This is a genomic window from Pseudomonas sp. MWU16-30317, from assembly GCF_020515695.1.
Classification (GTDB): domain Bacteria; phylum Pseudomonadota; class Gammaproteobacteria; order Pseudomonadales; family Pseudomonadaceae; genus Aquipseudomonas.
Map to the genome: position 1 here is coordinate 745484 of NZ_JAIWJA010000003.1, position 57671 is coordinate 803154.

Annotated in this window: 49 protein-coding genes and 1 pseudogene (2 of these 50 running past the window's edge); 27 read left to right on the forward strand and 23 right to left on the reverse strand. The window is 62.9% G+C overall.

Annotated elements, in window-relative coordinates; genetic code table 11:
- The 3 genes from LIX93_RS12325 to LIX93_RS12335 form a co-directional block, all read right to left on the reverse strand.
- A protein-coding gene (locus tag LIX93_RS12325; RefSeq protein ID WP_226504310.1) for a hypothetical protein crosses the window boundary here: on the reverse strand, positions 1-419 show its beginning. Its footprint begins 823 nt before the window's first position; the window shows 419 of its 1242 coding nt (coding positions 1-419); the start codon lies at positions 417-419; the stop codon falls past the left edge of the window.
- An 18-nt stretch (positions 420-437) separates the two neighbouring features.
- On the reverse strand, positions 438-2960 hold the full coding sequence (locus tag LIX93_RS12330) for a CS1-pili formation C-terminal domain-containing protein (RefSeq protein ID WP_226504311.1): 2523 nt from the start codon (positions 2958-2960) through the stop codon (positions 438-440).
- Positions 2961-3071: 111 nt separating this feature from the next.
- Complete coding sequence (locus LIX93_RS12335) at positions 3072-3566, reverse strand: CS1 type fimbrial major subunit (protein WP_226504312.1); 495 nt, start codon at positions 3564-3566, stop codon at positions 3072-3074.
- A 293-nt stretch (positions 3567-3859) separates the two neighbouring features.
- Here LIX93_RS12335 and LIX93_RS12340 point away from each other — a divergent pair, with 293 nt between their 5' ends.
- Positions 3860-5794, forward strand: coding sequence for a methyl-accepting chemotaxis protein (locus LIX93_RS12340; protein ID WP_226504313.1), 1935 nt, complete (start codon positions 3860-3862; stop codon positions 5792-5794).
- Positions 5795-5931: 137 nt separating this feature from the next.
- Here the strand turns inward: LIX93_RS12340 and LIX93_RS12345 are convergent, their stop codons facing one another.
- Positions 5932-6975, reverse strand: coding sequence for a low specificity L-threonine aldolase (locus LIX93_RS12345; RefSeq protein ID WP_226504314.1), 1044 nt, complete (start codon positions 6973-6975; stop codon positions 5932-5934).
- A 219-nt stretch (positions 6976-7194) separates the two neighbouring features.
- Here LIX93_RS12345 and LIX93_RS12350 point away from each other — a divergent pair, with 219 nt between their 5' ends.
- From LIX93_RS12350 to fdhA, 8 genes are all read left to right on the forward strand, one after another.
- On the forward strand, positions 7195-7920 hold the full coding sequence (locus LIX93_RS12350; protein ID WP_226504315.1) for a TraX family protein: 726 nt from the start codon (positions 7195-7197) through the stop codon (positions 7918-7920).
- 174 nt (positions 7921-8094) lie between these two features.
- Positions 8095-9348: a serine hydroxymethyltransferase gene (gene glyA, locus LIX93_RS12355; RefSeq protein ID WP_226504316.1), complete on the forward strand. Its 1254-nt coding sequence runs from the start codon at positions 8095-8097 to the stop codon at positions 9346-9348.
- Between the two features lie 23 nt (positions 9349-9371).
- A complete protein-coding gene (locus LIX93_RS12360; protein WP_226504317.1) occupies positions 9372-10622 on the forward strand; it encodes a sarcosine oxidase subunit beta family protein in 1251 nt (416 codons plus the stop codon).
- A gap of 14 nt (positions 10623-10636) precedes the next feature.
- The gene (locus tag LIX93_RS12365) at positions 10637-10933 is read left to right on the forward strand and encodes a sarcosine oxidase subunit delta (RefSeq protein WP_226504318.1); all 297 of its coding nucleotides are present in this window, start codon (positions 10637-10639) and stop codon (positions 10931-10933) included.
- Complete coding sequence (locus tag LIX93_RS12370) at positions 10930-13947, forward strand: sarcosine oxidase subunit alpha (RefSeq protein WP_226504319.1); 3018 nt, start codon at positions 10930-10932, stop codon at positions 13945-13947. The genes LIX93_RS12365 and LIX93_RS12370 overlap by 4 nt, the downstream gene beginning before the upstream one ends.
- A gap of 124 nt (positions 13948-14071) precedes the next feature.
- Entirely contained in the window at positions 14072-14704 is a 633-nt protein-coding gene (soxG, locus tag LIX93_RS12375; protein ID WP_226504320.1) for a sarcosine oxidase subunit gamma family protein, read from the forward strand.
- 234 nt (positions 14705-14938) lie between these two features.
- Positions 14939-15796 (forward strand): formyltetrahydrofolate deformylase, encoded by an 858-nt coding sequence (gene purU, locus LIX93_RS12380; RefSeq protein WP_226504321.1) that lies wholly within the window; start codon positions 14939-14941, stop codon positions 15794-15796.
- A gap of 223 nt (positions 15797-16019) precedes the next feature.
- Positions 16020-17219, forward strand: coding sequence for a formaldehyde dehydrogenase, glutathione-independent (fdhA, locus tag LIX93_RS12385; RefSeq protein WP_226504322.1), 1200 nt, complete (start codon positions 16020-16022; stop codon positions 17217-17219).
- A gap of 71 nt (positions 17220-17290) precedes the next feature.
- Here the strand turns inward: fdhA and LIX93_RS12390 are convergent, their stop codons facing one another.
- Entirely contained in the window at positions 17291-18037 is a 747-nt protein-coding gene (locus LIX93_RS12390; RefSeq protein WP_226504323.1) for an RHS repeat-associated core domain-containing protein, read from the reverse strand.
- A 121-nt stretch (positions 18038-18158) separates the two neighbouring features.
- On the opposite strand from LIX93_RS12390, the pseudogene LIX93_RS12395 reads away from it, so the two are divergent.
- Positions 18159-18322, forward strand: a pseudogene (locus tag LIX93_RS12395) (IS5/IS1182 family transposase); the annotation flags it as partial.
- Between the two features lie 29 nt (positions 18323-18351).
- On the opposite strand, the gene LIX93_RS12400 reads toward LIX93_RS12395, so the two are convergent.
- Positions 18352-19185, reverse strand: a complete 834-nt coding sequence (locus LIX93_RS12400; protein WP_226504324.1) for an RHS repeat-associated core domain-containing protein — start codon at positions 19183-19185, stop codon at positions 18352-18354.
- 102 nt (positions 19186-19287) lie between these two features.
- Positions 19288-20250 carry an RHS repeat-associated core domain-containing protein gene (locus tag LIX93_RS12405; RefSeq protein WP_226504325.1) on the reverse strand — a complete coding sequence of 321 codons (963 nt, stop codon included), beginning with the start codon at positions 20248-20250 and terminating at the stop codon, positions 19288-19290.
- 372 nt (positions 20251-20622) lie between these two features.
- Here LIX93_RS12405 and LIX93_RS12410 point away from each other — a divergent pair, with 372 nt between their 5' ends.
- Entirely contained in the window at positions 20623-23046 is a 2424-nt protein-coding gene (locus tag LIX93_RS12410; RefSeq protein ID WP_226504326.1) for a glucose/quinate/shikimate family membrane-bound PQQ-dependent dehydrogenase, read from the forward strand.
- 249 nt (positions 23047-23295) lie between these two features.
- On the forward strand, positions 23296-23865 hold the full coding sequence (locus tag LIX93_RS12415; protein ID WP_226504327.1) for a DUF2780 domain-containing protein: 570 nt from the start codon (positions 23296-23298) through the stop codon (positions 23863-23865).
- A gap of 296 nt (positions 23866-24161) precedes the next feature.
- Here the strand turns inward: LIX93_RS12415 and LIX93_RS12420 are convergent, their stop codons facing one another.
- Complete coding sequence (locus tag LIX93_RS12420) at positions 24162-25049, reverse strand: acyltransferase (RefSeq protein WP_226504328.1); 888 nt, start codon at positions 25047-25049, stop codon at positions 24162-24164.
- 224 nt (positions 25050-25273) lie between these two features.
- On the opposite strand from LIX93_RS12420, the gene LIX93_RS12425 reads away from it, so the two are divergent.
- Positions 25274-25786 carry an ATP-dependent zinc protease gene (locus LIX93_RS12425; protein ID WP_226504329.1) on the forward strand — a complete coding sequence of 171 codons (513 nt, stop codon included), beginning with the start codon at positions 25274-25276 and terminating at the stop codon, positions 25784-25786.
- A 30-nt stretch (positions 25787-25816) separates the two neighbouring features.
- Here the strand turns inward: LIX93_RS12425 and LIX93_RS12430 are convergent, their stop codons facing one another.
- The 7 genes from LIX93_RS12430 to LIX93_RS12460 form a co-directional block, all read right to left on the reverse strand.
- Positions 25817-26020: a hypothetical protein gene (locus tag LIX93_RS12430; RefSeq protein WP_226504330.1), complete on the reverse strand. Its 204-nt coding sequence runs from the start codon at positions 26018-26020 to the stop codon at positions 25817-25819.
- Entirely contained in the window at positions 26017-27135 is a 1119-nt protein-coding gene (locus LIX93_RS12435) for a PepSY domain-containing protein (protein ID WP_226504331.1), read from the reverse strand. The genes LIX93_RS12430 and LIX93_RS12435 overlap by 4 nt, the downstream gene beginning before the upstream one ends.
- A gap of 63 nt (positions 27136-27198) precedes the next feature.
- Positions 27199-29634, reverse strand: a complete 2436-nt coding sequence (locus LIX93_RS12440) for a TonB-dependent siderophore receptor (protein ID WP_226504332.1) — start codon at positions 29632-29634, stop codon at positions 27199-27201.
- A gap of 142 nt (positions 29635-29776) precedes the next feature.
- Positions 29777-30745 carry a FecR family protein gene (locus LIX93_RS12445; protein ID WP_226504333.1) on the reverse strand — a complete coding sequence of 323 codons (969 nt, stop codon included), beginning with the start codon at positions 30743-30745 and terminating at the stop codon, positions 29777-29779.
- Positions 30742-31260 carry an RNA polymerase sigma factor gene (locus tag LIX93_RS12450; protein ID WP_226504334.1) on the reverse strand — a complete coding sequence of 173 codons (519 nt, stop codon included), beginning with the start codon at positions 31258-31260 and terminating at the stop codon, positions 30742-30744. The genes LIX93_RS12445 and LIX93_RS12450 overlap by 4 nt, the downstream gene beginning before the upstream one ends.
- Positions 31261-31380: 120 nt before the next feature.
- On the reverse strand, positions 31381-32100 hold the full coding sequence (locus LIX93_RS12455; RefSeq protein ID WP_226504335.1) for a 3'-5' exonuclease: 720 nt from the start codon (positions 32098-32100) through the stop codon (positions 31381-31383).
- Positions 32097-34037: a DUF294 nucleotidyltransferase-like domain-containing protein gene (locus tag LIX93_RS12460; protein WP_226504336.1), complete on the reverse strand. Its 1941-nt coding sequence runs from the start codon at positions 34035-34037 to the stop codon at positions 32097-32099. The genes LIX93_RS12455 and LIX93_RS12460 overlap by 4 nt, the downstream gene beginning before the upstream one ends.
- A 218-nt stretch (positions 34038-34255) precedes the next feature.
- Between LIX93_RS12460 and LIX93_RS12465 the strand changes: the two genes are divergently transcribed.
- The 5 genes from LIX93_RS12465 (at position 34256) to LIX93_RS12485 (ending at position 38533) form a co-directional block, all read left to right on the forward strand.
- Complete coding sequence (locus tag LIX93_RS12465) at positions 34256-34699, forward strand: response regulator (protein WP_226504466.1); 444 nt, start codon at positions 34256-34258, stop codon at positions 34697-34699.
- Positions 34700-34907: 208 nt separating this feature from the next.
- Positions 34908-35606: a GntR family transcriptional regulator gene (locus LIX93_RS12470; RefSeq protein ID WP_226504337.1), complete on the forward strand. Its 699-nt coding sequence runs from the start codon at positions 34908-34910 to the stop codon at positions 35604-35606.
- 30 nt (positions 35607-35636) lie between these two features.
- Positions 35637-36425: a phytanoyl-CoA dioxygenase family protein gene (locus LIX93_RS12475; RefSeq protein WP_226504338.1), complete on the forward strand. Its 789-nt coding sequence runs from the start codon at positions 35637-35639 to the stop codon at positions 36423-36425.
- A complete protein-coding gene (locus LIX93_RS12480) occupies positions 36425-37222 on the forward strand; it encodes an SDR family oxidoreductase (RefSeq protein WP_226504339.1) in 798 nt (265 codons plus the stop codon). The genes LIX93_RS12475 and LIX93_RS12480 overlap by 1 nt, the downstream gene beginning before the upstream one ends.
- A gap of 372 nt (positions 37223-37594) precedes the next feature.
- On the forward strand, positions 37595-38533 hold the full coding sequence (locus LIX93_RS12485) for an AEC family transporter (RefSeq protein ID WP_226504340.1): 939 nt from the start codon (positions 37595-37597) through the stop codon (positions 38531-38533).
- 174 nt (positions 38534-38707) lie between these two features.
- Here the strand turns inward: LIX93_RS12485 and LIX93_RS29565 are convergent, their stop codons facing one another.
- Positions 38708-39835 carry a sigma 54-interacting transcriptional regulator gene (locus LIX93_RS29565; RefSeq protein WP_260524747.1) on the reverse strand — a complete coding sequence of 376 codons (1128 nt, stop codon included), beginning with the start codon at positions 39833-39835 and terminating at the stop codon, positions 38708-38710.
- A 158-nt stretch (positions 39836-39993) separates the two neighbouring features.
- Between LIX93_RS29565 and LIX93_RS12500 the strand changes: the two genes are divergently transcribed.
- The gene (locus tag LIX93_RS12500; protein WP_226504341.1) at positions 39994-40905 is read left to right on the forward strand and encodes a LysR family transcriptional regulator; all 912 of its coding nucleotides are present in this window, start codon (positions 39994-39996) and stop codon (positions 40903-40905) included.
- Positions 40906-41071: 166 nt separating this feature from the next.
- Here the strand turns inward: LIX93_RS12500 and LIX93_RS12505 are convergent, their stop codons facing one another.
- From LIX93_RS12505 to LIX93_RS12515, 3 genes are all read right to left on the reverse strand, one after another.
- Positions 41072-41860 (reverse strand): 3-oxoacyl-ACP reductase family protein, encoded by a 789-nt coding sequence (locus LIX93_RS12505; protein WP_226504342.1) that lies wholly within the window; start codon positions 41858-41860, stop codon positions 41072-41074.
- Positions 41861-42029: 169 nt separating this feature from the next.
- Positions 42030-43910 carry a TRAP transporter large permease subunit gene (locus LIX93_RS12510; protein ID WP_226504343.1) on the reverse strand — a complete coding sequence of 627 codons (1881 nt, stop codon included), beginning with the start codon at positions 43908-43910 and terminating at the stop codon, positions 42030-42032.
- Positions 43907-44947 (reverse strand): TRAP transporter substrate-binding protein, encoded by a 1041-nt coding sequence (locus tag LIX93_RS12515; protein WP_226504344.1) that lies wholly within the window; start codon positions 44945-44947, stop codon positions 43907-43909. Before LIX93_RS12515 ends, LIX93_RS12510 begins: the two co-directional genes overlap by 4 nt.
- Before the next feature lie 390 nt (positions 44948-45337).
- Between LIX93_RS12515 and LIX93_RS12520 the strand changes: the two genes are divergently transcribed.
- From LIX93_RS12520 to LIX93_RS12535, 4 genes are read left to right on the forward strand one after another with little or no spacing between them, the layout of a single operon-like run.
- Complete coding sequence (locus tag LIX93_RS12520; RefSeq protein WP_226504345.1) at positions 45338-46507, forward strand: acetyl-CoA acetyltransferase; 1170 nt, start codon at positions 45338-45340, stop codon at positions 46505-46507.
- Positions 46504-48093 carry an acyl-CoA synthetase gene (locus LIX93_RS12525; RefSeq protein WP_226504346.1) on the forward strand — a complete coding sequence of 530 codons (1590 nt, stop codon included), beginning with the start codon at positions 46504-46506 and terminating at the stop codon, positions 48091-48093. The genes LIX93_RS12520 and LIX93_RS12525 overlap by 4 nt, the downstream gene beginning before the upstream one ends.
- Positions 48093-48644: a hypothetical protein gene (locus LIX93_RS12530; RefSeq protein WP_226504347.1), complete on the forward strand. Its 552-nt coding sequence runs from the start codon at positions 48093-48095 to the stop codon at positions 48642-48644. Before LIX93_RS12525 ends, LIX93_RS12530 begins: the two co-directional genes overlap by 1 nt.
- A complete protein-coding gene (locus tag LIX93_RS12535) occupies positions 48641-49039 on the forward strand; it encodes a PPC domain-containing DNA-binding protein (RefSeq protein ID WP_226504348.1) in 399 nt (132 codons plus the stop codon). The genes LIX93_RS12530 and LIX93_RS12535 overlap by 4 nt, the downstream gene beginning before the upstream one ends.
- A gap of 113 nt (positions 49040-49152) precedes the next feature.
- Here LIX93_RS12535 and LIX93_RS12540 read toward each other — a convergent pair whose 3' ends face one another.
- Positions 49153-51330, reverse strand: a complete 2178-nt coding sequence (locus tag LIX93_RS12540; RefSeq protein ID WP_226504349.1) for a malate synthase G — start codon at positions 51328-51330, stop codon at positions 49153-49155.
- 246 nt (positions 51331-51576) lie between these two features.
- Between LIX93_RS12540 and LIX93_RS12545 the strand changes: the two genes are divergently transcribed.
- Complete coding sequence (locus LIX93_RS12545; protein ID WP_226504350.1) at positions 51577-52095, forward strand: ACT domain-containing protein; 519 nt, start codon at positions 51577-51579, stop codon at positions 52093-52095.
- A 113-nt stretch (positions 52096-52208) separates the two neighbouring features.
- Here LIX93_RS12545 and LIX93_RS12550 read toward each other — a convergent pair whose 3' ends face one another.
- The 3 genes from LIX93_RS12550 to LIX93_RS12560 all read right to left on the reverse strand — a co-directional run bounded on the left by LIX93_RS12550 (position 52209) and on the right by LIX93_RS12560 (position 55112).
- Complete coding sequence (locus LIX93_RS12550) at positions 52209-53183, reverse strand: serine/threonine protein kinase (protein WP_226504351.1); 975 nt, start codon at positions 53181-53183, stop codon at positions 52209-52211.
- A 201-nt stretch (positions 53184-53384) separates the two neighbouring features.
- Entirely contained in the window at positions 53385-54143 is a 759-nt protein-coding gene (locus LIX93_RS12555; protein WP_226504352.1) for a TOBE domain-containing protein, read from the reverse strand.
- A gap of 213 nt (positions 54144-54356) precedes the next feature.
- Positions 54357-55112 (reverse strand): ComF family protein, encoded by a 756-nt coding sequence (locus LIX93_RS12560; protein WP_226504353.1) that lies wholly within the window; start codon positions 55110-55112, stop codon positions 54357-54359.
- 92 nt (positions 55113-55204) lie between these two features.
- On the opposite strand from LIX93_RS12560, the gene bioB reads away from it, so the two are divergent.
- The 3 genes in view from bioB to LIX93_RS12575 are tightly spaced (at most 52 nt apart) and all read left to right on the forward strand, a layout consistent with a single transcriptional unit that may run on beyond the window.
- Positions 55205-56260: a biotin synthase BioB gene (gene bioB / locus LIX93_RS12565; protein ID WP_226504354.1), complete on the forward strand. Its 1056-nt coding sequence runs from the start codon at positions 55205-55207 to the stop codon at positions 56258-56260.
- Between the two features lie 52 nt (positions 56261-56312).
- The gene (gene bioF, locus LIX93_RS12570; RefSeq protein WP_226504355.1) at positions 56313-57485 is read left to right on the forward strand and encodes an 8-amino-7-oxononanoate synthase; all 1173 of its coding nucleotides are present in this window, start codon (positions 56313-56315) and stop codon (positions 57483-57485) included.
- Positions 57478-57671, forward strand: partial view of an alpha/beta fold hydrolase gene (locus LIX93_RS12575; RefSeq protein ID WP_226504356.1) — the 5' portion only. 532 nt of this gene lie beyond the right edge of the window; only the first 194 of its 726 coding nucleotides appear in the window; the start codon lies at positions 57478-57480; its stop codon lies off the right edge, out of view. The genes bioF and LIX93_RS12575 overlap by 8 nt, the downstream gene beginning before the upstream one ends.

Sequence of the window (57671 nt, forward strand, 5' to 3'; positions counted from 1 at the left end):
CCGGTCGCGAAGGTCGCGTTAGGCGCGATCCTGAGTTCTCCGCCAAAACTGGTGAATCGCAGCTGCACAGTGCTCGTTTGGCCTGTGGTCGCATGCTGCACTGTGATATCACGCCAATCGGCCGGGAGTTTGATGAAGAAACTTTGTCGGGGATCAGGATTATTAGCGATGATTGGTGTTTGATTCGCGAAGCGTCCAGGGAAGGTGATACTGACATTCCCGTCACAAATGGCGGGCATGGTCCCGCACAGGTAGCCCGGCGCCGAGGTGTTGGTAAACACATTGTTGGTGGGATCGGCCAGCGAAGGCACGAACTCTGCGGTAATCCTTGCGTTAAATGCCATAGCCGACTCAGCTGCCATCAACACGCAACCCAGCCCCAAGGCTTGCACCCAACCTTTGAAAAATTCAGTAGTCACTTCAAATATTCCTGTGTTTTAACCCGCGGTCTCGACCGCCGGGGTTGCGGCGGCCACTTCGGCCGTCACGCAACGCAAATCACCCACCATCAGCACGTCGTTCTCACGGTTCAGCTGGGTTGGGTCCAAGGTAAAGGCGCACACGCGCTGGTCGTTCTTGCGTACTTCAAGCGTGGGCGTGCCTTCGCTCATCTCCAGGGAGAAGAAGCCGTCCACCTCGGTGACGCTGCGGCTGGCGTGGTTGACGATGTGCTGGCCTTTCATGGGGCGGCCGTTGGCATCGAGCAGGCGGCCGAGCACGGTCATGGTCTTCATCACCCGCACTTTGCTGTAAGCCACGCCGCCTTTGTTGAGGTGGTAGCGGGCGCGGGGCGGCTGGATGTTGGCGGCGGGGGCATGGTTGCCCTGGAAGTCGAACTGCACGGTGCTGTCGCGGTAGGCCGACACCGGTACGAAATTGCGCCCCGGCTTGAGGATCGTGCCGGTGCCGCTGAGGTCGTCGGCGCGCAGGGTGATGGTGTCCAGGTCGGATTCGACGTCGATGATCATTCCGGCCTGCTGCTGCGTGCTGCTGCCGGTGAGGGCGACCTTGCCGCCACCCACCACCAGGTTGCTGGTGAGGTTAAGTGCGCCGGTGAGCGCGTTGTTGTAGGACGAGCGCTGCAAGAACACGTCGCCTTCGGCCAGTGGTGTGTGGAAACGCCCGGAGCCGCTGAGGCCGATGCCGTAGGTGTCGGTGGTGGCCGTGGCCGAGACGCTGGTCAGCGGGCCGCTTTGCAGTTGCTGCTGGTAGCCGATGCTGGCGTTGCGATCGCTGTTGCCTTCGCGGTCGGTGCGGGTGCCGAGGCTGGCGTTGAGGCTTTTGCCCTGGCCGCCGACAGCCAGGGTGACACGCAGGTCGACGCCGCGGTTGCGCTCGTTACCACTGCTGATGCTGGCTGGGCGATCAAAGACCGAGAGTTGCCAGGTGGCGGCGTTGCCGAACAGGCGGCCGTGGCGCAGCCAGCTGAGGTCGATGGCCGAGCCCTGGATCTGGCCCTGCGTGTAGGAGTAGCGGGCGTTGAGGCTGTGGGTCGAGCTGAGGCGATGGTTGAGCGCCAGCGATGAATTGCTGACCGGGCCGTTGTAGAGATAACGCTGGCGCACCTGGGTGCCATCGATGAGGGTCTCGTAAGTATTGCGGTTGTCGAGCCAGCTGCGGTTGTGACTGGCGATCAGGTTGCCGCTGCCGTAGTTGTGCAGGGCCTGCACGTCCATGCCGGTGCCGTGGTCCTGAGTCTTATAGAGGTTGGCGTACAGGTTGGAAGCGCTGCCTACGCCTAGGTCGAGGGAGGTGCCCAGCTGATTGCGTGCCTTGACCTGACGGGCCGACAGCCCGACCACGGCGCGTGGATGGAGCAGGTAGTTGACGGCCGCACCTGCGGTGGTGCCAGCATCGGGTTGTGGGTCCCAGCTGCTGAGCAGTTGCGTTTCGCGGCCCAGAAAGGTGTTGAAGCGCCAGCGCTGGTCGGGGTTGCGCCAGTTGTTGGGTTTGTACACCAGCTCGTCGGTGCGGGATGTCTCTTGGCCGTCTTCGAGCAAACGCACTTCGACGTCGTAGATGCCGCCGGGCAATGGCCGGGTGTCGAGGGTCTGCAGGCCGGGTTGCACTTGCTGGGTGTTGATCAGCACGCCGTCGCGATAGATCTCGACCACGGCTTCGCGGTTGGCGGTGACGTACAGCGGATACACCGCGGCCTTGGTGCCTTCGACGGCGAGGCTGTCGGAACTGCCCAGCATGACGCCCATGACTGTGTCGGGGCTGGCGCCAAAGGTGCGCGGCTGGCGGCTCAGGCCTTCGGCGGTGGGCATGAAATAACCCAAGCGCACGAAGCTGCCTTTGCGTTCGGTCTGGGTGTGGAGTTCATGCAGGGCGTATTGGGTCTGGCCGTATTGGCCGCCGGTCCTGTTGGCCTGCATGTTGGCGGTCTGCGTCCAGTTGCCGAGGCTGGCGATGGCTTGCAGGCCATAGCGGCCACCCATGTCCTGATCCTGGCCGCCGGAGAGGTTCAGCTGGTTGCGCAGCATCACGCCGGTGCTGCCCTGTTCGGGCAGGTGGTAGAACTGCGACTCGGCGGTGGCGCGTTCGACGTTGCGGGTCACCAGGGCCAGTTCGGAGTTTTGCAGGCTGTAGTGCACCGCGAGCAGGCCGTTGTCGCAAGCGGTTTGACAGGCACCCAGGGCGACGCCTTGTTGCAGCCGGGCGCGCCAGAGGTCGCGCTCGGCGGGGCCGATGTCGCTGTCGCGGGTGTCGGTGAAGTCGAGCAGGGTCACGTGGTCATCGCGGGACAGCACCACCATGGCTTCACCGAGTTCCTTGTTGTCCAGCACGATGCGCACGGCCAGCGGTACGTCGAAAAAGTGTTCTTGAAATTCTTGTGGCAAGCCTTTCGCCTGTGCCAGCAGACTCGGTTGCGCAGCGGGCGGTTCTGATGCGGCGACGGGCATGCCCACGCAGGCGATCAGGGCTATCGCGCTGGCGAGCGGCGTCATACGGAACATGGCAAATCCTTGGCGGGTGTGGTCTAGCGCGTTGCCCCGCGACGACGACACGGTTGCGGGGGCAACGAGGGGTTCAGCTCAGAGCGGGTGCGTCATTGAGGAATGACGCGATCAAGGAACCAGGACAGCGTCGAAGGCCAGGTTGACGTTGCCCACGTAGGTGCCTTCCTTGTAGCCACCGGTGGTGGGCTTGACCGGATCGATGTCCAGGTAAACCGTCGGCGACAGGGCAGCCTCGGCTTTGGTCAGCACGGCTACAGGGGTGGTGGTGAGGGCGACACCATTGAACTTGACGCTCAGGTCGATGGTTTCGGTGGCGCTGCTCAGGGCGGGCAGATCCAGTACCGAGGCTTCGATGCTGCCAGCGGTGTGCTTGGCGTAGAAGGCGGCGCGCAGGGATTCGAGGGATTCGGCGCCGGGGTTCCACTTCAGGTTGTTGACCTTGGAGGTCAGGTCCGGATCGACTGGCTGTACCATGAACGAGGACGACGGCACGCTGGCTTCAAGCTGGATGGTGTGGCGGACCTGTGCGGCCTGACTGCTTACGGAGGCGGCGAGTGCCGCGATGGCGAGGGGAGCAAGGACAGCATTTTTGATCAAAGACATGGAATTTCCCTTTGGTGTGGACAAACTTGAACGGTCCCAAACCCTTACAGCACGTGGCCTGTAGCGGTTTCGACGGTGCGGACTTTAAGGTGAATTCCGAGGGGGAAATATAGGACAAGTCTTAAAATGAAGCGCGCTAATGTTTTTTGTCGCGGTAACTTTTTACGAAGCTAAATACCCCTCGTTTTAAGGGGCAGACTGGCGGTCGATGGATTGTCCTGACTATTACAAGTATTTGTATACAATCGGCACGACAGTTGCAGGCTCCCAGATACACACTTTGGGGGTTCTCCATGCAGTTCTGGCGACGCAGTATCCAGTGGCAGCTGATCTTGAGCATGGGCACTGCCCTGCTGGTCAGTATTTTGATCGTGGTCGGCATCTATACCGTGGTGGTCAACCGCCTGGCGCAGACCTATCTGCTCGAGACGGCCATGCCGGCCAGCATCGAGGCGATGCGCAACGACATTGAGCGGATTCTGGTGCGCCCACTCACCGCCGCCGAGGACATCGCCAGCAACACCATGGTGCGCCAGTGGCTGGCCGAGGGCGAAAACGGTGCTCAGGTGCCGCAGTTTGCGGGCTATCTGGATGGCGTGCGGGCGCAGCACAAGGCATTCACTGCGCTGATCGGGTCGGCGGCGACCAGTCGTTATTACACCGAAAAAGGCCTGGACCGGACCCTCAGCCGTACCGAAGCGAAGGACGCCTGGTTCTACGGTTTTCTCGACAGCGGCAAGCCGCGCACCCTTAATATCGATAACGACACGGCCACCGGCGCCTTGACGCTGTTCATCGACCTGCGCGTGGAACAGGCCGGCAAGTTGCTGGGTATCGCGGGGCTGGGTTTGAGCATGGACGAGCTGTCGGGCTTGATCAAAAACTACAGCTTTGGCGAGCGCGGCAAGGTGTATCTGGTGCGCGGTGATGGCTTGATCCAGATTCATCCGCAAACCGATCTGAGCGGCAAGCGTCAGTTGGCGGAGCAGATTGGCGCGCAGGCGGCGCAGTCGGTGCTGGGCAAGTCGGTGCTGAGCACCGCAAAGTTTCAGCGCGGTGGCGAGGACTATCTGGCCTTGAGTCTGCCTTTGCGGGATCTGAACTGGACACTGGTGGCCGAGGTGCCCGAGGCGCAGATCTACGCCCAGGCGCGGCAGGCCATGTGGTTGACCAGTCTGATCGGCCTGGGTGTGGCGCTGGTGTGCTTGCTGTTGGTGGTGTGGCTTGCGCGTAGTCTGGTCAAGCCGATTCGCCAAGTGACCACAGCGTTGGTGGCGATCGGCAGTGGCGGGGGGGATTTGACCCATCGGCTGGATGACAGCCGCGCGGATGAGTTGGGGGATCTGGCGCGGGGTTTCAATCGGTTTTTGGGCAGTCAGCGGGACATGATCGCGGATGTGTTGAGCACCAGCGAGCGCTTGCGCTCGACCGTGGGGCAGGTGGCCCGGGTAGTGGATAACACCGCAGATCGCGCCGGGCGCCAGCAGGAGATGACCGATATGGTTGCCACGGCGGTGCATGAGATGGGGCTGACGGTGCAGGAGATCGCGCAGAACGCCGGCAATGCGGCCAGCGCCTCGCAGTCAGCGCGCGATGAGGCGTTGCAGGCGCGGGAGGTGGTGCGCGGGTCGATCGTGCATATCGAGGGCATGAGCGACGAGATCGGGGTGGCGTCGGCGGCGGTGGGTGAGCTGGCGACCCAGGTGGCGTCGATCGATCAGGTGCTCGCGGTGATCCGCGGGATTTCGGAGCAGACCAATTTGCTGGCCTTGAACGCGGCGATCGAGGCGGCGCGGGCGGGGGAGATGGGCCGTGGCTTTGCGGTGGTGGCGGATGAGGTGCGGACCTTGGCCAAGCGTACGCAGCTGTCGACCGACGAGATTCAGCAGATGATCGCGCGCTTGAAGCAGGGCGCGCAGAACGCCGTGTCGTCAATGCAGACCGGGCAGGCGGCAACCGGCACCGGTGTGCAATCGAGTCAGCGCACCGGGGCGTCGTTGGCGGCGATTACCGAGCAGGTCGAGCGGATCAGCGATATGAACCATCAGGTGGCGACGGCGACCGAAGAGCAATCGGCGGTGACCGAAGAGATCAACCGCAATGTGCAAGGGATTTCCGACCTGGCCCGGGCGACAGCGGGCGAGGTAAGGGATTGCCGCGAGGAGTGTCGAGCGTTGACCGGGTTGGCGGATGATCTGGCGCGGCAGATGGGGGGATTCAGGCTTTAACGCGGGCTCGGATTTTTGTAGATCTACTCTGTAGCGAGGGGGCTTGCCCCGGATTGGGCGTATCAGGCACGAATCGGTGTCTGGGCCGTTTTCGGGGGCAAGCCCCCTCGCTACAGGCGTCGTGCGCGGTGAGCCTGTCACCCGCCTTGCATCACCGCTCGGATGTCCGCCGCCAGGGCGTGAACGCGCGCTTCTTGCGTATCCCACGAGCACATGAACCGCGCGCCACCTTCGCCAATGAAGGTGTAGAACCTCCAGCCCTTACCGCGCAACGCTTCCAGTGCTGCTTCCGACATTTGCAGAAACACCCCATTGGCCTGCACCGGGAACAACAACTCCACGCCGGGGATGTCGGCTGTCAGCTGCTTGAGCAGTTGGGCGCTGGCGTTGGCGTGGCGAGCATGTTTGAGCCAGGCGTCGTTTTCCAGCAGGCCGACCCAGGGTGCCGAGAGGAAGCGCATCTTCGAGGCCAGTTGGCCGGCCTGTTTGCAGCGGTAATCGAAGTCGGTGGCCAGTTCGTGTTTGAAGAACAGGATGGCTTCACCTACCGCCATGCCGTTTTTGGTGCCGCCGAAGCACAGCACGTCGACGCCGGATTGCCAGGTCAGTTCGGCCGGTGTGCAGCCGAGGAAGGCGCAGGCGTTGGCGAAACGGGCGCCGTCCATGTGCAGGTTGAGGCCCAGTTCCTTGCAGGTGGCGCTGATCGCCTTGATCTCGTCGGGGGTGTAGACGCTGCCGCACTCGGTGGCCTGGGTGAGGGTGACCACGCGCGGTTTGGGGTAGTGGATGTCCTGACGCTTGAGGGCCACTTCGCGGATGGCGGCGGGGGTGAGTTTGCCGTCTTCGGTGCGGGCGGTGAGGAGTTTGGAACCGTTGGAGAAGAATTCCGGGGCGCCGCATTCGTCGGTGTCGACATGGGCGGTTTCGGAGCAGATGACGCTGTGGTAGCTCTGGCACAGTGACGACAGGGCCAGGGAGTTGGCCGCAGTGCCGTTGAAGGCGAAGAAGACTTCGCAGTCGGTTTCGAACAATTGGCGGAATTGATCGGCGGCCTTGGCGGTCCATTGATCGTCGCCATAGGCGCGCTCGTGACCGTGGTTGGCGGCTTCCATCGCTGCCCAGGCCTCCGGGCAGATGCCTGAATAGTTGTCGCTGGCAAACTGCTGGCTTTGCTCGTTCATGGCCGGTTCCTTGTGATCGATGATGGGGCACTTTAGCGGGAAATGCGGCGTGTGCGTATCGGTAAATGGTGGTGAAGCCGAGAGCCTCTTCGCGGCCGAACGCGCACCCTTGCTCCCACAAGTGTACGGCTCAGGTGCTGCTTGCACTGTGGGAGCAAGGGTGCGCGTTCGGCGGCGAAGAGGCCGGTACAGCCACACAAACGCCATAGGGAAACCCACATGCAGGCAAATCGCGACACGGCACTGGATGCCCTCAAGTGGCTGGCCATGCTGAGCATGGTGCTCGACCACCTGCGCTACATCGGCGATTCACTGGACCCGCTGTATATCCCCGGTCGCCTGGCGTTCCCGTGGTTTTGCCTGGCGATTGCGGCGCATCAGGCGCGGCGTGATCGAACCGCACCGTTGCCGTGGCGGTACCTGGGCTGGATGCTGGCGTTCACGCTGTTGTCGGAATGGCCGTATCGGCTGTTCGTCGTACCGGCTGAAACACTCAGTGTCATGCCCACCCTGACGCTCGGCCTGCTGGTCGCCAATGCGCTCAGGCAACGCACGCCCTTGGCCCTCGCGCTAGGCGCGCTGGCATTGGGCGTGGCGGCGCGCTGGAGCGACGATTTGATGTTCGGTCTGCCCGGCGTGCTGCTGCCGGCGGTGATGTGGCTGGTCTATAAGCGCCCGCTGGCGTGGCAGATCCTGCCGGGGCTGGTGTGCCTGTTGGCGAACGTGTGGCTCGAACTGCTCGATCAGTCGATGCAGGGCTATTGGGTGGCCATGGCGGGCATCGCCGCCTGCCTGCTGGCGCCGGCGCTGGGCATGTCGCTTTTACGTCAGCGCCTGGCTGTGGCTATCCCGCCTTTGGGCCGTTGGGGCTACGGTTTCTACCCGCTGCACTTCCTCTGCTTGTGGGCGCTGAAGGCCCTGATTCTGGGGCCTGCAGCGTCTTGACAGGGCTCAATCCATCCCGCCACCGACAGCCATGTCGTAAACGCACCTTTGCGTGGCGTGCGTAGGCATCTGAGCCGCACGCGCCAGCCCTACCATCGCATCCATAGGGCGGCCTTCCCGTGGGGGCCGCTGACCTGATGCCACAGGCGCGACGCCGCCGCCGGGAGAACCCTGATGTTCAGCAAACAAGACCAGATCCAAGGTTACGACGACGCCCTGCTGGCGGCCATGAACGCCGAAGAGCAGCGTCAGGAAGATCACATCGAACTGATCGCCTCGGAGAACTACACCAGCAAGCGCGTGATGCAGGCTCAAGGCAGCGGCCTGACCAACAAGTACGCCGAAGGCTACCCTGGCAAGCGTTACTACGGGGGTTGCGAGCATGTCGACAAGGTCGAATTGCTGGCTATCGAGCGCGCCAAGCAGCTGTTCGGTGCCGATTACGCCAACGTCCAGCCGCACTCGGGTTCGCAAGCCAACGCTGCGGTGTACCTCGCCCTGCTGCAGGCCGGTGACACCGTGCTGGGCATGAGCCTGGCCCACGGCGGTCACCTGACCCACGGCGCCAAGGTGAGCTTCTCGGGCAAGCTCTACAACGCCGTGCAGTACGGCATCGATACCGACACCGGGCTGATTGACTACGACGAAGTCGAGCGTCTGGCCGTGGAGCACCAGCCGAAGATGATCATCGCCGGCTTCTCGGCGTATTCGAAAACTCTGGATTTCCCGCGTTTCCGCGAGATCGCCGACAAGGTCGGTGCCTATCTGTTCGTGGACATGGCTCACGTGGCCGGTCTGGTCGCCGCCGGTCTGTACCCCAATCCGTTGCCCTACGCTGACGTGGTCACCACTACCACGCACAAGACCCTGCGCGGCCCCCGTGGCGGCTTGATCCTGGCCAAGGCCAACGAAGAGATCGAGAAAAAGCTCAACTCTGCGGTGTTCCCTGGTGGTCAGGGCGGCCCGCTGATGCATGTGATCGCGGCCAAGGCGGTGTGCTTCAAGGAAGCCCTGGAGCCGAGCTTCAAGGCCTATCAGCAGCAAGTGATCGACAACGCCCAGGCGATGGCTGGCGTGTTTATCGAGCGTGGCTACGATGTAGTGTCCGGCGGCACCGATAACCACCTGTTCCTGGTCAGCCTGATCCGCCAGGGCCTGACCGGCAAAGAGGCCGACGCCGCCCTGGGCCGCGCGCACATTACCGTCAACAAGAACGCCGTACCTAACGATCCACAGTCGCCATTCGTGACCTCGGGCCTGCGCATCGGTACGCCGGCCGTCACCAGCCGTGGCTTCAAGGTCAGCCAATGCGTGGCGCTGGCCGGCTGGATCTGCGACATCCTCGACAACCTGGGCGATGCCGACGTCGAGGCCGATGTGGCCAGGAACGTCACCGCCCTGTGCGCCGACTTCCCGGTTTACCGCTGAGAGCCTGTCTGGAGTAAATGACTATGCAACGCTATTCGGGCTTCGGCCTCTTCAAGCACTCGCTCAGCCATCATGAAAACTGGCAGCGCATGTGGCGCACGCCGACCCCGAAAAAGGTCTACGACGTGGTCATCGTCGGCGGCGGCGGGCACGGCCTGGCCACGGCCTACTATCTGGCCAAGGAGCACGGCATCACCAACGTGGCCGTGGTCGAGAAGGGCTGGCTGGGCGGCGGCAACACCGCGCGCAACACCACCATCGTGCGTTCCAACTACCTGTGGGACGAGTCGGCGTTCCTGTACGAACACGCGATGAAGCTGTGGGAAGGCCTGTCTCAGGACATCAACTACAACGTGATGTTCTCGCAGCGCGGTGTCTACAACCTGTGCCACACCCTGCAGGACATGCGTGACTCCGAGCGTCGGGTCAGCGCCAACCGCCTCAATGGCGTCGATGGCGAACTGCTCAACGGCAAGCAGGTGGCTGAAGAGATTCCGTACCTGGACTGCAGCAAGAACACCCGTTACCCGATCATCGGCGCCACCGTGCAGCGTCGCGGTGGCGTGGCCCGTCACGATGCCGTGGCCTGGGGCTTCGCCCGTGCGGCCGACGCCTTGGGCGTGGACCTGATCCAGCAGACCGAGGTGATCGGTTTTCGCAAGGAAAACGGCGTCTGTATCGGCGTCGAGACCAACAAGGGCTTTATCGGCGCCAAGCGCGTCGGTGTCGTGACAGCCGGTAACTCCGGGCACATGGCCAAGCTGGCGGGCTTCCGTCTGCCGGTTGAATCCCACCCGCTGCAAGCGCTGGTGTCGGAACCGATCAAACCCATCATCGACAGCGTGATCATGTCCAACGCCGTGCACGGTTACATCAGCCAGTCCGACAAGGGCGACCTGGTGATCGGTGCCGGTATCGACGGCTGGGTCGGCTACGGCCAGCGCGGTTCGTACCCGGTGATCGAGCACACCATCCAGGCCATCGTCGAGATGTTCCCGGTGCTCTCGCGGGTGCGCATGAACCGCCAATGGGGCGGCATCGTCGACACCACGCCGGACGCCTGCCCGATCATCTCCAAGACGCCGGTGCCGAACATGTTCTTCAACTGCGGTTGGGGTACCGGCGGTTTCAAGGCCACTCCGGGTTCGGGCAATGTGTTTGCCGCGAGCCTGGCCAAGGGTGAAATGCACCCGCTGGCCAAACCCTTTTCCATCGAGCGCTTCCACAACGGCGCACTGATCGACGAACACGGCGCTGCCGCGGTCGCCCACTAACAGGAGAATCATCCATGTTGCACATCTTCTGTCCTCATTGCGGCGAACTGCGCTCCGAAGAAGAATTCCACGGCTCGGGCCAGGCGCACATTCCGCGTCCGCTGGACCCCGGTGCTTGCACCGATGCCGAGTGGGGCGAGTACATGTTCTTCCGTGACAACCCGCGTGGCCTTCACCACGAGCTGTGGATTCACGCCGCCGGTTGCCGTCAGTACTTCAACGCCACCCGCGACACCGTGACCTACGAGATTCTCGAAACCTATCCGATCGGCACCAGGCCGCAAGTGACTGGCGCAGGAGAGAAAGCATGAGCCAGGTCAATCGCCTGTCCAACGGCGGTCGTATCGATCGCAGCAAGGTCCTGACGTTCACCTTCAACGGCCAGAGCTACAAGGGCTATGAAGGCGACACCCTGGCTGCCGCGTTGCTGGCCAACGGCGTCGACATCATCGGCCGCAGCTTCAAGTACTCGCGGCCACGCGGCATCGTCGCCGCCGGCGCCGAAGAGCCCAATGCGGTGCTGCAGATCGGCGCCACCGAAGCCACCCAGATCCCCAACGTGCGGGCCACTCAGCAGGCGCTGTATCAGGGCCTGGTGGCCACCAGCACCAACGGTTGGCCGAACGTCAACACCGACGTGATGGGCATCCTCGGCAAGGTCGGCGGCAAGCTGATGCCGCCAGGCTTCTACTACAAGACGTTCATGTACCCGCAGTCGTTCTGGATGACGTACGAGAAGTACATCCGCAAAGCCGCGGGCCTGGGCCGTTCGCCGACTGAAGTCGATCCGGACACCTACGACAACTACAACCAGCACTGCGACGTGCTGGTGGTGGGCTCCGGCCCCGCCGGTCTGGCCGCCGCACTGGCCGCTGCGCGCAGCGGTGCACGGGTGATTCTGGCCGACGAGCAGGAAGAGTTCGGCGGCAGCCTGCTGGACACCCGCGAGAGCCTTGACGGCCAGCCGGCGACCGAGTGGGTCGCCAGCGTGATCGCCGAACTGCGCAGCCTGCCCGACGTGGTGCTGCTGCCCCGGGCGACCGTCAACGGTTACCACGACCATAACTTCCTGACCATCCACGAGCGCCTTACCGATCACCTCGGTGACCGCGCGCCGATCGGCCAGGTGCGTCAGCGCCTGCACCGTGTGCGCGCCAAGCGCGTGGTGTTGGCCACCGGCGCCCACGAGCGTCCGCAGGTGTATGGCAACAACGATGTGCCGGGCAACATGCTCGCGGGTGCGGTGTCCACCTACGTCCACCGTTACAGCGTGGCGCCGGGCAAGAAACTGGTGCTCGGCACCAACAACGATTTCGCCTACCGCGTGGTGCTGGACTGGCTCGACGCCGGCCTGCAAGTGGTGGCCGTGGCCGATGCACGCAGCAACCCGCGTGGCGCACTGGTGGAAGAAGCCCGCGCCAAGGGCGTGCGTATTCTCACCTCCAGCGCCGTGATCGAAGCCCGTGGCAGCAAGCACGTGACCGGCGCGCGCATCGCCGCCATCGACGTCGCGCGCTTGCAGGTCACCAGCCCTGGCGAGTGGCTCGATTGCGACCTGATCACCAGCTCCGGCGGCTACAGCCCGGTGGTGCATCTGGCTTCGCACTTGGGCGGCAAGCCGGTGTGGCGTGAAGATATCCTTGGTTTCGTGCCGGGTGATGCACCGCAAAAACGTGTGTGCGTGGGTGGCATCAACGGTGTGTTCGCCTTGGGCGACGCGCTGGCCGATGGCTTTGAAGGGGGCGCCCGCGCTGCCGCCGAAGCGGGCTTCAAGATCGTCGAAGGCACTGTGCCGCAGACCCTTTCGCGCCCTGAAGAAGCCACCGTGGCGCTGTATCAAGTGCCCCACGACAAGCCGACCGCTCGGGCACCCAAGCAGTTCGTCGACTTGCAGAACGACGTCACCGCCGCCGCCATCGAACTGGCGACCCGCGAGGGCTTCGAGTCGGTCGAGCACGTCAAGCGTTACACTGCGCTGGGCTTCGGCACCGATCAGGGCAAGCTGGGCAACATCAACGGCCTGGCCATCGCCGCCCGCAGCCGCGGCATCTCGATCACCGAGATGGGCACCACCATGTTCCGCCCCAACTACACCCCGGTGACCTTCGGCGCCATCGTCGGCCGTCATGCCGGTCACCTGTTCGAACCGGTGCGCTTCACCGCGCTGCACGCCTGGCATGTGGCCAATGGCGCCGAGTTCGAAGACGTCGGCCAGTGGAAACGCCCGTGGTACTTCCCCAAGCGCGGCGAAGACCTGCACGCGGCGGTCGCCCGCGAGTGCAAGGCCGTGCGTGACAGCGTCGGCCTGCTGGACGCTTCGACCCTAGGCAAGATCGACATTCAGGGCCCGGACGCGCGGGAATTCCTCAACCGCATCTATACCAACGCCTGGACCAAACTGGACGTGGGCAAGGCCCGTTACGGCCTGATGTGCAAAGAAGACGGCATGGTGTTCGACGACGGCGTGACCGCCTGCCTGGCCGACAACCACTTTCTGATGACCACCACCACCGGCGGCGCTGCACGCGTGCTGCAGTGGCTGGAAATCTATCAGCAGACCGAATGGCCAGACCTGAAGGTGTACTTCACCTCGGTCACCGACCACTGGGCGACCCTGACCCTGTCGGGCCCCAACAGCCGCAAGCTGCTGAGTGAAGTGACCGACATCGACCTGGACAAGGACGCCTTCCCGTTCATGACCTGGAAGGAAGGCCTGGTGGGCGGTGTACCGGCGCGGGTGTTCCGGATTTCGTTTACCGGCGAATTGTCTTACGAGGTCAACATCCAGGCCGACTACGCCATGGGTGTGCTGGAAAAAATCGTCGCGGCGGGCAAGCAGTACAACCTCACCCCGTACGGCACCGAGACCATGCACGTGCTGCGTGCCGAGAAGGGCTTCATCATCGTCGGCCAGGACACCGACGGCTCGATGACCCCGGACGACTTGAACATGGGCTGGTGTGTAGGCCGTACCAAGCCGTTCTCGTGGATCGGCTGGCGCGGCATGAATCGCGAAGACTGCGTGCGCGAGCAGCGTAAACAGCTGGTCGGCCTCAAGCCGGTGGACGGCAACAAGGTGCTGCCTGAGGGCGCGCAGCTGGTGTTCGACACCCAACAGTCGATCCCGATGAGCATGTGCGGCCACGTGACGTCGAGCTACATGAGCTCGAGCCTGGGGCATTCGTTTGCCTTGGCGGTGGTGAAGGGCGGCTTGAAGCGCATGGGCGAGAAGGTGTTCGCACCGCTGGCCGATGGCACGGTGATCGAGGCGGAGATCTGCTCCTCGGTGTTCATCGATCCGAAGGGTGAGCGGCAGAATATCTGACCGATTGTAGGAGCAAGGCTTGCCCGCGAAGGGGCCCTCGAGAACGCCTTCGCGGGCGAGCCTTGCTCCCACAGTGAGTACACCCGAGATCTCCGACGTACAGCATTCAACGACAGGTGTCCTTATGACCACAGTCAACGTTTACCAACAACGCCCCGCCGAGGGCGTGAAAGTCGAGACACCGCTGCACCATGCCGACCTCGCCAGCCTGGTCGGCAAGGGCCGCAGCAACGCCGGCGTGACGCTGCGCGAGAAAAAACTGCTGGGCCACCTGACCCTGCGCGGCGACGGCCACGATCCCGCCTTTGCCGGCGGTGTTCACAAGGCCCTGGGCCTGGAGCTGCCGTCGGCGCTCAAGGTGGTTTACAACGGCGAAACTTCGCTGCAGTGGCTGGGCCCGGATGAGTGGCTGCTGATCGTGCCGAGCGGTGAAGAACTGGCGGCCGAGCAAAAGCTGCGTGAAGCCCTGGCCGGCCTGCATATCGCAGTGGTCAACGTCAGTGGCGGCCAGACGCTGCTCGAACTGACCGGCGCCAACGTGCGCGAGGTGTTGATGAAGTCCACCAGCTACGACGTGCACCCCAACAACTTCCCGGTGGGCAAGGCGATTGGCACGGTGTTCGCCAAATCGCAGCTAGTGATTCGTCGCGCTGATGAAACGACTTGGGAACTGCTGATCCGCCGCAGCTTCGCCGATTACTGGTGGTTGTGGCTGCAGGATGCTTCGGCCGAGTTCGGGCTGGAAATCAAGGCCTGACCTGGCGGCCCCTTCGCGGGCAAGCCCTGCTCCCACAATGGATTGTCGTACACCTGGGAGCAAGCCCTGCTCCCACAATGGATCGTCGTACACCTGTGGGAGCAAGGCTTGCCCGCGAAGGGGCCGTAAGACCTCCACATAACTGTAGCGAGGGAGCTTGCCCCGATCGGCGGTGTATCAGGCAAATTTTCCGGGGGCAAGCCCCCTCGCTACCATAAAGAGCAAGGACACCCCATGAGCCGCGCCCCCGATACCTGGATCCTCACCGCCGACTGCCCCAGCCTGCTGGGTACGGTGGACGCCGTCACTCGCTACCTGTTCGAGCAGGGCTGCTACGTCACCGAGCACCATTCGTTCGATGACCGCCTTAGCGCGCGTTTCTTCATCCGCGTCGAGTTCCGCCAGCCTGACGGCTTCGACGAGCAAGCCTTCCGCGCCGGCCTCAGCGAGCGCGGCCAGCAGTTCGGCATGGTCTTCGAGCTGACCCCGCCGCAGTTCCGGCCCAAGGTGGTGATCATGGTCTCCAAGGCCGATCACTGCCTCAACGACCTGCTCTATCGCCAGCGCATCAACCAGCTGTCCATGGACGTGGTCGCGGTGGTCTCCAACCATCCCGACCTCGAACCGCTGGCCGCCTGGCACGGTATCCCTTACCACCATTTCCCCCTCGACCCCCACGACAAGCCCGCGCAAGAGCGCAAAGTGCTTGAGGTGATCGAGCAGACCGGCGCCGAGCTGGTGATTCTCGCCCGTTACATGCAAGTGCTGTCGCCCGAGCTGTGCCGCCGCATGGACGGCTGGGCAATCAACATCCATCACTCGTTGCTGCCCGGTTTCAAAGGCGCCAAGCCCTACCATCAGGCCTACAACAAAGGCGTGAAGCTGGTCGGTGCGACCGCGCATTACATCAACAACGACCTCGACGAAGGCCCGATCATCGCCCAGGGCGTGGAAGTTGTGGACCACAGCGCCTACCCTGAAGACCTGATCGCCAAGGGCCGCGACATCGAATGCCAGACCCTGGCGCGTGCGGTGGGGTTTCATATCGAGCGGCGGGTGTTCCTCAATGCCAATCGGACGGTGGTGTTGTAGCAGTTTTATATGTCGTTCATGCCGGCCCCTTCGCGGGCAAGCCTTGCTCCCACAGATGTATGGCGATCCATTGTGGGAGCCGGGCTTGCCCGCGAAGGCGCCCTCACATTCAACACAGCAGCACGGGATCGGCCACTGCCACTAACAACGCGTACCGCCATTCACAGCAGTAGTTCCAAGCAAGCCAGTAACACTCTTTTCCAACAATAATAGAGGTGAACGCATGTCTGATAATCGTGGTGTGGTGTATCTCGGCAACGGCAAGGTCGAGGTGCAATCTATCCCCTTCCCGAAAATGCAGGACCCGCGCGGCAAGCGCATCGAACACGGGGTCATCCTGCGTGTGGTGTCTACCAATATCTGCGGCTCCGACCAGCACATGGTCCGCGGCCGCACCACCGCCCAGGTCGGCCTGGTGCTCGGTCACGAGATCACCGGCGAGGTGCTGGAAGTCGGCCGAGATGTAGAGCACATCAAGGTCGGCGACCTGGTCTCGGTGCCCTTCAACGTTGCCTGTGGCCGCTGCCGCAGCTGCAAGGAACAACACACCGGCGTGTGCCTGACCGTCAACCCGGCTCGGCCGGGCGGTGCCTATGGCTACGTCGACATGGGCGACTGGGTCGGCGGCCAGGCCGAATTCGTGCTGGTGCCTTATGCCGATTTCAACCTGCTCAAACTGCCGGACCGCGACAAGGCCATGGAGAAGATCCGCGACCTGACCTGCCTCTCCGACATCCTCCCCACCGGCTACCACGGCGCAGTCACGGCCGGCGTAGGGCCTGGCAGCAGCGTGTACATCGCCGGTGCCGGCCCGGTCGGCCTCGCGGCGGCTGCCTCGGCACGCTTGCTGGGCGCGGCGGTGGTCATCGTCGGCGACGTCAACCCGGCCCGCTTGGCACACGCCAAGTCCCAGGGCTTCGAGATCGCCGACCTGTCCACCGACACCCCGCTGCACGAGCAGATCGCCGCGCTGCTGGGCGAACCAGAAGTGGACTGCGCCGTTGATGCCGTCGGTTTCGAGGCTCGCGGCCATGGCCATGTCGGCGCCAAGGCCGAAGCCCCGGCCACGGTGCTCAACTCATTGATGGGTGTGGTGCGGGTGGCAGGGAAGATCGGCATCCCCGGTTTGTACGTCACCGAAGACCCGGGCGCTGTCGATGCCGCAGCAAAGCTGGGCAGCCTGAGCATTCGCTTTGGATTGGGCTGGGCGAAATCCCACAGCTTCCACACCGGGCAGACCCCGACCATGAAGTACAACCGCCAGCTGATGCAGGCGATCATGTGGGGGCGGCTCAATATTGCCGAGGTGGTCGGGGTGCAGGTGATCTCGCTGGATCAGGCGCCGCAAGGGTATGGCGAGTTCGATGCGGGGGTGCCGAAGAAGTTTGTGATTGATCCGCATAAGCTTTTTAGCGCTGCGTAAAACATGAGTGAGGGGGGTTGCCCCCGATGAGCGCATACATCGGGGGCATATCAGCGAGAGCGACAGGACCTTTAGGTCGGGTCTGTGCGTATTCCGATCAGGATGTCATTTAGCTCTTTCATCTCTTCATCATTGAAACTCGAGCGCCTTTTTAGTGGTCCCGAATTTGTGTCGCGTGAGGCATTTCCCCCAGGGGTAAAACGCTTCTTCGGGTAACTGAACACGCCGCGATGTTCAACGCCAGCCCCGTCTGTGTAGGTTTTTTCATAGAGAACTACTGTTTTCTTGGAGGGCGCGGGCGCCGATTTGCCTAGGTTTGTAGGAGGGGGGTTGACGATATTGCTTGTTGGAGGTGCATATAGATTGTTGGTGCTCTTACTAAGGTTGTTCGCTAGGGTTTTAATTTTCCCTGGTTGGGTTAAATTGTCTAAAGATTTGGTCTTTTTTGCAGATTTTCCACCGAAATTAAACAGCTTTCTAAGTCCTTTGAGAAATTTGATATGCCCGCTTGGATCTATATAATTTAACGGATCCCCCTCGCAATAGACATATGCATTGATCCCGCCAGCCCCAAACGGACTCAAACTGTCCGGGGTATGAAAACGCTGTATTTCAGCGCTGAAATTTCGATAACCGTTGCCGAGGAGATACCCACCCATAACGGGATCGAACACCTCGCCATTGAATCCAGATGCGGCGGTCACTAAGTTCTGACAATAGCCGAACGGGCTGTACGTCATGCTGTGGTGCCCTGCGTGTAGCACCGAGTTACTCTGATCTGTGGCGAGAAGGCTCTGATTTTTTGCTTCAAGTGCCATGGCGAAATCTCGATAGTGTCAAGGCTCCAGTGTCCAACGCTAATTTGAAAAAGGGTACTCGCAGATCTGATAGGTTCAGTCGAGTTTGATGTGGATGGCACTGGTGGCAGCGCCTGCTCCGAGCGGTTTTGTGGTGATGCCCAGGCGCTGGGTAGTCGAGCGGACTCTGCCTGGAACGAGAGGGCCCGGCGACTAATCATGCACCACGACCGGTTATTTGCCGTGAACGAGGCTTGGGTGCGGCTGGCCGAGGCTCGGATGCTTGCACGTCGACTTACGATTTGATCTTGTCTACACCCTCCTATGTTTCTGTTCTAGCGCTCCCGGATTGTTTTAGTGGCGCTGGAGCTTGTCCATGGCAAATTTTCGCCTGTATTGGAACTCGTCGTTGTACTTGGGCTGCGTTGCGGACTAGTGTTCCAGGGGCGGTTTGGTTTCAACGTAGTCACGGGTGCATGGGTACCGTTGCCAGAAGTGGATCGCCACGGGCGGTTTAGGTTCAACGTAGTCACGGGTGTGTGGGTACCGTTGCCAGAAGTGGATAGCCACGGGCGGTTTAGGTTCAACGTAGTCACGGGTGCATGGGTACCGTTGCCATACGTGGATCGCCATGGGAAGTTCTGAGGGTTGTAAATTGCGGGCGAAACATTCTCCTCGCTACCAAGAATCCTTCGCCAAGGCCTATCAGTATCAGCGCGCGCTGTAATGATTCGTACTTTTGGAGCAGGGTCGGGCATCAAGGTTGGGTGAAGCGTTTTGCTTGGTTTTGGTCTTTTGGGGCTCCTGAAGCGTTTCAGCAGGGTAGCGACGCCTGCATGCCCGCTGGGATCTGTCATATTGATAGGGTCGCTTTTGCAATAAGCATACGCATTAAGCCCACCCTCTCCAAAAGGGCTCAGGTCGTCTGGGCTGTCAAAGCGGTTGAGTGCGGATCTATAGGCACGGTATCCATGACCTAACAAGTAGATCTGGAGTGGCCGCTCTAGCCGTTGGCCATTTAAACCAGGCCAGACCCAGTTATCGCTACAGCGTTGATAGCCAAAAGGACTATAGGCGACAAAGTCGTTATATCCCTCACCTATGACTCCAAGCGTCGTTGCACTTTGATCTGAGGTGAAAAGGACAGGGATCCGCTGCTGTGTGGACATGTCTGAATTTCCAAAGTCGGGAGGTTCCAGTTTCAACGGACTTTCGTGCGAGAGGTACTAGCAAATCTGATAGGTAAGGGTGCCTTATGCACCTTCTCCCTTCTATGGAGCTCGCGCCCCTGCCGTATTAGTCCTGACTCCCTCGTTAACGACACTCAAAGTGGTAGGGTTCGGGCCGTGCTCCGGGTAGCGTGGAGGTGGCAGTCCGGTCTGCCCAGCCCGACCAGAAGCGTTGTACCTGCCGCTGCGAGTTTCATACGGGGGAGGTGCGAATTGTTGAGGTCTACTGTCGTATCTAAGAGGCGCTGGTTGCTGCCATGCTGTGGGCGCCGGAGGCGGGATTTTCGAATAAGCCCCTGGGTATCTCTTGTTGAGGGTCTTGATGGCTTGGGACATGTCCAAGCCTTTATATTCGCCGTCTCGAATCACTGTTTCCAGCTCATGTTGCTTCGAAACTCTATTGGCTCGACGACCTCTGGGGTCTCGCGGGACCTGTGAATACTCGCCTGGCATGAGAGACAAAGATGAAGAAGAAGACGAAGACGAAGACGACCATGCGGAGCCGCCGGATGACGTCGAGGCGCGGCCAATGCTAGACCGTGCAGAACGTTGACCCAAGTACTCGGCAAGTCCCGCGCTATGCACGCTGGAAACGCTAAGGTTGCGTCTCGCGACGCCGCGCCAAGGGACCGCAGCTCTCAATCGCTGCCATGCATTTGAGAGGAGCTGCCAGAAGTGCCCAGTCGGATCCACACGGTTGAGTGGGTCTCCGGCGCCATAACAATAAGCGTTATATCCGCCTGCCCCGAATGGGCTGTAGGCGTCCGGACTATGGAAACGTCGTATCAAAGGATTGAAGGCTCGATAGCCATTGCCCAACAGATAGGTGCGCGTAGCCTGTTCGTAATGTTGTCCATTGAATCCTGTCAGCGCAGCATCTGCCTTGGCGCCATAACCGAATGGGTCATAGGTGATGGTCAGTCTGCGGCCCACACCATGGACGCTGAGTACTGAAGAGGCTTGATCAGTTGCGAATAAAACCGAGGGTGAGGACAGAGCGAGCATGTGGTAACTCCTGAGTATCCATCTATTTTCCTCCCGCGCTTACGGTGTTGGGTACTCGCAGATCTGATAGGTCTCGCCACGTGGTCGCCCCGATTATTACCATCCCCACAACAGTCTTTCGCAATCTCGCAAACGACAATTTGTCGCAGCTACGGTCTTTTTTTGCTATCGTTAAAAAACTAACTAACTGGTTAATACCTTGTTGGGCGTCTGCCTGGATCAGCGTTTGCGGCCCTCAAAGCGCGCATTCCGGTACTGGCAACCGTTCTGAGACCCTCGACGGCCCCTCCCCTGCGAAGGGATGACGGCCGTTGCCTGCACTACCCTTAAACATCCCCCACCCACGTTCATGCGTCAGTAGGATCATGCAACATGACTAAGTCTCACCCCACGGCAACCGCCGCACGCTGGCCCCTGTGGCTCGCCGCGCTCGGCATGCTGGTATTTGGCCTCCCGTTCGCGGGTCTCGGTGGCTACCTCGCCTCTTTGGGCGGTAGCTGGTACTTCTTGCTGGCCGGCCTCGGCATGATCGTTTCGGCCGTGCTGTACGCCCGCAAACGCCTGCTGGGCGCCTGGCTGTTCGCGGCCGTCATGGTGTTGTCGGTGATCTGGGCGCTGGTCGATGCCGGCCTGGTGTTCTGGCCGCAGATCTCGCGCCTGTTCGCCCTGGGTGTGCTCAGCCTGGTCGTCGCGCTGACCTACCCGACCCTGCGCAAGGCCAATGGTCTGGCGGGCGGTCGCGGCGGTTATGCACTGGCCGGCCTGCTGGCGATCGCGGTGGTCGCGGGTGGTTATGGCATGTTCATTCCCCACGCCTCGGTGGCGCCGAACGGCGAGCTGCCGGGCCTGACCAAGGTCGACCCTGCACACGCCCAGAAAAACTGGGAGCACTACGGTAACGATGAAGGTGGCAGCCGCTTCGCCGCGCTCGACCAGATCAACCGCAGCAACGTCGCCAAGCTGGTGCCGGCCTGGACCTTCCACACCGGTGACGTGGCAATCAGCAACGGCAACGGTGCAGAAGACCAGATGACCCCGCTGCAAGTGGGCGACAAGGTGTTCATCTGCACCCCGCACAACAACATCATCGCGCTGGATGCCGATACCGGCAAACAGCTGTGGCAGCACAAGACCGACGCGAAATCGGCCGTGTGGCAGCGTTGCCGTGGACTGGCGTACTTCGATGCCAGCGCCGCGATTGCCGCCCCGACGGATGGCAGCACGCCGGATGCACCGGTGGCCGTGCCCGCTGGCGCCAATTGCACCCGTCGCCTGCTGACCAACACCATCGACGCACGCCTGATCGCCGTTGACGCCGACACCGGCGAGCTGTGCCAGGGCTTCGGCAACAAGGGCGAAATCGACCTGAAAGCCGGCCTGGGCAACGTGCCTGATTCCTACTACCAGCTGTCCTCGGCGCCGTTGATGGCCGGTACCACCGTTGTGGTTGGCGGCCGGGTAGCCGACAACGTGCAGACCGACATGCCTGGCGGCGTGATCCGTGGTTTCGACGTGGTCACTGGCGCCATGCGCTGGGCGTTCGACCCGGGCAACCCTGCAGACAAGCAAGCCCCTGCTGATGGCAAGACCTACGTGCGCAGCACCCCGAACAGCTGGGCGCCGATGTCCTACGATCCGCTGATGAATACCGTGTTCCTGCCGATGGGCAGCTCGTCGACCGACATCTATGGTGTCGAGCGGACCGACCTGAACCACAAATACGGCGCCTCGGTCGTCGCACTGAACGCCACCACCGGCGACCAGAAGTGGGTCTATCAGACCGTTCACAACGACCTATGGGATTTCGACCTGCCGATGCAGCCGACCCTCACCGATTTCGCCAAGCCTGACGGCACCAAGGTTCCGGCCGTGGTGATCGGCACCAAGGCCGGTCAGATCTACGTGCTGGATCGCAAGACCGGTCAGCCATTGACCAAGGTTGAAGAAGTCCCGGTCAAGAAATCCGACATCCCCGGCGAACCGTACTCGCCGACCCAGCCGAAATCGGTGGGCATGCCGCAGATCGGCGCGCAGACCCTGACCGAATCGGACATGTGGGGCGCCACGCCGTTCGACCAGATGCTGTGCCGTATCTCGTTCAAGCAAATGCGCTACGACGGCCTGTACACCGCGCCGGGTACCGACGTGTCGCTGAGCTTCCCAGGCTCGTTGGGTGGCATGAACTGGGGCAGCCTGTCGGTTGATCCGGTGCACGGTTTCATCTTCGTCAACGACATGCGTCTGGGCCTGTGGAGCCAGATGGTGCCGCAGCAAAAAGACGCCAAGGCCTCCTCGGGTGGCGAAGCGATCAACACCGGCATGGGCGCTGTACCGCTCAAGGGCACGCCATACGCCGTCAACAAGAACCGCTTCCTGTCGGTAGCCGGCATTCCATGCCAGGCGCCACCGTTCGGTACGCTGAGCGCGATCGACATGAAGACCCAGAAAATCGCCTGGCAAGTACCCGTAGGTACCGTGCAGGACACCGGCCCGATGGGCATCAAGATGGGCCTGCAACTACCGATTGGCATGCCAACCCTGGGTGGCACGCTGTCGACCCAAGGTGGCCTGGTGTTCATCGCCGGTACTCAGGATTACTACCTGCGCGCCTTCAACACCGCCAACGGTGAAGAGGCCTGGAAGGCCCGTCTGCCCGTGGGCAGCCAGGGCGGCCCGATGACTTTCGTTTCGCCCAAGACCGGCAAGCAATACGTGGTCATCACTGCCGGCGGTGCGCGTCAGTCGCCTGATCGTGGCGACTATGTGATCGCTTACGCGCTGCCTGACAGCAAGTAAGTCGTTCGCGGTACTCGAAACCCGCTGTCGCCTGAAAGGGTGGCAGCGGGTTTTTTGTTTCAGGCGATCAGTCAGCGTGATCTTGCGGGCCTCTTCGCGGGCAAGCCCTCCTCCCACAGGTTTGGGAGCAAGGCTTGCCCGCGAAGGGGCCGTCAGCCATTCACATAATTTTCGACACAATTGCAACATAATCAGCCTTTCACCCTCCAACAGGGCGAATTCGACTTTTGCTGCAAGAGGCTGCCTTTCATGAATACTCCACGTTCCCTGTCCCTCGCCGTGCTGATGGCCCTGGCGTCCAGTTCGGCTTTCGCTTTCAACCTGAACGACGCCGTCAACGCTGCTTCGACCCTTCAGGGCAACAACAAAAGCGACGGCGCAGCAGTGGCGGCGGCCCCGCAGGCGGCGGGGTTGCTGAACACCCTGGGCACCCAGCTCAACGTCACCCCGCAGCAAGCGGTAGGCGGTACCGGCGCCATGCTCGCGCTTGCCAAGAACAAACTCGCCAGCGGCGATTATTCGCAGTTGACCAAGCAGGTGCCGGGCCTCGATTCGCTGTCAGGCGCCAATGCCTTGGGTGGCCTGAACGGCCTGGGTGGGCTGCTGGGCTCGGGCGGCAGCAGCAGTGCCGCCGGCCTGGGCAGTGCGCTTGATAACGTGAAGTCTGCGGCCGACATGAACAGCGCCTTCACCAAATTGGGCATGGACAGCGGTATGGTCGGCCAATTTGCGCCGGTGATTCTGCAGTATTTGGGGCAGCAAGGCGTGGGCGGGACGGTGCTCAAGAGCCTCGGCAGCATCTGGGGCACCGGTAACTGACATGCCGCTTTTTTGATAACTAGCAGTTCTGTATCGATGCCACAAGTTGACAGAACTGCTAGTTGGATTCTCGCCGTAAGTATTGCGTGGTGACGGATGTCCTCTTCACTGGCAGCAATCCAATTGGCCCGCCATCAGTCTCGATTATTGATCATCAACAGGGCTCAAAGCGTGCGCATCGTCGTCGTCCGCCGGACACAAGGTGGATTATCGTCCGGTGACCTATATCAGAAGAGCTTGAGCGTGCCACTTTTACTGAATTCAGTGCTGCTGGATCAGGTAATACGCGCCGTATCTCAAAGCCTTTGTGCGTGTATTGACTTGATCCGCTCGTCCTTGGCTTCCCACAACCCATTCACCCAGCCCTGCACCTTCTCGCGAAACACCGGGTCGCTTTCATAGCACCCTTCGACCAGCCCCCGCTCGATCGGCAGTGCGCGGATATCCACGATCACCTTGCTCACCGAGCCGCACAGCAAATCCCAGAACCCCGGAATCCGCCCATTCGGATACACCACGGTCACGTCCAGCACAGTGTCCAGTTGCTCCCCCAGCGCGGCCAGCACGAAGGCCACGCCGCCGGCCTTGGGCTTTAGCAGATAACGATAGGGCGATTGCTGCTCGTCGTGTTTGGCCTGAGTGAAGCGCGTGCCTTCGAGGTAATTGACGATGGTCACCGGCTGACGCTTGAACAGCGCGCAGGCGGCCTTGGTGATTTTCAGGTCTTCGCCCTTGAGCTGCGGGTGCTTGTCGAGGAAGGCCTTGGTGTAGCGCTTCATGAAGGGGTAGTCCAGCGCCCACCAGGCCAAGCCCAACAGCGGCACCCAGATCAGCTCTTTTTTCAGGAAGAACTTGAAGAACGGCGTGCGCCGGTTGAAGGCCTGGATCAGCGCCGGGATGTCGACCCACGACTGGTGATTGCTGACCACCAGATAGGAGCGGTCGATGTGCAAATGTTCGGCGCCACGGATGTCCCATCGGGTAGGGGTGCACAGGGCGAAGATCAGTTTGTCGACCTCGGCCCAGGTTTCGGCGAACCACATCACCGCCCGCGACGCGTGGTCGCGCCAGCGACCTCTCAACGCCAGTTTGATCACGGCGAAAATCAGCAGAGGGACGATCCAGAACAGCGTATTGAGGAGTAACAGCAGGCTGGCAGTCAGGCCAGTAAGCACGCGACGCATGGCGAAACTCGGGGTCATTGTTTTGGCCGGCAATGATAAGCAGGTCAGGGGCTTACGCCAATTCACCCGGTCGGCTTTAGCTAACTAAATTTTTACTTTTTATTAAAACGGCCACAGGCCATTCTTGCTGGAACCGCGAACCTCTTGGTGATGAGTGGTCTTATGCTGTTACTGCGTTTTGCCAGGCAAGGACGGCCGCGCGCGCCCATCGAGGAAATCCTTAAGTGAAATCGGTTTGTGTCCTGCTGTCGCTCCTGGTATTGCCGATCCTGGCCCTGGCTGGCGAAGACCCCGTACTGTATGGCCGTTACGAATACATCAAATTGCCGGAGATCGGCGAGACGCTCAAAGCCAAGATGGACACCGGCGCGCTGACCTCATCGTTGTCGGCCAGGAACATCCAGCGCTTCGAGCGAGACGGCGAGCAGTGGGTGAGTTTTCAGCTGGGCAGCGACAAGGACGACGCCAAGGTGTACGAGCACCGGCTGGCGCGCGTCGCCAAGGTCAAGAGCCGTATCGAAGAAGATGACGTCCGAGAGGCGGCCGAGGCGGCCGAGCGTCCGGTAATCGAGCTGAGCATGTGCATTGGCGAAGACAAGCAGACGGTCGAGGTCAGCCTGACCGATCGCAGCAACTTCACCTACCCGCTGCTGATCGGAGTCAAGGGGATGCGCGACTTCAACGCGGCGATCAACCCGATGCGGCGCTTTACGGCAGGACAGCCGGACTGCTCCTGACCCGGTGCATAGCCGCTCGTGAGCGGTCGCCTAGTGCTTGTGCGGTGGCATCGGGCCGCGTCGCACCAACAGCCCGCGCAGCCCCAGCCACGCCGGTAGCCCCAGCCCCACCCAGCTCAGCGTGTCCCAAGCGCCATCGCCCAGCAGCGCCGCGAACAACCCGGCGGCGCTCAGCAGCCCTATCGACACCGGCACCTTGAACACCGGCCACAGCCTGGGCTTGCGCTTGCTCATGGCGCCACCTCGAGCTGCGCCGCCGCCCGGCGTCGTACCCACCACAGATATACGCCACTGCCCAGGATAATGATCGTCAAGCCATCCAGCAGTGCCCACAGCACCTGCATCGGCAGCCCGCCGTAGTCACCGAAATGTAATGGCTGCGACAGCCCCATGGCATCCATGTACCAAGGCCGCTCGGCGACCGCAGTGACCTGCAAGGTAGGTGCGTCGATCAGCACCGGGGTCAGCAGGTGCGAGGTCAGGTGCGTGGCGCCTTTGAGGAAAACCGCATAGTGATGCGCGCTGGAAAACCGCGTGCCGGGGAAGGCGATGAAATCGGCGGTCATGCCCGGCGCGGCCTGTTCGGCTATCTCCAGCAAGCGTGTGGCCGGCGCACGCTGCACCAGCGGCGGCGCATCGCGGTAGGGCGCGACCATGGCGCTGAGGCTGTCGTTGCGCCAGGCGGCGATCAGCAGGTCGGCGCAGGCGCTCACCACCCCGGTGACGCCCACCACCAGCGCCCAGGTCAGCGTGACGATGCCCAGCAGATTGTGCAGGTCGAGCCAGCGCACCCGGCTCGACTTGTGCTGGCGCACGGTGGCGAAGTCCAGGCGGCGCATGAAGGGCGCATAGAGCACCACCCCGGAGACGATCGCCAGCACGAACAGCACGCCCATGAACGCCAGCAACAGCTTGCCCGGCAGCCCCGCGTACATGTCCACGTGCAGGCGCAGCATGACCATCATGAAGCCGCCGTTGGCCGACGGCATCGCCAGCGCCTGGCCGGTGCGCGCGTCGAGCATGAAGGTGTGGGACGAGTTGGGCTCGGTGTCGGCCGTGGCGGCGGTGATCGCCATCACGCCTTCAGGGGCGTCGTCATCCCAGCCGAAATACTGCACCACCTCGCCCGGGCGATGGCGCTCGGCGGCCTCGACCAGTTGCTGCAGGTCCAGGTGCGGGGTGCCTGCGGGCAGCGTGGCGAAAGTCGGCTCGTTGCCCAGCAGATGGTCGATCTGATGATGGAAGATCAACGGCAGGCCGGTGAGCGCCAGCAGCAGGAGGAAGAGCGTACAGATCAGGCTGGACCAGGTGTGGATGAAGGACCAGCGACGAATTGTTTTACTGTTCATTTCACAGGTGTCCAGAACGACAAAAGCCGCCCCTGAGGGCGGCTGGTGTGAGGCATCAGGTGATTACCACTTATAGGTGGCGCTGGCGACAACGCTGCGCTGGTCGCCGTAGTAGCAGTAGTAACCGTCGCAGGTGGAGATGTAGTCCTTGTTGAAGACGTTCTTCGCGGTTACACCAAGGGAGGCGCCTTTGAGCTTGCCGGACAGCGCGCCCAGGTCGTAGTGCGCCGAGGCATCGAATACGGTGTAGGCGTCGGCCTTGCCCAGCCAGGTGTTGGCCTGGTCGCCATAGGTGTTGCCAGTGTAGCGGGCGCCCGCGCCGATGCCGAAGCCGTTGAGTACGCCGTTGTGCCAGGTGTAGTCGGTCCACAGGGAGGCTTGTTGGTTAGGCATCAGTTGCAGACGGTTGCCTTTGTTGTCGCCTTTTTGGATGTCGGACTTGGCCAGGGTGTAGGCGGCGATCAACTTGATGTTGTCGGTCAGGTCAGAGATGGCTTCCAGTTCGAGGCCTTTGACTTTGACTTCGCCTTCCTGGCTGGTGATTGGCGTGCCGCTGGCGCTGTCGGTGACGGCGACGTTTTTCTGCGTCAGGTCATACACGGCGGCGGTCAGCAGAGTCTTGGAGCCGGGCGGCTGGTACTTGATACCCATTTCCCACTGCTTGCCCTGGGTCGGCTTGAACGAGCTGGTGGTGGTCATGTCCGCGCCCATGGTCGGCTGGAACGACTCGGCGTAGGACAGGTAAGGCACCACGCCCGAATCGAACACGTAGCTGACGGCCGAGTTCAGGCTGAAGTTGCTGTCTCGCGCGGTGTTGGTGGCATTGTCCTTGTTGAAGAACTTGGTGCCGGTGTGCACCCAATCTTCGCGACCGCCCAGGGTGAAGCGCCATTTGTCCAAGGCCATCTGGTCTTGCAGGTAAACGCCGGTCTGGGTGGTTTTCTGGTCGTAGTCGTAGAACGCAGTGGAGCGCGCAGGGCGAACGGTTGGCGTGGTGGTCACCGGGTCGTTGACGTTGATCGACGAGGCTTTGCCGAAGATCGACAGGTAATTGGTGTTGATGCGCTGCAGGTCGGCTCCCATCAGCAAGGTATGGCTGATATCGCCCGTGTTGAAGTCCGCCTGGAAGTTGTTGTCCAGGGCGAACTGGCTGATGTCTTCGTCGACGTTGGTGCTGCCGCGGCCGAGATTACCGTTGGCGTCCACGGTGTAATTGGGGAGACCCGAAATGTAGGAGTTGACGGTGACGGTCTGGAACGCGAGATCGGACTTGGTGTAGCGCAGGTTCTGGTGGAACTGCCACACGTCGTTGAAACGGTGCTCGAACGCATAGCCCAGCGCGTAGTAGGTGCGGTCGTAGTAGTCGTAGTCAGGATCGCCCAGGTTCTTGTGGTGGGAGATGTCGCCGAACGGGGTCTTGATCTTGGTGCCCTGAATCGGCAGGAACTGGCTGGTGGTGCCGGTATCGTCGCGGGTGAACTGGCTGAGGAAGGTCAGTTTGGTGTCCGGGTCGATGTTCCAGGTCAGGCTGGGGGCGATGTTGTAGCGCTTGTTGTCGACGTGGTCGATCTGGGTGCCACTGTCACGGATCACGCCGCTGATGCCGTAGAGGAAGCGGCCTTCGTCGTCGATCTTGCCGGTGCTGGCGAAATTGATCTGGCGCCAGTTGTCGCTGCCGTACTGCAGGGATATTTCGTGGCTGGTGACGTCGCTCGGGCGCCGGCTGACCATGTCGATCAGGCCGCCGGGAGGCGTCTGGCCGTAAAGCGAAGAGGCCGGGCCGCGCAGCAGGGAGAGGCGGTCCAGGTCCCAGGTTTCCATTTTCGGGTTGGCGTAGGTGCCTTTGGGCAGCGGCAGGCCATCGAGGAACTGGGTCGGCTCGAAGCCGCGTACGCGCATCCAGTCGTAGCGGGTGTCGCTGCCGTAGCTCGCCGAGACGATGCCGGGCATGTATTTGACGGCGTCTTCGAGGGTCTGCACGCCGCGGTCGTCCATCTGCTGGCGGGTGGCCACGGAGATGGAGCGTGGGGTTTCCACCAGTGCGGTGTCGGTCTTGGTCCCGGCCGCAGTACGGGTTGCGACGTAGCCCTCGACGGGCCCCCAGGCGCTTTCCTCGTTTGCGGCCGCATTGATGTCAGTCGACGGCAACGACACCGCCCCCACCGGCGCCGCCACCAAAGTGTAGGTACCGGCGCTGCTCTGCTGCAGCTGCAAGCCCGTGCCGTTCAATGCTGCCTGCAAGGCGCCCACCCCGCTGAATGACCCGCTGACCGGTGCCGAAGTGCGGCCGTTGGCCAGGCTCGGGTCCAGCGCCAGGGTAATACCGGCCTGGCTCGCGATTTGATTCAAGGTGCTGGCCAAGGGGCCGGCCGGCAGGGTGTAGCTGCGCACCGCGCCCTGCTCGGCAGCGTAGGCAACGGTGCCGGCCAACGGCAACGCCATGGCGATGGCAACGGCCAGCAAGCGAGGGCGTAACAGCGCGTTCATAGGGCGGGACATGCAGCAGCTCCTGGAAGGAAATAGGCGATTGCATGTGTGCCGGACGAGATCGAGAAAGTGATAGGGGGGAGGGAAATAATTTTTTTGGCAGGGTTTTTACGGTGTTCTTGTGCCCAGTTGCATCACTACACGTATTTGCAGCTTATTGTTTGGCCACTACCGTCACCCACCACGGCGTGCGCTGTTCGATCTGTACCGGCAAGGTAGTCGGGAGGGCCTTGAGAGCCAGGTTGGTGTCCTTGAGCGGAAAGCTGCCGGTGATGCGCAGGTCGGCGGCGTCGGGGCCGACGCCCAGGTGGCCGCGGCGATAGCGGCCCAGTTCATCGATCAGGTCGGCCAGGCGCACGTTGTCGACCACCAGCATGCCGCGGGTCCAGGCGTCGGCGCCGGGGCGCAGGGCCAGGGTGGCGTCGAGGCCGTCGCGGTGCAGCAGCACTTGTTCGCCTTCGTTGATGATGCGTTCGCCGCCAGCGGCTTGCGCCTGCGCTGCGACCGCAGAGTGCAAGACGCTCAGGCGGGTGCCATGGTCCTCGCGGCGCACCACGAAGCGCGTGCCCAGGGCGCGCATCTGGCCATCGTCGGTGGTGACGATGAACGGGCGCTGATCGTGATATTTGTGCCCGGTCTCGACGAGGATTTCGCCCTCGCGCAGCACGATCAGGCGTTGCTCGGCGCTGAAGCGCACGTCGATGGCGCTATGAGTGTTGAGGTTGATCACCGTGCCGTCGTCCAGTTGCACCACCTTTTGCTCGCCGGTGGCGGTGCGCTGGTCGGCCAGCCAGTAGCCCAGCGGCGCGGTGCGGTCGTTGGCGATCAACGCGACGGCGATCAGCGCGACCACCCCAGCCAAGCCCCCACCCAAGGTACGCACGCGCCGGCGGCTGCCCTCGCGCGATTGCAGCAGGGCCTTGCGCACCGGGCCGGTGGCGTTGCTGAAGCGTTGGTCGAGCATGCCCAGTTGCTGCCAGGCGCGGGCGTGCTCTTCATGGGCGGCGAGCCAGCGTATCAGGGCTTCGCGTTCAGGCGCGCTGAGGGGGCCGTCCAGGCGCAGCTGCCAGTTGATGGCGGCATCCAGCACGTGCGCCGAGACCGGAGCGCTGGCGGCATTCACGTCGGCTGGCCGTAGAGTGCCACGTAGCACTGGCGCATGCCTTGGGCGAGGTACTGGCGCACTCGCGGCACCGAGACCCCAAGTTGCTCGGCGATTTCGCCGTGGCTCAGGCCGTCGAGGCGATTGAGCAAGAAGGCGCTGCGGGCTTTGCTGGAGAGTTTGCCGAGCAGTGCGTCGATGGCCTTGAGGTCTTCGAGGATCAACTGGCGGTCTTCGGGGGAGGGCTGTTCGGCCTCCGGCAGGCGCATCAGTTCGGCCAGGTAGGTCTGTTCCAGGGCGGCGCGACGGAAATGGTCGAACAGCAGGCCCTTGGCGATGGCCAGCAAAAACGCCCGAGGTTCGCGCGGGGTGTCCAGGCGCTCGCGGCCCAGCAGGCGCACGAAGGTATCCTGGCTGAGGTCCTCGGCACGCTGCGGGCAGGCGATGCTGCGCTTCAACCAGGCGAGCAGCCAACTGCGGTGGTCGCGGTAAAGCGTACCGATCAACTCGCGCTGAGGGCTCTGGGCAATGGACAAGGCGGTCCCCGGAAACAAAATGTTATAAATAACGAGAATTGTTCGCGATTGTGGCAGGGGGTTCCGGAAGGTGCAATAGGGCTCTGTCGGAAGATTCTGGGCATGCAAGGATCGAGTCGATCACACCGACGGCGCCTGCTGATGCCGGCGCCACTGGTTCAGGCGATCTTCCAGCAGCACGGGGCTGTCGATGCCCTGGCGCCGTGCGTGGCTGAACAGAATCATGCACAGCTCGGCAGTCACCAACGCATCGGCACTGGCGTGATGGCGCTCCTCGACGTGCAGGGCGAAGTGCTCGACCCAGTTGTCGAGGCCCGCCAGGCGCCCGACCTGATCGGGAAACAGCATGGGCGCGATGTCCGCGACGTCGAGCCAGCGATGGGCGGATTTGTAACCGAGGTTTTCCTTGAGAGCCTTGCCCAGCATGTGTTGGTCGAACCAGGCGTGGAAGGCCAGCAGCGGGCTGTCGCCGACGAACTCGAGAAACTCCAGCAGCGCTTCTTTCGGCTCACTGCCGGCGGCCAGCGCGCTGGGGCTCAGGCCATGGATCAACACGCTGGGGGCGGTCTTGTTGCTGCTGTATTGCAAGGTCCGCTCGAAGCCGGCACCCAGGTCGATGGCGCCATCCTCGATCACCACCGCGCCGATGGACAATAGGCAATCGCGGCTCAGGTTCAGGCCGGTGGTTTCGGTATCGACCACCACCCAACGCTGGCGGCGCAGGCTCTGGTCACTCGGTGCGGCCGGAGCGGGTAAGGCCAGCAGGCGGGCTTGCTGTTCGGCGCTCAACAGGGGAGCCGCACGACGAAGCCAACTGGGCAGGCGGGCCAGCAAACTCACAGCTGATACCTCAGGGCCAGGCTGCTTTGCAGGCGCTTGGCCTGGCGCAGCGATTCGCGCAGGATGCGCCGGTCGAGGTCGTTGAGGCTGTCCGGGTCCATGCGGTTGGAGTACGGACGGTTCTCGCGGGCCTGACGCTGGTGCTGCTGCATGCGGCTTTGCTGGATGAACTGATAGGCCTCTTCAAAGGCAGCGCCGTCCAGTGCATCGATGACTTCCTTGAGCACCAGTTGGCGCAGGCGCTCCATGGTGTTGCTGGCGTCGATGCCGTGGGCCAGCGCCAACAGGCGCGCACCCTCGACGAAGGGCGTCAGGCCATCGGCCTTGAGATCCAGGGTGGCGACCCGATCGGCACCGCGGCGCACCAGCACGAACTCGCGGAAACGCCCCACCGGCGGGCGCAGGCGCAGGGCGGTCTCGGCCAGCATGCGCTGGAACAGCTTGTTGTCCGCCACCTGATCGAGCATGCCTTGGCGCAGGCGCGCGCAACCGGTGTCGTCGCCCCACACCGAACGCAGGTCGAAATAGATGCTTGAACTCAGCAAGTGCTCCGGGGTGGCCTCGCGGATGAAGCCGGCAAAGCGCCGCGCCCATTCGACCCGCGACAGGCACAGCTCGGGGTTGCCAGCCATGATGTTGCCGCGGCACAGGGCGAAGCCGCACTGCGCCAGGCGCTGGTTGATCTGCTGCGCCACCGGCAGCAGCAAGGTGCGAAAGGCCGCCGCCTCGGCATCGTCCCGGGCCTCGAAGAGGATGCCGTTGTCCTGATCGCTGTACAGGGTCTGCTCGCGCCGCGCTTCGCTGCCGAAACACAGCCAGGTGAACGGCACGCCGGGATCGCCCATCTCTTCGAGCGTGAGTTCGATGACCCGGCAGGTGGTGTGGTCGTTGAGCTGGGTGATGATGCGGGTAATCTGGGTCGACGAGGCGCCGAACGCCAGCATGCGCTCGACCAGTTGGCTGATCTCTCTGCGAATCGCCACCAGCGCCTCGATCCGGGTGGCGTTGCGGATGGTGCGCGACAGGTGCACCAGGTCGACGCGTTGCAGGGAGAACAGGTCGCGCTCGGAAATCACACCGCACAGCACCCGATCACGAACCAGGCAGATGTGCGCGATATGCCGCTCGGTCATGGCCATGGCCGCGTCGAAGGCGCTGGCTTCCGGGCTCAGGTAGAACGGCTCGGGGATCATGTAGTCGGCGATCGGCTGGGTGAAGTCGCCCGTGCCGTCGGCCACCACCTGGCGCAGGTCGCGCAGGGTAAAAATGCCCCGCGGGAAGCGCAGCTCGTCGATCACCGCGATGCTGCCGACCTGGTGCTCGTTCATCAGCGCCACCGCATCGCGCAGGGGCAGCTGCGGGCCGCAGGTGACCGGGTGCCGCATGGCCAGATCGCCCAGGCGGGTGTTGAGCGAATACTGGGTGCCGAGGGTCTCCACGGCCTGGCGCTGGACCTGCTGGTTGACCTGATCGAGCAGGCTGCTGACCCCGCGCAGGGCGAAGTCGCGAAAGGTGCTCGACAGCGCGAACAGTTTGACGAACGCAGCCTTGTTGAGCTGCAGGCAGAAGGTATCTTCGGCGGCCAGGTGCTCGGTGCGGGTCGCGCGTTCGCCGAGCAGGGCGGCCAGCGGGAAGCATTCGCCGGTGGTGATTTCGAAGGTGGTCTCGGTGCCGCGCCTGGCCGAGTGCGGGCGTTCGCCGACCACGCGGCCCTGCTTGACGATATAGAAGTAGTCAACCGGGCCATCGGCAGGCTTGATGATGCTCTCTTCGGCGGCATAAAAGCACAGTCGGCACTGCTCCACCAGATAGGCCAGGTGCGCGTGTTCCATCTGGTTGAAGGGCGAGAAGCGCTGGAGGAATTGCAGCGTGCCATGGATGTTCTGCTGCACCGCGGTCTTGCCGGCCTTGCTGAAGGCCTCTTCGTCTTTGGTCATGACTGCGGTCGCCTGTGGTGCTTGAGCAGTGGTCGCCAGCGGGTGGCGTTTTTTATAGTTGTACGATGACAGTCTAAAAAAAAAGCTTCTAGAACGCTACGATCCTACGCATCATGCAACACCAGCGCATCGATCCGACAGAGGGTGATGGCGGATTGAGATTGCGCGGGTCTGAAACCAATGCAGTTACCTTTGGCTTTCTGTTTGCCGAGAGACGTATGACCGACCACGATCCTGAGCTGCTGAGCGATGCCGAGCGCGAGGCCCTGAGTGAAGCGATGCTCGCCCCGAGCCTGCCGCCGCTGCGTGCACTGGTGGTGGATGACGATGCCGATTCGCGGGACTTGATGGCGCAGATCCTCGAGCTCCACGATATCGCCTGCGTGACCGCCGGCTGCGCCGAAGAGGCGTTGCGACTGATCACCGACCGCTCCATCGGCCTGCTCATCACCGATCTGCGCATGGGGCCCATGAATGGCCTGGAGCTGATCCGCAAGGTGCGCGAATCGGAGCGGGCGGCATTGCCGATCATCATCATTTCCGGCGACGCCGGGGTGAAGGACGCGATCGCAGCCATGCATTTGAGCGTAGTGGATTTTTTGCTGAAGCCGATCGACGCGTTGAAGCTGGTGAAGCTGGCGCGGCGGGAGTTGGGGTTGTAGGCAGTCTGCAATGGGTATGTTTATTTCACTGGCCTCTTCGCGGGCAAGCCTTGCTCCCACTGAGTAAACAGGTCCAACGGCGTACCTCCGTGGGAGCAAGGCTTGCCCGCGAAGAGGCCGTCAGCCATCACCAAGATCCATTTGACGTGAGTCCCGTGGCTTTGTAGTCTGTATACAGAACACTGTATCTAAACAGGCGCACTGGCCCATGCACAAGATCCCTTCCCAAACGCAACTGGTCGAGCAGGTCTACGAGTCGATCCTCGATGCCATCTGCCAAGGCACCCTGCAGCCCAACGAGCGGGTCACTCAGGAAGGTCTGGCCGAGCAACTGGGCGTGTCGCGCCAGCCAATCCTGCAGGCTTTCCAACTGCTCAAGCGCCAGGGCTTTATCGAAGAATCCGGGCGCAAGGGCGTCATCATCACCCCGCTGGACCCGCAGAAGCTGGTGCAGCTGTATCAGGTGCGGGCCGCCCTCGACGCGCTGGCGGCCCGGGGCGCGGCACGGCGGGTGTACGATCTCGGCCCCGAAACTTGCGAGGCCGAGGGGCACGCCTTGATCGCCGCCGGGCGCCAGGCCGCCGCCGGGCAAGACCTCAACGCCCTGCTGCGCCTGGACATGGCCTTCCACCAGTGGCTCTACCAGCTCTCGGGCAATCCGATGATCGCCGAAACCACTGCGCTGCACTGGCAGCATATCCGCCGCACCATGAGCTCGGTGCTCAAGCACGAGGTGCGCTCCTTCGACAGCGTCTGGGACGAGCACCAGGCCATCTTGCAAGCCGTACTCATTGGCGACGAGGACCGTGCCGGGTTCCTCGCCCAGCAGCATGCCGAAAGCGCAGCCGAACACCTGGCGCGGATTCTGGAGGGCTCGGAACACGCGTCCAAACGCAAGCAGGCCTGATGGCCTGCGCAACACTCCCTGGAGACACTCATGAAGCTGACACAAGAACAAATCGAAGCTTATGAAACCGACGGCTACATCCTCCTCGAAGGGCTGTTCAGCCCGGACGAGGCGGCCGTGATGAAGTCCCGTCTGCCACGTTTGTTCAAGCTCGATCGCGATGAGGTGATCAAGGAAAAAAGCGGCGCCGTGCGCACCGTGTTCGCCGCCCACACCTTTGACGAGGTGTTCGCCCGCGTGGCCCGCCATCCCCGGCTCATCGATCCGGCGCGACAATTGCTCGGCAGCGACGTGTACATGCACCAGTTCAAGGTCAATGCCAAGGCCGCGTTCAACGGCGACGTGTGGCAATGGCACCAGGATTTCGGCACCTGGCACGAGGACGACGGCATGCCCGAGGCGCGGGCCATGAACGTCGCGGTGTTCCTCGACGAGGTCAACGAATTCAACGGCCCGCTGATGTTCATTCCGCGCTCCCACAAACGCGGGCGCATCGAGGCCAGCCACGACCGCAGCACCACCAGTTATCCGCTGTGGACGCTGGATAACGCCAAGGTCGCCGAGCTGGTGGCCGAAGGCGGCATCGTCGCGCCCAAAGGTCGGGCGGGTACCGTGCTGATTTTCCAGAGCACGCTGGTGCATGCCTCGTCGCCAAATCTGTCGCCTTGGGATCGCAACACCCTGTACGTGACCACCAACTCGGTGGACAACGCCATCACTCGCTTCAAGCGCCCGGACTTTATCGCCCATCGCGACTTCACGCCGATCGAAACGCTAGACGATCACTGCCTCGCCGGTTTCGACCAGGCGGTGGCCTGATGAGCCCGCGCATGCACGGCAAGACCGTGATCGTCACCGGCGCCGGGGCCATTGCCGACGGCATGAGCAATGGTCGCGCTGCCGCGTTGCTGTATGCCCGTGAAGGCGCGCGGGTGCTGGCGGTGGACCGCAATCTGGCCAGCGCCGAGCAGACGTGCGCGATGATCCGCGAGGAAGGCGGGCAGTGCGAAGCCCATGCCACCGATGTCGCGCACAGCGCCGAGGTGCAGTGCATGGTGGCTGCGGCCATGGACTATTTCGGCCGCATCGATGTGCTGCACAACAACGTCGGCATCGCCGAAACCGGTGGCCCGGTAGAGGCCAGCGAGGAGAGCTGGAATCGCCTGGTGGCGGTCAATCAGACCAGTTTGTTCCTGACCTGCAAGTTCACCTTGCCGGTCATGGAGCAGCAGCGCAGCGGCGTGATCGTCAATATCGCCTCGGTGGCGGCGCAGCGTTGGCTGGGCTTTCCTTATGTGGCCTATACCGCGACCAAGGCGGCGGTGATTGCCCTGACCCAGAATGTCGCCGCGCAATATGCGGCGGCGGGAATTCGCGCCAATTGCGTGTCGCCCGGGTTGATGGACACGCCGATGGTGCGCGCGTCGCTGACCGCAAGTTACGGCGGCAATATCGACAGCATGCTCGATACCCGCCATTCGCAATGCCCGATGGGCTTTATGGGCGATGCCTGGGATGTGGCCAATGCGGCGCTGTTTTTAGCGTCGGATCAGGCGCGGTATATCACCGGGATCAATCTGGTGGTGGATGGGGGGCTGATGCTCAAGTGTGCCTGATGGATCTTCATTGATAGTGAGGGCGCTTTCGCGGGCAAGCCTTGCTCCCACAGGTGTACGACTCTGTGGGAGCAAGGCTTGCCCGCGAAGACGTCAGTCCAACCAACATCAAATTCTCAGTAGTAAGGAACCCCTTGGATGCTGGCCATCTTCAACGTCGCTTTCCCCGTATTTGGCCTGATTTTCGTCGGCTTCTGGTGGTGGATGGGGGGCTGATGCTCAAGTGTGCCTGATGGATCTTCATTGATAGTGAGGGCGCTTTCGCGGGCAAGCCTTGCTCCCACAGGTGTACGACTCTGTGGGAGCAAGGCTTGCCCGCGAAGGCGTCAGTCCAACCAACATCAAATTCACAGCAGTAAGGAGCCCCCCTGGATGCTGGCCATCTTCAACGTCGCTTTCCCCGTATTCGGCCTGATTTTCGTCGGCTTCTTCTGTCGCAAGCGCAATATCCTGGGGCCCAACGCCTCCAGTGAACTGAACCGTTTCGTGATCTTTCTGGGCCTGCCGTCGCTGCTGTTCGAGTCGATGTCACGCCTGGCGTCGGTGCAGTCCCTCAATCTCGGCTATATCGCTGCATTCGGCCTCGGCATGGCCGGGGTATTTGGGCTCACCTTGTGGATAAGGCTGCGCAGCCGGGCGCACTTCATCGATGCGACCATCGACGCCTTGGGTGCGGCCTATCCCAACTCCGGGTTCCTGGGCATTCCGTTATGCCTGCTGACGTTCGGCGATCAGAGCATGCCGCCGGCGGTGATCGGCACCTTGATGACCGCCTGCCTGCTGTTCGCCGTAGCGATCATCATGATCGAGAGCTATCGCCAGGCCGAAAAACACCTGGGCCGCACGCTGCTCAAGGTGGGGGGCTCATTGCTGCGCAACCCGGTGATGCTGGCGCCGCTCTTCGGTGCGCTGGTGGCCGCCAGCGGCTGGCAGATGCCCAGTGGCCTGCGGCAGTTGTTCCAGTTTCTGGGGGCGGCGGCGGGGCCCTGCGCGCTGGTGTCGATCGGTCTGTTCCTGGCCGCGTCCAAGCCGCAGCCGGGGGACGCCAGAACAGTATTTTTGCTGGTGCTGTGCAAATTGATTCTGCAACCGTTGCTGACCGCCTGGCTGGCCTTCAAGGTGTTCGACATGCCGCCGATGTGGGCGTGGGCGGCGCTGCTGCTCAGTGCCCTGCCGATCGGCAATGGGCCGTTCATGCTGGCCGAACTGTTCGAGCGCGAGGCCAACACCATGTCGCGCTCGATATTGATTTCGACGCTGCTGTCGCTGGTGACGGTGTCGATTATTCTGGCCATGATTCCTGCGGTGTAGATGCCTGGGGTGTGCAGGCTTGCCGGATCGAGAGTCGAACGCCTGTGGGGCAAGTCCATGTGTTCGGGCAAACCGTGCCGGCCCCTTCGCCAGCAAGCTGTCCTCCCACAGGTGTACGGCTCAGGCCCGGTTTGCGCTGTGGGAGCAAGGCTTGCCCGCGAAGGGCCCGCTTGTTCAACACAGCAATCCCTCGCCTTCCGCCAGCTGCGACCTCAACGGCGCAATCTCCAGCCGGCGCAAGATCCGGTACAGCGACGGTCGGCAGATCCCCAACTCCCGCGCGGCGGCGGTCATGTTCCAGCGGCACAGCTTGAGCACCTGCAGCACGTTGTGGCGTTCCTCGGCGCTTTTGTCCACCCGCATGTCCACCGGCACCCGCTGACGTAACGGCGTGACGTTGGCGAACCCTGTAGCGAGGGGCCGCGTGTTCGGCGCCGAATAAGGCGCAGTGCCTGTGCGGATCTCGGGAGCAGGCTGCAGCGCTGCAGCCCCAGCGAACTCCTCCGGCAGATCATGCCGCTGAATCCGCGACCCTTCCATCACCGCGCAGGCATACCGAATCACCGCACGCATCTGGCGCAGATTACCGGGCCACGGATGGTTCATCAGCACGCCCCACACGTCATCGGCGATCGCCTGGCGCGGATCGCGCTCAGGCATCTCGGCCGCCACCATGCTGCAAATCAGGTCGGCGCGGTCAGTGCGCTCGCGCAGGGCCGGTAGATGCACAACGCCGGTGGCGATGCGATAGAACAGATCTTCCCGAAATTCCCCGGCCTTGATCCGCGCGGACAGGTCCTGGTGCGTGGCGCAGATCAGCGCGAAGTCCACTGGAATCGACTGTTCGGCACCCAGCGGGGTGATCTCGCGTTCGGCGATCACCCGCAGCAGACGGGTCTGCTGCTCGTATGGCATGTCGCCGATCTCGTCGAGGAACAGCGTGCCACCGTCGGCTTGCAGGACCTTGCCCTTCTTGCCGCCCGGCAAGGCGCCGGAAAACGCGCCGCGGGCGTAGCCGAACAGCTCGCTCTCGATCAGGGTTTCAGGGATGGAGGCACAATTGAGCGACACCAGATTGGCGCGGCGGGTCTGTTGATTGTGCAGGTGCAGGGCGCGGGCGAGGACTTCCTTGCCGGTGCCGGTTTCGCCCTGGATCAATACAGCGATACCACGCTCCATCAGGCGCAGCGCGCGGCGAAAGGCCTGGCGCACTTGCGGATCGCGGTCGTTGGCAATATCACAATCGGCTAAAACGATGGACGGGGGTACGGCACGCGTAGGTAGAGCGTGGTTTGCAGACATCAGCGGTCACCTTGTTGTTTTTATATAGCTCGTGACTATCGCGAGTCGACGCGCTTGTGGCGCAACGGGCTCGGTGGCTTACGCTTCCTACAATAGGTAGGCACACCGATCTTTTCCAATACATAATCGGGCAGCCATTGATACCTTCCGGAGCAATGATGATTGAGCTACGCCACCTCGAATACTTCCGCACCCTGGCCGAGACCCTGCATTTCGGCCGTGCGGCGCAGCGTCTGCATATCTCCCAGCCGCCGTTGTCACGGCAGATCGCGCTGCTGGAGGAAGAGCTGGGGGTCAAGTTGTTCGATCGCTCCAGCCGCCGCGTCGAGCTGACTGACGCCGGCCAGCGCTTCTATCTGGACACCGGCACGGTATTCGCGGCGTTCGAGCAGGCCAAGCGCAACGCCCTGGCGGCGGCACGGGGCGAGGCCGGTGAATTGTCGGTGGGCTTCATGATGTCCACAGCCTACAGCGTCACCCCGGCCATCACACGGCGCTATGCGGCGTTGTACCCGCAGGTCACCCTCAAGCTGACCGAAACGCTGCCCATGGACCTGGCGGCGGACATCAGCAGCGGCCAGAAGGACGTCGCCATCATGTATCGCCCTCAGGATTGCACCGGGCTGGAGACTGCCAGTGTGTACAGCGAGGAGATGATGCTGGTACTGCCGCCGGGGCACGCCCTGCTTGATTACGACGTGGTGGAGCCGATGCAATTGGCCGGCGAGCCGTTCATCATCGTGCCCCGGCACATCGCGCCGGCGCTGCACGATATGATCGTCAATTACTGCCTGCAACATGGCGTCACGCCGACGGTCGCCATGGAAATCAACATGCAGCAGACCATCGTCAATCTGGTGGGCGAGGGCATGGGCATCGCCATCGTGCCGCGCTCGATGCGCAACATGCGCCTGGCGACCACGACGTTCCGGCCGCTGAAGAACGCGCCGATGATCGAGGTGGTTGCGGTGTGGAAGCACGACAACCATAACCCGTGCATCAGCTCGTTTATCGACAGCGCGCGGCTGGCGGGGCAGGAGGCGGAGGTCAATCGCGCGGCGCAGGGGTGATCGCGGCCGCGGGACTGGCCCAGTGGCGAGGGGTTTTGTGCATTGGTAGGTGGTTTTGCGGGGTGGGCGGATGGCCCCTTCGCGGGCAAGCCTTGCTCCACAGCAGCTTTAGAGTCCTACGCTTGTGGGAGCAAGGCTTGCCCGCGAAGAGGCCCTCACCGCCCCATCAAATCTCCAGAATCCCAGAGGCCATAAACCCCCCATCCACCGGGATCACATGCCCGCTGATATACGACGCATCATCCGACGCCAAAAACGCCACCGCCCCTGCCATCTCTGCCGGCGTGCCGTAGCGTTTCAAGGGCACCGCGCGGGCATATGAAGCGCGCGTCTCGGGCGAGTGCAGCGCCTGGGTCAGCGGCGTATCCACCGGGCCTGGAGCGATGCCGTTGACGGTGATGCCGTATTCCGCGAGTTCGATCGCCATCTGTTTGGTCAGGCCGATCACCGCTGCCTTCGACGTGCCATACGCGGTGCGTCCGGCGCTGGCGCGCATGCCGCTGATGGAGGCGACGTTGACGATCCGACCCCAGCCGTTGCTGCGCATCAGGCGCGCCGCGTGTTGCCCGCACAGCAGGGTGCCGGTCAGGTTGATGTCGAGCACGCGCTGCCAGTTGTCCAGCGGGTAGTCGATAAAGGGCAGGGTCTTGGCGATGCCGGCGTTGTTGACCAGCACGTCGCAGCGGCCGTGGCTGCGCTCCAGGTCGGCGAAGACGCTGGCGATGGACTCGGGGTTGCCGACGTCGATGGCCATGGCCAGCGCTTCGATGCCGTTGGCGCGCAGGCCGGCGACCATTTCCTCGGCGGCGGCCAGGTTGATATCGGCCACCACCACGGTGTGACCGTCCTCGCCGAGACGCTGGGCGATGGCAGCACCGATGCCCATGGCGGCGCCGGTCACCAGTGCGACACGGCCTACGGCGGATTGACGATACTGCTGGGCTGCTTGAGTCATGAGGTTGCTCTCTTTTGTATTTATTCAGGGCGTAGCGATGCCGTCGGGGCTCGCGCCGCGCTGCGGGAATCTGTGTCGAAGTCGTCGGGGGCAAGCCCCCTCGCTACAGGGTCAGCGGTGAATCATGTAGCGAGGTGGCTCGCCTGCGAAAAAGGCCAGCCAATGCGGGCTACAAAAAGCCGATGGAAATCCACGGGAAGCACGCCACGATGACCAGCGCGACGATCAACGCCGCCAGGTAACTCCAGACCTTGCGGATGACGTTGTCCGAGCTCACCTTGCTGATCGCGCAGGCCGCATAGAAACCCACCCCCAGGGGCGGCGCGAACAGGCCGATGCCCATGGCCAGGATTACCACCATGGCGTAGTGCACCGGGTGGATGCCGAGCATCTCCGCGAGCGGGAACATCAAGGGCCCGAACAGCACGATGGCGGGGATGCCCTCCAGCACGCTGCCGAGGATCAGGAAGGTGACGATGGTCACCAGCATGAAGGTGAACTTGCCGCCTGGCAGGTCGGCGATGATGTCCACCAGGTTGGCCGAAAAGCCCGACTGGGTCAGCGCCCAGGCCATGGCCGAGGCCATGCCGATGATCAACAGGATCGATCCCGACAACGCCGCCGCTTCGAGCATCATCGGGTACACGCGCTTGAATTCGATGTGGCGCATGAACAGGTGCATCACCAGGCCGACCATTACCACATAGGCGACGCCGATGGTCGATACCTCGGTGGCCGTGGCCGCGCCTTCGAGCACGGCGATACGGATCAGCAACGGCAAGGCCAGGGCCGGCAAGGCGATGCAGAAGGTCTTGAGCACCGTGCCCATGGGCGCGCGCTGGACGTCCGGTTTGGCCTCGTTGCGTGAGCGCCACCAGCACACCAGGGCGATGACCACGGTGCCGACCACGGCCGGCATCAGCCCGCCGATGAACAGGGCGGTGATCGACACGCTGCACACCGCGCCAATGGTGATCAGCACCAGGCTCGGGGGGATGGTCTCGGTCATTGCGCCAGTGGCCGCCAACAGCGCCGCCAATTCTTCAGGCTTGGAGCCGCGTTTTTTCATTTCCGGAAACAGCGCCGGGGCGACGGCTGCCATGTCGGCAACCTTGGAACCGGAAATCCCCGACACCAGAAACATCGCCCCCAGCAGTACGTACTGCAAGCCGCCGCGCACGTGGCCGAGCAACGAGGCCATGAAGTCGATCAGGGTCTTGGCCATGCCCGACAGCTGCAACACCACCCCCAGCATCACGAACAGCGGCACGGCCAGCAGCACCATGTGCGACATGCCTTCGTCCATGCGGCTGACCACGATCGACATCGGCGCGTGGGTGACCAGCGCCAGGTACGCCATGGTCGCGGTGCCGAAGGCGAAGGCGATCGGGATGCCGCCGAACACACAGGCGCCCAGCAGCACCATGAAAAACACTACCAGGTTGAAGTTGCCGATCTGCCCGAGCAACGGCTGGGCCAACCACAAACCGCCAGCGACGGCGGCAATCAGCAGCAGGCCAGCGCCGAACTGGCGCACTGTGGTACAGCGCGCCATACGCGCCACCGCCGCCAGCAACATCAACACTGCGCCCACCGGCAAGGCCGCCGCCCGCAGGCCGTCGGGAATACCCAGGGCCGGTGTGGTGATGACCATCTGTTCAGTGGCGTGATGCATGGCCGGGGTGATGATCATCGCCACGAAAATGCACACGATCATCGCCGACAGCGTCTCGCTGAAGGCCCGCCAGTTGGCCGGCAGCTTATTGACGATGGCCGACATGCGCATGTGCTCACCGCGGTCCAGCGCCAGCACCGCGCCGAACATCGCCAGCCAGATGAACAGCGATGAGGCGAGTTCATCCGACCACATCAACGGGCTGTGCAGCAGGTAGCGCGAGATCACCCCCGCCAGCAGCACACCGGTTTCAACCACCATCAGCACCACGGCCAACAGGCCGACGATGCGCATTGCCCAGCGGTTAAGGCAGATCAGCACCCGGGCCGGCAGGCGCGATGAAGCAACGGAGGCCGAAGCGACGTGGGTGTTCATGCCAGCTTCCCGGCGTACTTCTCGAGAATCGCCCAGGCGTCGTCACCGAAGGTCTTTTTCCAGTCGGCGTAGTAGCTGGTCGAGGCCAGCTTGGCGCGGAACGGCTCAGGTGGCGCTTCGACGATTTCCAGGCCCTTGCCCTTGAGGGTGTCGCGGATGCTGCCTTGCAACTTGGCCAGGTCTTCGCGCTGGGCGAGGATGCCGGCATTGATGTGCTTGGTGACGATCGCCTGTTGCTCGGCCGAAAGCTTGGAGAAGTTGGTCTTGTTGCCGAGCATCCAGAAGCCGTCCCACACGTGGTTGGTCAACGAGCAGTATTTTTGCACTTCGTAGAGCTTGGCCGAGTCCACCAGGGTCAAGGGGTTTTCCTGACCTTCGACGACCCGCGTCTGCAGGGCCGAATACACCTCGGCGAAGTTGATGGCGGTCGGCGCGGCGTCGAACGCCTTGAAGATCGAGGTAAGGATCGGACTCGGCGGCACGCGCAGCTTCATGTCCTTCAGCGCGTCGGGGGTGGCCACCGGCCGGGTACTGGTGGTGGTCACGCGGTAGCCGTTGTCCCACATTTTTTCGAAGGCGAACAGCTTGCCATCGTCGGCCTTGGCGATCTGTGCGCGCACGTGGGCGCCCAGATCACCGTCCATGGCTTTCCAAACGGTGTCGTAGTCCTTGAAGGCAAAGCCGATGGCGCTGATCTGCACGGCGGGCACCAAGGTGCCGAGGATGACTGGCGACAGCGAGAACAGATCGACTGCGCCGGAACGTACTTGCGCGAGGGTGTCGGTATCGCTGCCCAGTTGGCTGCTGGGGAACACCTGGAGAATCACCTGGCCGTCGGTTTCTTCCTTGATGGCCTTGGCCATCTTGCGCGCCTGCACGTTCATGGGGTGGGTCAGGGGCAGGTTGTTGGCGTACTTGAGGGTGATGACATCGGCGCCAAGGCTGCTCGAGCTGTACAGCCCGAGGCTTCCTGCCGCTGCGGCCGCCGAGGCGAGAGAGGCGGTCTTGAGGAAGCTGCGGCGCGAGAAATCTGCCATGTGGGACTCTCCATTGTTTTTGTTGTTGTAGTTGTCGACTGATCGCGGCTGCACGATCCAGGTAATGGGTTATAGCAAATCAGGTGCCAGCGTCGGCATGGCCAGTGGCCTGTTATCGACGATCTGCCCTTTCGGTGACTAACTGACTGTTAATCAATGGGTTTTCAAATTTGTTGCTGCTTGTGTCTGTGAACCAGGCGACGAGCACAAGGCGACAGGTGTCTCCCGGAGTGTCACCGCCCAGGCGTCCAGGGAGACACATTCAGGTGTCACCCCCATCGCCGGTGACACTGCTGTAACCCCCGTGCCATCGGCCCCGAGGCCCGCCCGAGCGGCTTGGCACCGGTCTTGCTATCGCCCTTGCAACAACTCTAACAAGGGGCCCACCTCATGCATTCGCCTGTTATCACCGGCTGGTATCACTCGCCGTTCGGCAAGTTCGATCAACTCGACCCCGAGCAGATGATGGCCGATGCTGCCATCGCCGCGCTGCAACATGCCGGCCTCGATGCCGAGCAGATCGACTCGGTGCACGTCGGTCATTTCAACGCCGGATTCCTCTATCAGGATTTCCCCTCGACGCTGCTTGCCAATCATATTCCGGCGTTGCGCTTCACCCCGGCGGTGCGGGTCGAGAACGCCTGCTCCACCGGCTCGGCGGCGATCCACTCGGCGCTGCAATCGGTGCTCAGCGGCCAGGCCAGACATGCTTTGGTGGTGGGCTTCGAGAAGATGAACACGCTGCCCACCGCCGAGGTCGGCGAGATTTTGCTCAAGTGCTGCTACACCCGCGAGGAGGCCGATATCGAAGGCGGTTTCGCCGGGGTGTTCGGGGTGATCGCGCAGGATTATTTCGACCGCTATGGCGACCAGTCCGATGCCCTGGCGATGATTGCGGCGAAGAACCACGCCAATGGCGCCTTGAACCCGTTCGCCCATATGCGCCGTGATTTCGGCTATGACTTCTGCCGCACGCCCTCTGAGAAAAACCCCTTCGTGGCCGGGCCGCTCAAGCGCACCGATTGTTCGTTGATCACCGATGGCGCCGCAGCGCTGGTGATCAGCCGCGAAGACCTCGCGGGTGATCGGCCCCAGGCGATTCGCTTCAGGGCGGCGGTGCAGGTCAACGACTACATGCCGCTGTCGCGCCGCGATCCGACCTGGTTCGAGGGTGCCTCGCGGGCCTGGCAGAAGGCCCTGCAGGAAGCGCAGTTGAGCCTTGGTGACCTGTCGCTGGTCGAGACCCACGACTGCTTCACCATCGCCGAGCTGCTGGAATACGAGGCCATGGGCCTGGCCGAGCGAGGCCAAGGCGCACGGGTGATTCAGGAAGGCATCAGCCGCAAGGACGGGCGCTTGCCGATCAATCCGTCGGGCGGGCTCAAATCCAAAGGTCATCCGATTGGCGCTACCGGGGTGTCGATGCACGTAATGGCGGCCATGCAGCTCACTGGTCAGGCCGGCGACATGCAATTGCCGACGGCCGACCGCGCCGGGGTGTTCAACATGGGCGGTGCGGCCGTGACCAACTACGTCAGCATCCTGGAGTCGATCAAGTGAGCGCGCTCAATACGGGTATCGATAACGTCATGAACCTGGGCGAATTGCTGGCGCAAGTGGCCCGGCGTTTTCCCGATGCGCCGGGGTTCATTCGCGGTGACCAGCAAGTGTCGTGGTCGCGGATCGCCGAGCGGGTCGACTGCGTCGCGGCGGCCTTGCGCGCTCGCGGGCTAGTGAAGGGCGACAAGTTGCTGGTGCATTCGCGCAACAACCTGGCGCTGTTCGAAAGTGCCTGGGTGGCGTTCCGCCTCGGTGTGGTGTGGGTGCCCACCAACGTGCGCATCACGCCGCCAGAGGCCGCCTATCTGGGCAGTTCCAGCGGTGCGGTGGCGATGCTCTATGACGAGGGCTTCGAGCACTACGTGGCGGCCGTGCAAGCCGCTTCGCCGGTCTTGCAGCAGGTGATCGCCATCGGTCAGCCACAGGCTGGCGAGCTCAGCTACGACGGCCTGCTGGAGGAGGGTGCCAGCCTGCGTGCGGCATTCCGGCCGGCCGAGGTCACCTATCACGACCCGCTGTGGTTCTTCTATACCTCGGGCACCACGGGCTACCCCAAGGCCGGCATCCTTACCCACGGGCAGATGGCGTTCGTCATCACCAACCACATCGCTGACTTGATGCCGGGTCTTAACCATCACTCGCGCTCGCTGGTGGTCGCGCCGTTGTCCCATGGTGCCGGGATTCACGCGCTGGTGAACGTCGCCCGCGGCGCCGCCAGTGTCCTGCCGGCGGGCGAGAAGCTCGACTGCGACGAGGCCTGGCGCCTGGTGCAGGAGCACCGCATCGACAACCTGTTCACCGTGCCGACCATCGTCAAGATGCTCACCGAGTGCCCGGAGGTCGACCACTACGATCACAGCAGCCTCAAATACGTGATCTATGCCGGCGCGCCGATGTACCGCGCCGATCAGCGCCGCGCCCTGCACAAACTGGGCAAGGTGCTGGTGCAGTACTACGGCCTGGGCGAGGTGACCGGCAACATCACCGTGCTGCCGCCGGAATTCCACGAGGCCGAAGACGTGCCTGGCGCCCGTATCGGCACCTGTGGCTTCCCGCGCACCGGTATGCAGGTGGCGATTCTCGATGACGATGGCCAGCCGCTCGAGCAGGGCCTTGACGGCGAGATCTGCGTGCGCGGGCCGGCGGTGTTCAGCGGTTATTACAACAATCCCGAAGCCAACGAGAAGACCTTCAAGCACGGCTGGTTCCACACCGGCGACCTCGGTCACCTCGACGAGGAGGGCTTTTTGTACATCACCGGGCGCGCGTCCGACATGTACATCTCGGGGGGCTCCAACGTTTATCCGCGCGAGATCGAAGAGGCGTTGCTCACCCACCCGGCGGTCAATGAAGTGGCCGTGCTCGGTTTGCCCGACGAGAAGTGGGGCGAGTGTGGTTGCGCGGTGATCGTTACCACTGGTGAGGTCAGCGACGCCGAGTTGTTGGCCCATCTGGAGCCGCGCATCGCCCGCTACAAGTGGCCCAAGCAGTTTGTGCGTTGGACCGAGATGCCCAAGTCGGGCTACGGCAAGATCGTCAAGAAGAACATTCGCGTGCTCCTCGAAGAGCGCAAGGAGCTAGCGTAATGACCCCGCATTTCACTCAGCGTGGCGATGTCCGGACCTTTCATCATGAAGGCGCACAACAACTGCCGCGGGTGCTCGATTGCGAAGTGCCGCACAGCGAGGAACTGCGCATCGTGCTGCCGTTGGCGACGGCGGTTGGGCCGGAGCTGATTCGGATTCTGTCGGGGCGGCGCTTCAGCAGTGCCGTCGGCAGGATACTGTGCGGTGGCGCGTCCCACCTCAGCTACCACCGCATGGTCGAGACCGGCTCGGTGGCGCGGCCATTCGATTACGGCGCGCCCGTGGTGCTGGATGGCTACATCACTTTTATCAGCGGGGCGCTGACGGTCGGCCGTGATCCGGCGGGCAAGCCGCTGCTGCACTGCCATGCGGGGTTTATCGACCGCGAAGGCAATCAACATGGCGGGCACCTGGTGCTCGACAAGCTGGTGGTGGGCAGCGAGCCGCTGATCATTCGTCTGTGCCTGTTCGATCAGGTGGCGTACCAGCAGCAGCCCGACGACGAAACCCATTTCAACTTGCTCCACCCGGTGGTTCAGGAGGCGTCATGAGTGCAGTGATCTTGGAGCAGGAATCGTCGGTACAGAGCGGCAAGCTCGGGCGTTTGGTGGTGGCGCGGTTGAAGCCTAACGAGGACCTGGTCGAAAGCGCCGAGGCGCTGTGCGCGGCCCATGGCATCCACACGGCGGTGGTGCGTGGCGGGCTGGGCAGTTTGATCGATGCGCGCTTGCAGTATCTGGGGCGCAGCGGCATGAAGACCATTGAGGTCGCCGGGCCGGGCGTGGAGATTCTGAGCATCAGCGGCGAGGTGCGCGCCGGGGAGACGCAGTTACAGGCGGTGGTGGCGGATGCCGATGGCAAGCTCTATGCCGGGCGGATGGAGCGCGGGCACAACTTGTCGTTCATCACCATCGAGCTGACGTTGCAGGAGTGGTTGCCGGATTGAGTCCGGCTTCAACTCGTCGGTGATGCGACTGGCGCTTTCGCGAGCAAGCTTTGCTCCCACAGTGTGTACATGCGCAGCGTCGTACGCCTGTGGGAGCTGTCTCGCGGCAATACTTACTGCAACTGCCGCGCCTTGAACTCGCGACGGCGACGATGCAACACCGGCTCGGTGTAGCCATTAGGTTGCTTGGCACCTTCGATCACTAACTCCAGCGCCGCCTGGAAAGCGATGTTGGTATCGAAGTCCGGTGCCAGCGGCCGGTACAGCGGGTCGTTGGCGTTCTGCCGATCGACCACCGGCGCCATGCGCTTGAGGCTCTCGACGATCTGCGCTTCGCTGGCCACGCCGTGGCGCAACCAGTTGGCCAGTAGCTGGCTTGAAATCCGCAGCGTGGCGCGGTCTTCCATGAGGCCGATGTCGTTGATGTCCGGCACCTTGGAGCAGCCCACGCCTTGGTCGATCCAACGCACCACGTAACCGAGAATGCCCTGGGAATTGTTGTCCAGTTCGTTCTGGATTTCCTCGGCGCTCCAGTCGGTGTTCGGCGCGAGCGGCAGGGTCAGAATGTCGTCCACCGAGGCCGGGGTACGGCTTTTCAACTCGGCCTGGCGGGCGAACACATCGACCTTGTGATAGTGCAAGGCATGCAGCGCCGCAGCGGTTGGCGAGGGCACCCAGGCGGTGTTGGCGCCGGACAGCGGGTGGGTGATTTTCTGTTCGAGCATGCCCGCCATCAGGTCCGGCATGGCCCACATGCCTTTGCCGATCTGCGCGCGGCCTTGCAGGCCAGTGCTCAGGCCGACATCGACGTTGTTGTTCTCGTAGGCGGCGATCCATTTCTCGGCTTTCATGGCGGCCTTGCGCACTACCGCGCCAGCCTCCATGGAGGTGTGGATCTCGTCACCGGTGCGGTCGAGGAAGCCGGTATTGATGAAGACCACCCGCTCACGCGCTGCACGGATACAGGCCTTGAGGTTGACCGTGGTACGGCGCTCCTCGTCCATGATGCCGACCTTGAGGGTGTTGCGCTTGAGGTGCAGCACCTCTTCGATGCGCTCGAACAGGGTGTTGGTGAAGGCGGCTTCTTCAGGGCCGTGCATCTTCGGTTTGACGATGTACACCGAGCCGGTGCGGCTGTTGCTGCGCAGCGATTTGCCATTGAGGTCGTGGATGGCCGCGAGGCTGGTGATGATGCCGTCGAGGATGCCCTCGGGGACTTCATGGCCTTTGCTGTCGAGGATCGCGTCGATGGTCATCAGGTGGCCGACATTGCGGATGAACAGCAGCGAGCGGCCCGGCAGAATGACTTCACCGCCGTAGACGGTTTTGTAGCGCCGGTCGGGGTTCATGGTGCGGGTGAAGGTGCTGCCGCCCTTGGTGACGTCTTCGCTGAGGTCGCCCTTCATCAGGCCCAGCCAGTTGCGGTAGATGACCACCTTGTCGTCGGCATCGACGGCGGCGACCGAGTCTTCGCAGTCCATGATGGTGGTCAGGGCGGCTTCCATGAGCACGTCCTTGACCCCGGCGGCGTCGGTCTGGCCGACCGGGCTGCTGGCGTCGATCTGGATTTCGAAGTGCAGGCCGTTGTGCTTGAGCAGCACCGCGGTGGGTGCGCTGGCCTCGCCATGGAAACCGATGAACTGCTTGTCGTCGGCCAGGCCCGTGTTGGAGCCGCCCTTGAGGCTGATCACCAGCTTGCCATCGAGGATCTTGTAGGCCGTGGCGTCGACGTGCGAGCCCGCACCCAGGGGCGCGGCTTCGTCGAGGAAGGCGCGGGCGAAGGCGATGACCTTGTCGCCGCGGACCTTGTTGTAGCCCGGGCCTTTGGTAGCACCATTGGCTTCGCTGATGGCGTCGGTGCCATACAGCGCATCGTACAGCGAGCCCCAGCGGGCATTGGAGGCGTTGAGGGCGAAGCGTGCGTTCATCACCGGCACGACGAGCTGCGGGCCGGCCATGCGGGCGATTTCGTCGTCGACGTGTTCGGTGGTCGCCTGGAAGTCATCGGCAGGCGGCAGCAGGTAGCCGATTTCCTTGAGGAACACCTTGTAGGCGAAGGCATCGTGAGGCTGGCCCTGGCGCGCCTTGTGCCAGCCATCGATCTGGCCTTGCAGGGTGTCGCGCTTGCCCAGCATGGTGCGGTTTTTGGGAGCGAGGTCGTTGATGATGCTTTCGACGCCGGACCAGAAGTCGTTGGCACTGAGGCCGGTGCCGGGGATGGCTTCTTCGTTGACGAAATCCAGCAGGACCTTGGCGACCTTAAGGCCACCGACTTGAACGTGTTCAGTCATTGCTTGCCTCACTCTGCGCGGCGTGCGCCGCTGCTCGTATTTGACGTCGATCAATGTATGTAGTGCTCGCGTGGCGATACTACATGAACTTTTTGAAGTTGGGAAAAAGGGTCTTTTGCAGTCCGAATATGACTGTACAGTGCTGCTGAAGTGCCGAATTGTTCCATAGATCAAAATAAACTGTATACAATTTTTTGCCCGCCAGCGCTGCCTATACTCACCCCTTCCAACAAGAGGAACGCGCCCATGGACCATCTAGTACTGACCGTGCTGGCCGCTGACAAGGCCGGGCTGGTGGAAAAAGTCGCACAGTGCATCAGCGAACACAACGGCAACTGGCTGGAAAGCCGCATGGCGCGCATGGCCGGGCAGTTCGCCGGGATCTTGCGCGTGGCCGTACCGGCGCAATCCTGCGACAAGCTGGTGAGCGCTTTGCAGGCGCTCAAGGGTGAAGAGATTCACGTGCAGATCGCTGGGGCGGGCATCGAACAGTCGTGCACCTGGAAGCCGATCGCCATGGAGCTGGTGGGCAATGATCGCCCAGGCATCGTGCGCGACATAACCCGCTTGCTCAGCCAGCAGGGGGTGAATCTAGAACGGTTGGTAACCGACGTGCGCCCAGCCCCGATGAGCAGCGAGCCGCTGTTCCATGCCGAGGCGATGCTGGCGGTGCCGTTGACCTTGTCGCTGGATGCATTGCAGGCACAGTTGGAAACGCTGGCGGATGATTTGATGGTGGAGCTGGTGTTGCGGGCCGAGAATTGATGTGGCCCGCACCGGCCTCTTCGCTGGCAAGCCATGCTCCCACAGAACCGAAGCGTACAACTGTGGGAGCATGGCTTGCCGGCGAAGGGGCCACCCCAGCCAACCCCCTCTACCTAGAACAACCGCAACGGCTCTTCCTGCAGCGCCGATAGCTGCTCGCGCAAGGCCAGAATCTGATCGCCCCAGTAGCGCTCCTGACCGAACCACGGGAAGCTGCGCGGGAACGCGGGGTCGTCCCAGCGGCGCGCCAGCCAGGCGCTGTGGTGCATCAGGCGCAGGGCCCGCAGGGGCTCTATCAGCGCCAGTTCGCGCGGGTTGAAGTCGTGGAATTCGCGGTAACCGTCCATCAGTTCCGACAGCTGACCCAGGCACTCCTGGCGATCGCCGGCCAGCATCATCCACATGTCCTGAACCGCCGGGCCCATGCGGCAGTCGTCAAGGTCGACAATATGGAACACCTCGTCGCGGCACATCATGTTGCCGGGGTGGCAATCGCCGTGCATGCGGATGGCCTGGTAGGGCGTATCGCGGTAGGCCTGCTCAACCCGCTTGAGCAGGTCGCGGGCCACCGACTCGTAGGCCGGCAGCAGGCTGCGCGGGATGAAATTGCCTTCGAGCAGGGTGGTCAGCGAGTCGTGCCCGAAGTTCTGTACCCCCAGAGCTTCGCGGTGCTCGAACGGGCGCGCGGCACCCACGGCGTGCAGGCGCCCCATCAACTGCCCGAGGCGGTAGAGCTGATCGAGGTTGCCTGGCTCTGGCGCGCGGCCGCCACGACGAGGGAACAGGGTGAAGCGAAAGCCCGCGTGCTCGAACAGCGTCTTGCCTTCGTGGGTCATGGGCGCCACCACCGGCACTTCGCAGTCGGCGAGTTCGGCGGTGAAGCTGTGCTCTTCGAGGATCGCCTCGGTGGTCCAGCGGCCCGGACGGTAGAACTTGGCGATCAGCGGCTCGCCATCTTCGATGCCGACCTGATAGACACGGTTCTCGTAGCTGTTGAGGGCCAGAATGCGGGCGTCGCTGAGGAAGCCGATGCTTTCGACGGCATCCAGGACAAGGTCGGGCGTAAGGGTATCGAAGGGGTGGGACATGCTGACTCCTGCGCCGCGGCAGGCGGCCGCGTCCGGCCAGCTATGGTAGCGCAGGCCGAGCTGCAAGTGGGATCGGGATTGGCGAGGGCCGCCACATACCGTGTAGCAAGGGGCTTGCCCCGGTCACGTTGGATCACCCCCCCCCCCTCAAAGTGACGGACTCACCGTAATCGGCGCCAGACAGGCCGCCCCCGCTGCAGGTTAGAGCTGCGTGCCCAGGAGCACGTAGGAGGGCGAAAAAGTGACCTTGAGGGGGCCGTCGACCCGGGCATCGATGCTGGCCAGATGCTGCGCTTCGCTAAGGGCGCACAGCGTCTGGCCGTTGGTCAGGGCGATGCGCACTTCACTGGGCCCGTCGGGGTCGTCGATGATCTGCTGGACGATTCCGCTCAGGCTGTTGTGTCCCTGCGGGGCGGGTTGATCGGCCGCCAGGAGCTGTAGCCAGCCGGCCTTGATCAGGGCCACCACCGGGCTGCCGATTTCCAGTGCCAGGCTGAGGGTGCTGTCGTGGGTGATCTGCGCGTCCAGATGCAGGTCGCCGCCCAGTGCCAGACGCACGATGTCGCTGCGCCCGCGTGAATCGATGCCGACCACGCTCCCTTGCAGCTGGTTGCGGGCACTGGTGCGCAACATCAAGCGACCGAGCAGGTCGAGGTCGCTGGCGTCTTCGGCAGCTTCCAGCACCTGCGCCTGCAGCGCCTGCAGCTTTTGATAGAGGCGCAGGACGCGTTCGCCTTCCGGGGATAGCCGAGCTCCGCCCCCGCCTTTGCCGCCGATGCTGCGGTCTACCAGCGGGGCGATGTTGTTCAACTCATCGATCGCATCCCAGGCACCTTTGTAGCTCATGCCGGCGCTTTTTGCCGCGCGGGTGATCGAGCCTTGCTCGGCGATATGCCGCAGCAACTCGATGCGCTGCGGGCGGCGAGCGAGGTACTGGGAGAGAAGGGTAGGCAGGGGCATGGCGGCGGTTCTTCAACGCGGGAAAGAGCCGACGTTGCTCGTCCGGCGTTGGCAAGTCAAGGGCTGAGCGCTTGAGATCAACAGGCAATATTTCTGTGCAAACGGTGGCGGCCTCTTCGCGGGCAAGCCTTGCTCCCACAGGTGTGCGACTTGAGATCGGCACACCTCTGTGGGAGCAAGGCTTGCCCGCGATGAGGCCGTCAAGATCGCCGATCAACCAGATCCCGAAGAAGGCCGTTCATCAGGCTTGGCCGTACGCGCCAGGCAATACACGTCGACCCGCACCGCTCCGGCGCGTCTCAACAGCAAGGCCAGCGCCTGCGCCGTGGCACCGGTGGTCATCACGTCATCGACAATCGCCACGTGCAGGCCGCGCACCAAGGCTTTATCGGCGAGGCTGAATGCACTGAGCAGATTCTGTCGCCGCGCCGCAGCGTCCAGTTCCTGCTGGGCGCGGGTGGCATAGGGGCGCAACAACAGGCGGTCGTCACAACGGATCTGCAGCAACGGCGCCAGCCAGTGGCCGAGCATCTGCGCCTGATTGAAGCCCCTCTTGCGCAAACGCTGGCGAGCCATGGGCACGGGCAACAGACGCTGCGGCCGTGGCAGCCCATCGGCGAAGGCCTGCAATAGCCAGCGCGCCAACCCCTCGGCAAGCATGCGCCCCAGTGGCCACTGCGCGTTGTGCTTGAAGCGGGTTATCAGGGTGTCGATGGGGAAGCCGTAATGCCATGGCGCTTCGACCCGAGCGAAGGCTGGCGCCTTGCGTCGGCACGGCCCGCATTCCAGGCCGGTCATGGCCAAAGGCAGCGCGCAGATTTCGCAGCGCTCATCAAGCCACGGTAGTTCTCGCTCGCAGGGTTCACACAGGGGATAGGGGTTGTCCGTCAATTCGTCGCAGAGCAAACAGGATTGGTTGATATTTGACCAGATGTAAACCTTGTTAATCGCTGATGGTTGACAGTCCATGCGTCTTCCTTAACTATGCCGCTTATCCGTGTCATGGCTATGGGTATTCCCTTCCCGCAGCCGTTCAGCCCAGCATAAACAAGGAATCGCCGATGAGCGCCAGCATCAATGCAACTACTCGTCACGACTGGTCTCTGGCCGAGGTCAAAGCTCTGTTCGTCCAGCCCTTCAACGACTTGTTGTTTCAGGCGCAAACCGTTCACCGTGCGCATTTCGACGCCAATCGCGTGCAAGTTTCCACATTGTTGTCGATCAAGACGGGTGCCTGCCCAGAGGATTGCAAATATTGTCCGCAGTCCGGCCACTACAACACCGGGCTCGAAAAAGAAAAGCTCATGGAAGTGCAGAAGGTCCTCGAAGAGGCGGCACGTGCCAAGGCTATCGGCTCGACGCGCTTCTGCATGGGTGCCGCCTGGAAGCACCCGTCGGCCAAGGATATGCCTTACGTGTTGAAGATGGTCGCCGGGGTCAAGGCCTTGGGGCTCGAAACCTGCATGACCCTGGGCAAGCTCGACCAGGAGCAGACCCAGGCGCTCGCCGAGGCCGGGCTGGACTATTACAACCACAACCTCGACACCTCGCCGGAGTTCTACGGCAGCATCATCACCACCCGCACCTACGGCGAGCGCCTGGAGACCCTGGCCTACGTGCGTGATGCCGGGATGAAGATCTGTTCCGGCGGCATCCTCGGCATGGGCGAGTCGCTGGATGACCGCGCCGGCCTGCTGATCCAGCTGGCCAACCTGCCGGAGCACCCGGAATCGGTGCCGATCAACATGCTGGTGAAGGTCAAGGGCACGCCGCTGGAAAACGCCGATGACGTCGATCCGTTCGACTTCATCCGCATGCTTGCTGTCGCGCGGATCATGATGCCGCAGTCCCACGTGCGCCTGTCGGCCGGTCGCGAGGCGATGAACGAGCAGATGCAGGCCCTGGCGTTCTTTGCGGGCGCCAATTCGATTTTCTACGGCGACAAGCTGCTGACCACCGCCAACCCGCAGGCCGACAAGGACATGCAGCTGTTCGCGCGCCTGGGCATTCAGCCAGAAGCCGGTTATGAACACGCCGATGAAGTGCACCAGGCGGCCATCGAGCAGGCATTGGTGGAGCAGAAGAGCAGCGAGCTGTTCTACGACGCGGCGGTCTGAGCAAACCATAGAATCTCCCACAGGAGAACCGAGGCACCCTGAGATTTTGAATATGCCCTTCGACCTGCGCGCTCGCCTCGACGAGCGCCGCGCTGCTGATCTGTACCGCCAACGGCCACTGCTGCAAAGCCCGCAAGGGCCGCAGGTGGTGGTCGATGGCCAAGCGCTGATCGCCTTCTGCAACAACGACTATCTGGGCCTGGCCAATCACCCCGAAGTGATCAAGGCCTGGCAGGCCGGTGCCGAGCGCTGGGGTGTGGGCGGTGGCGCTTCGCATCTGGTGATCGGCCACAGCGGCCCTCATCACGCCCTCGAGGAGGCTTTGGCCGAGCTCACCGGCCGGCCCCGCGCGCTGCTGTTCACCACGGGCTACATGGCCAACCTCGGTACGGTCACGGCGCTGGTGGGGCAGGGCGACACGGTGCTGCAAGATCGCCTCAACCATGCCTCGTTGCTCGACGCCGGCTTGCTCAGCGGCGCGCGTTTCAATCGCTATCTGCACAACGACGCGCACAGCCTGAGCGCGCGGCTCGACAAGGCCGTGGGCGACACGCTGGTGGTCACCGACGGCGTGTTCAGCATGGATGGCGATGTCGCCGATTTGCCCGCCCTGGCCAAGGTCGCCAAGGCCCGCGGCGCCTGGTTGATGGTCGATGACGCCCATGGCTTCGGCACCCTGGGCGCCAGCGGCGGCGGGGTGGTCGAGCATTTCGGCCTGAGCCAGGACGACGTGCCGGTGTTGATCGGCACCCTGGGCAAGGGCTTCGGCACTGCGGGCGCCTTCGTGGCCGGCAGCGACGATCTGATCGAAGCGCTGGTGCAGTTCGCCCGGCCCTACATCTACACGACCAGCCAGCCGCCGGCGCTGGCCTGCGCCACGCTCAAAAGTCTTGAACTGCTGCGCACCGAGCACTGGCGCCGCGAGCATCTGGCGCGTTTGATCGCCCAGTTTCGCCATGGCGCCGAGCAGCTCGGCCTGAGCCTGATGGACAGCTTCACGCCCATCCAGCCCATTATGATCGGCAACAGCGCCCGCGCTCTGAGGCTGTCGAAAATGCTCCGCGATCGCGGCCTGCTGGTGACCGCCATCCGCCCGCCAACCGTGCCCAACGGCAGTGCCCGTTTGCGCGTGACGCTCTCGGCGGCCCACAGCGAGGCCCAGGTGCAGCTATTGTTGAACGCATTGGCCGAGTGCTATCCGCTGCTGGAGCCCGAAGATGCGTGACCGTTTGATTCTGCTGCCGGGCTGGGGCCTGGGCATATCGCCGATGCAACCGCTGGCGGCGGCGCTGCAGGGGCTGGACGAGCGCCTTCGGGTGGATATCGAGCCGCTGCCGGCGCTTGATTCCCATGACGTGGACGAGTGGCTCGACGAGCTCGACGCCACGTTGCCGCTGGACACCTGGTTGGG

Bases quoted from the DNA above. Each gene is read 5' to 3' on its own strand.
- LIX93_RS12335 (WP_226504312.1), bottom strand. From the start codon at position 3,566: ATGTCTTTGATCAAAAATGCTGTCCTTGCTCCCCTCGCCATCGCGGCA.
- LIX93_RS12430 (WP_226504330.1), bottom strand. From the start codon at position 26,020: ATGAGCAAGCGCAAGCCCAGGCTGTGGCCGGTGTTCAAGGTGCCGGTG.
- LIX93_RS12550 (WP_226504351.1), bottom strand. From the start codon at position 53,183: ATGTCCCACCCCTTCGATACCCTTACGCCCGACCTTGTCCTGGATGCC.
- LIX93_RS12485 (WP_226504340.1), top strand. From the start codon at position 37,595: ATGCTGGCCATCTTCAACGTCGCTTTCCCCGTATTCGGCCTGATTTTC.
- purU (WP_226504321.1), top strand. From the start codon at position 14,939: ATGAGCCGCGCCCCCGATACCTGGATCCTCACCGCCGACTGCCCCAGC.
- LIX93_RS12510 (WP_226504343.1), bottom strand. From the start codon at position 43,910: ATGAACACCCACGTCGCTTCGGCCTCCGTTGCTTCATCGCGCCTGCCG.
- LIX93_RS12345 (WP_226504314.1), bottom strand. From the start codon at position 6,975: ATGAACGAGCAAAGCCAGCAGTTTGCCAGCGACAACTATTCAGGCATC.
- LIX93_RS12360 (WP_226504317.1), top strand. From the start codon at position 9,372: ATGCAACGCTATTCGGGCTTCGGCCTCTTCAAGCACTCGCTCAGCCAT.
- LIX93_RS12515 (WP_226504344.1), bottom strand. From the start codon at position 44,947: ATGGCAGATTTCTCGCGCCGCAGCTTCCTCAAGACCGCCTCTCTCGCC.
- LIX93_RS12440 (WP_226504332.1), bottom strand. From the start codon at position 29,634: ATGTCCCGCCCTATGAACGCGCTGTTACGCCCTCGCTTGCTGGCCGTT.
- fdhA (WP_226504322.1), top strand. From the start codon at position 16,020: ATGTCTGATAATCGTGGTGTGGTGTATCTCGGCAACGGCAAGGTCGAG.
- glyA (WP_226504316.1), top strand. From the start codon at position 8,095: ATGTTCAGCAAACAAGACCAGATCCAAGGTTACGACGACGCCCTGCTG.
- LIX93_RS12535 (WP_226504348.1), top strand. From the start codon at position 48,641: ATGAGTGCAGTGATCTTGGAGCAGGAATCGTCGGTACAGAGCGGCAAG.
- LIX93_RS12330 (WP_226504311.1), bottom strand. From the start codon at position 2,960: ATGTTCCGTATGACGCCGCTCGCCAGCGCGATAGCCCTGATCGCCTGC.
- LIX93_RS12500 (WP_226504341.1), top strand. From the start codon at position 39,994: ATGATTGAGCTACGCCACCTCGAATACTTCCGCACCCTGGCCGAGACC.
- LIX93_RS12540 (WP_226504349.1), bottom strand. From the start codon at position 51,330: ATGACTGAACACGTTCAAGTCGGTGGCCTTAAGGTCGCCAAGGTCCTG.
- LIX93_RS29565 (WP_260524747.1), bottom strand. From the start codon at position 39,835: ATGTCTGCAAACCACGCTCTACCTACGCGTGCCGTACCCCCGTCCATC.
- LIX93_RS12465 (WP_226504466.1), top strand. From the start codon at position 34,256: ATGACCGACCACGATCCTGAGCTGCTGAGCGATGCCGAGCGCGAGGCC.
- LIX93_RS12505 (WP_226504342.1), bottom strand. From the start codon at position 41,860: ATGACTCAAGCAGCCCAGCAGTATCGTCAATCCGCCGTAGGCCGTGTC.
- bioF (WP_226504355.1), top strand. From the start codon at position 56,313: ATGCCCTTCGACCTGCGCGCTCGCCTCGACGAGCGCCGCGCTGCTGAT.
- LIX93_RS12410 (WP_226504326.1), top strand. From the start codon at position 20,623: ATGACTAAGTCTCACCCCACGGCAACCGCCGCACGCTGGCCCCTGTGG.
- LIX93_RS12420 (WP_226504328.1), bottom strand. From the start codon at position 25,049: ATGCGTCGCGTGCTTACTGGCCTGACTGCCAGCCTGCTGTTACTCCTC.
- LIX93_RS12400 (WP_226504324.1), bottom strand. From the start codon at position 19,185: ATGTCCACACAGCAGCGGATCCCTGTCCTTTTCACCTCAGATCAAAGT.
- LIX93_RS12560 (WP_226504353.1), bottom strand. From the start codon at position 55,112: ATGGACTGTCAACCATCAGCGATTAACAAGGTTTACATCTGGTCAAAT.
- LIX93_RS12530 (WP_226504347.1), top strand. From the start codon at position 48,093: ATGACCCCGCATTTCACTCAGCGTGGCGATGTCCGGACCTTTCATCAT.
- LIX93_RS12480 (WP_226504339.1), top strand. From the start codon at position 36,425: ATGAGCCCGCGCATGCACGGCAAGACCGTGATCGTCACCGGCGCCGGG.
- LIX93_RS12350 (WP_226504315.1), top strand. From the start codon at position 7,195: ATGCAGGCAAATCGCGACACGGCACTGGATGCCCTCAAGTGGCTGGCC.
- LIX93_RS12405 (WP_226504325.1), bottom strand. From the start codon at position 20,250: ATGCTCGCTCTGTCCTCACCCTCGGTTTTATTCGCAACTGATCAAGCC.
- LIX93_RS12370 (WP_226504319.1), top strand. From the start codon at position 10,930: ATGAGCCAGGTCAATCGCCTGTCCAACGGCGGTCGTATCGATCGCAGC.
- bioB (WP_226504354.1), top strand. From the start codon at position 55,205: ATGAGCGCCAGCATCAATGCAACTACTCGTCACGACTGGTCTCTGGCC.
- LIX93_RS12475 (WP_226504338.1), top strand. From the start codon at position 35,637: ATGAAGCTGACACAAGAACAAATCGAAGCTTATGAAACCGACGGCTAC.
- LIX93_RS12390 (WP_226504323.1), bottom strand. From the start codon at position 18,037: ATGGCACTTGAAGCAAAAAATCAGAGCCTTCTCGCCACAGATCAGAGT.
- LIX93_RS12340 (WP_226504313.1), top strand. From the start codon at position 3,860: ATGCAGTTCTGGCGACGCAGTATCCAGTGGCAGCTGATCTTGAGCATG.
- LIX93_RS12435 (WP_226504331.1), bottom strand. From the start codon at position 27,135: ATGAACAGTAAAACAATTCGTCGCTGGTCCTTCATCCACACCTGGTCC.
- soxG (WP_226504320.1), top strand. From the start codon at position 14,072: ATGACCACAGTCAACGTTTACCAACAACGCCCCGCCGAGGGCGTGAAA.
- LIX93_RS12460 (WP_226504336.1), bottom strand. From the start codon at position 34,037: ATGACCAAAGACGAAGAGGCCTTCAGCAAGGCCGGCAAGACCGCGGTG.
- LIX93_RS12520 (WP_226504345.1), top strand. From the start codon at position 45,338: ATGCATTCGCCTGTTATCACCGGCTGGTATCACTCGCCGTTCGGCAAG.
- LIX93_RS12555 (WP_226504352.1), bottom strand. From the start codon at position 54,143: ATGCCCCTGCCTACCCTTCTCTCCCAGTACCTCGCTCGCCGCCCGCAG.
- LIX93_RS12415 (WP_226504327.1), top strand. From the start codon at position 23,296: ATGAATACTCCACGTTCCCTGTCCCTCGCCGTGCTGATGGCCCTGGCG.
- LIX93_RS12365 (WP_226504318.1), top strand. From the start codon at position 10,637: ATGTTGCACATCTTCTGTCCTCATTGCGGCGAACTGCGCTCCGAAGAA.
- LIX93_RS12545 (WP_226504350.1), top strand. From the start codon at position 51,577: ATGGACCATCTAGTACTGACCGTGCTGGCCGCTGACAAGGCCGGGCTG.
- LIX93_RS12470 (WP_226504337.1), top strand. From the start codon at position 34,908: ATGCACAAGATCCCTTCCCAAACGCAACTGGTCGAGCAGGTCTACGAG.